Origin of the sequence: Stenotrophomonas sp. 59, from assembly GCF_030291095.1 — a bacterium.
In the GTDB taxonomy this organism is placed as follows: domain Bacteria; phylum Pseudomonadota; class Gammaproteobacteria; order Xanthomonadales; family Xanthomonadaceae; genus Stenotrophomonas; species Stenotrophomonas maltophilia_Q.
Map to the genome: position 1 here is coordinate 1,336,542 of NZ_CP127408.1, position 56,769 is coordinate 1,393,310.

Here is a 56,769-nt window from a genome sequence, read left to right on the forward strand (position 1 = left end):
GTCACGGACCGCCATCCAGTCGAAGAAGTAACGGGTGCCATCGGTGGTCCGCACGACAAAGCCTTCGCCGGTTCCATTCCTGATGGCGGGCAGGCAGCTGACGCGCCACTGGCTGGCCGAGGTGCCAATGTAGGTTGCCCCGTCCTGGGGCAGGCTTGCCCCTGCTTCCTTCAGCAACAGGGATTCATAACCGACCGCAGGGAGGTTGATGAAGATGCCGCTCCAATAGGTATGCTTCGGGATGACCCGGGTGTTGAAGTCCGGTGACGGGCCCACCCACTCGGTCGGGGACAGGTTGCTGCCGCTGCAGCGGCCGCCGCCCACCGCATTCCAGCCCCGGCGCTGATCGTAGGAGCCCATCATGTAGGGGGCATCGATTTCCCAGGACGCCCCCAGCGGAGCGGCAGCGCGATCCAGTCCCTGTTTCTGCTTCGGCGTTGTGCGTGTGAATGCGACCCGCATTCCGCTGCTGGTCGGCACGACGACATCGGTCTGCGAGAACTGCAGCGCGCCATCCTTCCTGTTGAGGGAGTCACCAAACAGATCATCGCCGAGCGCCGCGACCCGCGCACCCCGCAGGCGTTCGTCGTAGGTACGCTCGCTGCTTACGAATTCCTGTGCATCGGCCACGCCACACACCAGCAACAACGCTAGAACCATACGCCGCATGTTCGTTCCCTCGTGATCGAATCCCCTCGCTTCGATGCGGCGGCATGCTGCCCGGCCCCATTGCATGCCGCTGGGATCGCATTTCCAGTGATTGTGCGGAACGGCGCCCAGCTCCCCTGTGGCGGTCCGCGTGGCCGAGTATGCAGGATTCTTCGCGGTAGCTTCCAGGGGGCATGGTGCCCCCTGGCCAGATGTGCCTACAGCAGTGCCTTCAGCCGGTACAGGGCTTCCAGTGCCTGCTTCGGGGTCAACTCGTCCGGATCGATCGTGGCCAGCGCTTCCTGCGCCTTGCTGGCCGGCGCGGCGAACAGGCCGAACTGTTGCGGTGCATCCAGCGCCTGCGGTGCCAGTTCAGCGGCGTGGCTTTCACCGCCGCGCTGCTCCAGCTCGGCCAGGCGACGACGGGCCTGCGCCACGGTCGCGCGCGGCAGGCCGGCCAGCGCGGCCACCTGCAGGCCGAAGCTGCGGTTGGCCGGGCCATCCTTCACTGCGTGCATGAACACCAGCGCTTCGCCATGCTCGACCGCGTCCAGGTGCACGTTGGCGATGCCGCTGCGGCCGCCTTCGTGCTGCTCGTTGGCCAGCGCGGTCAGCTCGAAGTAGTGGGTGGCGAACAGCGTGTAGCAGCGGTTCTGGTAGGCGAGGTGGCGGGCCACCGCGTCGGCCAGGGCCAGGCCGTCGTAGGTGGAGGTGCCGCGGCCGATCTCGTCCATCAGCACCAGCGAATGCGCGGTGGCGTGGTGCAGGATGTAGCTGGTTTCGGCCATCTCGACCATGAAGGTCGACTGCCCGCGGGCCAGGTCGTCTCCGGCGCCGATGCGGGTCAGGATGCGGTCGATCGGCCCGATCAGCGCGCGGCTGGCCGGCACGAAGCTGCCGATGTGGGCCAGCAGCACGATCAGCGCGTTCTGCCGCATGTAGGTCGACTTGCCGCCCATGTTCGGGCCGGTGATGACCAGCATGCGACGGTCTGGATGGAGGTCCAGGTCGTTCGGCTCGAACGGCTGCTCGCGCACCGCCTCGACCACCGGATGGCGGCCGCGTTCGATCTTCAGGCAGGGCTCGGCCTGCAGTTCCGGTCGCGCCCAGTCCAGCGCCTGCGCGCGTTCGGCGAAGGCGGCCAGCACGTCCAGTTCGCTCAGCGCCGCGGCGCACTGCTTCAACGGTTCCAGCTGGCCGCCCAAGGTGTCCAGCAGCTGCTCGTACAGGTACTTCTCGCGCGACAGTGAACGGTCGCGCGCGGACAGCACCTTGTCTTCGAAGGCCTTCAGTTCTTCGGTGATGTAGCGCTCGGCATTGGTCAGCGTCTGGCGGCGGGTGTAGTGCACCGGCGCGCGGTCGGACTGGCCCTTGCTGATTTCGATGTAGTAACCGTGCACGCGGTTGTAGCCCACCTTCAGGGTGGGGATGCCACTGCTCTCGCGCTCGCGCAGTTCCAGGTCGACCAGGAACTGGTCGGCATGGGTGGACAGGCGGCGCAGCTCGTCCAGCTCTTCATCGAAGCCATCGGCCAGCACGCCGCCGTCGCTCAGCTTCAGTGGCGGCATTTCTGCGATCGCACTGGCCAGCAGCTGCGCGCACTCGTCATGCTCGCCCAGCGCTGCGTGCAGCGCCTGCAGGCGCTGCGAATCCAGCGGCGCCAGCACCTCGCGCACGGCCGGCAGCAGGCCCAGGCCATCACGCAGGGTGGAGAAGTCACGCGGGCGCGCCGAGCGCAGTGCAACGCGGGTGAGGATGCGTTCCAGGTCGCCGAGGCGGCGGAACTGTTCGCGGATGTCAGCGTCGCTGCCGCGGTCGATCAGGGTTTCCACCGCATGGTGGCGCTGCACCAGCACCTCGCGCAGGCGCAGCGGGCGATGCAGCCAGCGTCGCAGCAGGCGGCCGCCCATCGGCGTCACCGTGCTGTCGAGCACGCCCAGCAGGGTGTTGCGGGTATCACCGTCGACGCGCGTATCCAGTTCCAGGTGGCGGCGGGTGGCGGCGTTCATCGCGATCGCCTCGCCGGCAGTTTCCATCGCGATCGAGGTCAGGTGCGGCAGGCGCTGCTTCTGGGTTTCCTCGACATAGCCGAGCAGGGCGCCAGCGGCAGCGGTGGCGCGCGGCTTGTCATCGATGCCGAAGCCGCTCAGGTCATGCAGCTTGAAGAAGTTCAGCAGCTGGCGACGGCCGCTGTCGGCGTCGAACAGCCACGGCGCGCGGCGGCGCACGCCGGTGCGCTGGCGCAGGAAGTCGGGCCAGTTCTCCTCGTCGGGCACCAGCAGCTCGGCCGGTTCCAGTCGGGCCAGTTCGGCTTCCAGCGCGTCGTCGGTCTCGACTTCATTGACCAGGAAGCGGCCACCGGCCAGGTCGGCCCAGGCCAGGCCGTAGCCCTGCTTCGTGCGCGACAGCGCCATCAGCAGGGTGTCACGGCGCTCGTCCAGCAGCGCTTCGTCGGTGACGGTGCCGGGGGTGACGATGCGTACCACCTTGCGCTCGACCAGGCCCTTGGCCAGCGCCGGATCGCCGATCTGCTCGCAGATCGCCACCGACTCGCCCAGCGCCACCAGCCGTGCCAGGTAGCCCTCGTAGGCATGCACCGGCACGCCGGCCATCGGGATCGGCGCGCCGCCGGAGCTGCCGCGCTGGGTCAGGGTGATGTCGAGCAGGCGCGCGGCCTTGCGGGCGTCGTCGTAGAACAGCTCGTAGAAGTCGCCCATGCGGAAGAACAGCAGCAGGTCCGGATAGTCGGACTTGGCTGCGAAGAACTGCTTCATCAGCGGGGTGTGTTCGGCGGACTTGTCTTTGGACATGGGACTCGTGGATCAGGGCGTCCGGCCGCGCCGGAAGGCGGCGGCAGCGGAGCTGGTACAGGGCCGTCCATGGTAACTGCTGGGGCCGGTGGACGCCGCTGCGGTTGGCGGGTATTGCCCGTGCGGGGCACGCAGTCAGGCCGGGATGAGGGTGATCCGCCGGTGGCTGGCGAAGATCTCCATCACGATCTCGAAGTAGGTCTGGCCCTGGCCCCGCTGCAGGGCGTCCAGCTGGAGGGCAATGGCCCGCGTGTTGACGGCGCCCGGGGCTTCCAGCTTGGACTGCAGCCACTGGCAGGTGGCCTCCACGCCCAGCGCCGTGCGGCTGTGGGCGATGTCGCGCCAGATCAGTGTGGCCTGTGCCTGGCCGGCCAGCGCGCCATAGCCGCCATGCAGCAGGTCGTCCAGCGCGTCCAGGCTTGGCCCGAGCTGCCAGCCCTCGTCGGCCATGAACACGCGGTTGATCTCCGCGTACAGGCTAGGGATGTCGTGAATGGCACGGCCTTCAATCTGCAGGACAAGCGTCATATGTCGACTGTAGCGTCGTTTCCTGTGCGTTGGGCACGGCTGAGCGCCGGATGCTCTGGGACCCATGCTGGGGTTTCGCATACTTCTTCGCTGAGTCAAGGTGCTCGGCACTCCCGTCGTGGCGCGCGCCGGTTTGCAGGGAAGAAAACGATGTGACCCATCCCCAATAGCAGGGCCAGCAGCTGGTAGAGAGTTCGCCCGAAGTCTTCTTCTTATTAATTGATTGGTGCCATCGGCAGCAGGAACCCCTCGGGCGCGCTCAACTTCCACTGTCAGTGATGATTGGCTGGGTGATAGAAATAGTTTCTCATCCTGTATCATCGGCGAGAAAGGTCTGGGAAATTGTTTCTGGCATGGTCAGTAACGTTGTATCTGCGTCTCCGGTGCGATGGGGGTTGTTTGATCTGTCCCCGTTGTGAGCAGGGTGAGGTGTTGAAAGCTCAAGTAAAGGAGCGCGGCGTTCAGATATTTGTCTGCGACGAGTGTGATGCCGTGTGGTTCTCCTTGGCTGCGGTAGGGGTCTCTCCGTTCAGAGACCTTGAGGGGTATCTTGAGGAAATTTCCGTCGCCCCGTCCTGGGAGTCAATTTCCGTGGATAGGCATGAGTAGAAAGTACGCAATTTCCATGCACTCCTCGATCGTCTTGCCTCAGCGCAGCGTGTGGCTACGTGCAGCATGGGGTGACCTTCCCGTCTCCTATTTCCAGAGCGACGAGAGTCTCAATGATTGCAGTTTCATTGACTTGAAGGTCAACAAGTGGGAGATCAGTGGCAGCGGAGCCCAAGGGGATCTGGACCCCTTCATCAGGGTCGAAATCATCAAGGGTCGGGAACTCGTGGATTACCTGGGCGATACAGAATTTTGCCCGCCTGTAGACGTCGCTGAGGAAACTCTGCTTGTTTTTGAGTTGGACGACGGTGGTGATGAATCCGACGAGTGGCTGCTGATGCGGCTTGTATCTGTCGTGGCCGAGGACAACAGGCTCTATTGCTGGAGGGATGGCTTCCAGCAGATCGGCAGAGAGTTCTCCTGCACTGTGCCAGCGTTGGGGGATGTTCGGATGAGGTTGCAGCAGCGCGGGTAGCCCTGCGATGGCAAATGCCAGATTGCAGCTCTGATGGCAATTTCGAACGGAAGACGTTATCTGTGGTCGCGCGTCGTGAGCGCGGCGTGATGATTGCGATTGCCATGCTCGTACATCGACATGCCCAGCAGGAATAACCACCTCCATTAAATGTGTTCTTCACGCCTGTCTGCACAGTTCCATAGTTTTGGATCGATATAATAATATCGACCCATAAAGTTTCCCTCTCCTGCGCCGCCACCGTTCGTACGGCCACGATCAAGGGAATTGAGATGCTCGCCTTACGCAACCTCCGAGTGGGATCCCGGCTGGGTGCCGGGTTTGGTCTGCTGCTGCTGTTCATCGTGGCCATCGTTGGCCTCGTGCTGTACGGAAATCACCTGAAGTCCGCCCAGTTCGAGAAAGTGGTGGACGTCAACATGGTGAAGATGCGGCTGTTGAACGACATGCTGGATACCAACAACGCGGTGCTGATGCATCGCCGGCTGATGGTGATCAAGCGCGGCGAGGATTTCGACAAGGATTATCAGAAGGCGCAGGAGCTGTCGCAAACCTACGATGGTATCTGGGCCAAGTACATCAAGATTCCACGTGATGCCACCGGCGATACCCTGGTGGCGAAGATCGAGGCGGCACGCAAGGCCACCGACGTTTCCACCCAGCACCTGCATGAGCGCATGAAGGCCGGCGATTTCGACGGCGCGGCCAAGGAACTGCTGGCCGAACATGGCCTGGCGACGGCCTGGAATGAAGCCATCTCGACCCTGCTGCGGCATCAGGAGGCGCTGACAGCACGCAGCCGCGAGGAGTACCGCGCGACCGAATCATGGACCGGTACGTTGTCGATCGTGTTCGGTGTGATGAGTCTGCTGCTGGGCTCGCTGGCGGCATGGGCGATTACCCGCAGCCTGACCCGTCCGCTGGCAGGGGCGGTGAAGCTGGCCGACGGTATTGCCGGTGGCCGCCTGGACAGCAGCATCGACGCGTCCGGCAACGATGAGGTGACCCAGCTGCTCAGGTCGATGCAGCGCATGCAGGCGCAGTTGCAGTCGGTGATGGCGGCGCAGGGCGAGCTGGCCCGCCAGCACGATGCGGGTAGCCTCAGCTACCGCATGGATGAGAGTGCCTTCCCCGGCGACTACGGGCGCATGGTGCACGAGACGAATGCGCTGGTCGGCTCTCACTTGCAGGTGCAGAACCGCCTGATCGAGGTGATGAAGCATTACGCCCGCGGTGATCTGTCAGTGGACATGGATCCGTTGCCGGGCGAGAAGGCCGCAATCACCCAGGCCATGGACGAAACCAAGACCAGCCTGTCGGCGATCAACGGTGAGATCCGCCGCTTGGCGACGGCCGCAGCCGCCGGTGACTTCAGCCTGCGCGGTGACGAAGATCGCTTCGCCTACGACTTCCGCGAGATGGTGGCCGGGCTCAATCGGCTGATGCAGACCACCGACGAGAATCTGGTACAGGTGTCGACCCTGTTGCAGGCGATCTCGCGCGGTGACCTGACCGTGCGCATGCAGGGCGACTTCCATGGGGTCTTCGCGCGCATGCGCGATGACTGCAACGCCACGGTCGATCAGCTCAAGCAGATCGTGGGACATATCCAGACCAGTGCGTCCAGCATCACCCTGGCGGCAGGCGAGATCGCGTCGGGCAACACTGATCTGTCGCGGCGCACCGAGCAGCAGGCGGCAAACCTTGAAGAAACGGCCGCATCGATGGAGGAGCTGACGTCCACGGTGAAGCAGAATGCGGAGCACGCCCGCCAGGCCAACCAGCTTGCCATCGGCGCGCATGGCGTTGCCTCGCAGGGCGGCGAGGTAGTCGGACAGGTGGTGACCACCATGTCGGCCATCGAAGCCTCCTCGAAGAAGATTGCCGAGATCATTTCTGTCATTGATGGCATCGCATTCCAGACCAACATCCTGGCGCTTAACGCTGCAGTGGAAGCCGCTCGTGCCGGCGAGCAGGGCAGGGGCTTTGCCGTGGTGGCCAGCGAGGTGCGCACGCTGGCACAACGCTCGGCCGGTGCGGCCAAGGAGATCAAGGGCCTGATCGAGGATTCGGTTGGCAAGGTGGCCGATGGATCGGCGCTGGTCCGCCAGGCAGGCACCACGATGGGCGAGATCGTGGCGTCGGTGCAGCGCGTGACCGACATCATGGCCGACATTTCCGCCGCCTCGCAGGAGCAGAGTTCGGGCATCGAGCAGGTCAACCAGGCCGTGGTGCAGATGGACGAGACCACCCAGCAGAATGCCGCGCTGGTGGAAGAGGCCAGCGCCGCAGCGCGTTCCATGGAAGAGCAGGCCAACCTGCTGACCGAAGCGGTGTCGGTGTTCCGCACCGGGGCAGCCGCGGCAGCCGTATCGGTGCCGCGCGCGCTTGCGGCGGTAGCGGCCTCGGTCACGCCGGTGAGACGCCCGGCGGTGCTGTCACCGCGCATCGAGCCGACGTTGGCTGCCAACGCGGGTGGTTGGGAAGAGTTCTAGCAACAGCGCATGCCGGTAGGGAGACGGCGCCCATCGCGATGGCTGATCGCGATGGGCGCAACTTTCTTCCTGAACGCGCGATGGCCGGTGAGGCGGCGGACACGCGTATTTCACTTCGGGTTGCCAACCCCGGGAGGAGACTTGCGACATACCGGACCTCAGGAGATGGCCATGAAGACCTCGACCCGACTGCTTGTACTGGGCACGCTGCTGGCGGCTTCGTCCGTCGCGGGTGCGCAGACCTACGGGCCGCGCGATGAAGGACGCAAGTTCAACGACGGCAGCCGCGTGGTCTGCAAGAACGTGGAAGTGCAGCGCAACTCACGCGATCCCAACCGCATTGCCGGTACCGCCACGGGCGCGGTGATCGGTGGCCTGCTGGGCAACCAGGTCGGCGGCGGCAACGGCAAGAAACTGGCCACGGTGGCCGGTGCTGTAGCCGGCGGTGCGGCCGGCCGCCAGATCCAGGGCAACCAGCAGCAGAAGAACGGCGACCGCGTCGTTGAACGCCGCTGCGAACGCGTCTACCGCTGATCGTTCACAGCCAGACCTCGTTTCCCCTTCCACACCGCAGTGCTCGAACGCCGGCCCCGCGCCGGCGTTCGTTGTTTCAGAAAAGGGGACGGAGGGGATTAAGTCGCAATCCCCCAACCTTGCCGTTTACGACTTAATCCCCTCCGTCCCCTTTTGGGCGAGGAGGCGCCAGGTGGCGAGGCTGCCGTAGAGCAGCAACAGGACGGTGAGGGTGATCAGTTCGTGGCTGACTTCGGCCAGGCGAGCGTCCATCTGGTTCAGGCGCACCATCAGGTTGATGCCCGAGGTGGTGGGCAGCAGTTGCGCCAGCCAGACCAGTGGTTGCGGCGTCATCACCGCCGGCCACGACAGGTTGGCCAGGAAGAACAGTGGGATCGAGGTGGCGATGATGTACTGGAAGGCGCGTTCGCGGGTGCGGAAGAAGCTGCCGACGAACAGGCCGAACGCCACCGTGGCGGCGATGAACAAGGTGCCGCCCAGCAGCTGGCCCAGCGGATTGCCGCCGCGCGGATAGTCCTGCACCCACGCGGTGAACCCGGCGTAGTAGAACAGACCGAACAGGCCGATCAGGCCGAAGCCCAATGCCATGCCGGTCAGCGTCGGCAGGTCGAAGCGCAGGCGGCGGCCCAGTACGAGTCGGCGGCCGCCGAGCAGTACGCCGATGCCCATCAACAGGGTCTGGTGCACGATCAGCTCGGCCACGCCGGGCACGATGGCGCTGCCATAGCCTTCCTGGGTGTTGTACAGCGGGCGCTGCACCAGCGTGACCGGTGGTGCCTGCGGTGCGCCCATGAAGGCCGCCTGGCCGACCACGGCGTCACGCCCGAATGCGCCCAGTGCATCGGCCACGCTGCCCAGCACCCAGCTGGCACGGCCCAGGTAGGCGCCGTTGCCGAGCAGTACCAGCTTGGCGGGATGGCCGCGCAGGATGTCGCGCTCCAGGTTGGCCGGGATCAGCACGATGCCTTCGGCATGGCCGGCTTCCAGCTGCTGGCGCGCACTGTCGATGTCCGCCGGTTGCCCGACCACGCGTGCAACGCGGAGTGCATCGAGCTTTCGCAGCAGCTCGCGGCTGGTGGCGCTGTGGTCTTCGTCCACCACCAGCACCGGCAGGTTGCCGGCCACCTGGTGGCGATACGCGGCCGGGTAGAAGAACGAGTACAGGATCACCGCGCCGACCATCACCACGATCGCGTAGCGGTCGCACAGCACCGCCATCAGGGTCTGCCGCAGGCTGCGCCACACTGCACTCATGCGTCGGCCCCCGCAGGCTGTGCGGCTTCGGGCGTACGCGAGAAGGCGATCAGGCGCATACCGCCGATGCCACCCGCCACCAGGGACATCAGCAGCAGCGTAGCCAGTGGCCACAACGAGACCAGTAGCGGCGACCCGATGAACTGCTGCTGGGTCTGCAGCTTGATGTAGGCGCTGAGCGGCAGCAGCTGGTGCCAGACACGGGTGAACAACGGACCGTCCAGCACCGGGAAGGTGGCGCTGGAGAACGCCAGCGCGGTGCCGATGCTGAGGCCCACCGCGGATAGCGCAGTACCCATGTCGCGGGTGACTCCGACGAAGAACAGCGCATAGGCGGCGGTGGCCAGGTAGAACACCGGCTGCGCGAGCAGCAGCAGGAGCACGCTGCCCGCAACGCCATCGCCGCGCAGCCAGGCCAGGTAACCGATGCCGAGCGCGCCATACAGCGAGAACAACAGGATGTGCGGCGCGATCTTGCCGGCAATCGCAGCCCACGCCGTGCGGCCCAGCCAGGCGGGCAGGGTGCCGTCGCGGATCTCGCGGCCGATGCTGCCAGCCACGGCAAGCGCCAGCACCAGCGACAACACGGCCGGGAAGATCAGCGGCAGCAGGAACAATTCGTAGCTGCGCGCCGGGTTGTAGAGGATGTCCGACTGCACCGCGATCGGCGCCGCGCGCAGCTTGCCCGGGCCGACCTGCAGGCCGATGCGCTCGCGCAGCAGGCGCGCGTTCCATGCCGAGACCGCATCGCCGATATCGCGCGCCGCCGACTGGCCGGTGGTCATGTAGGTGGCGTTGTAGTAGGCGAACACCGTGCCCTGGCGGCCGCGCAGGGCTTGCCGGGTGACGTCCCGCGGCACCAGCACGATGGCGAACACATCCAGGCGGCGCAGCTGCGAACGTGCGTCTTCCATGTCCGCAGGCTGGCTGGCGATGCGCACGCCGGGGCTGGCATCGAGCATGCGCAGCAGCAGGCGGCTGTCACTGCTGTGGTCGAGATCGACCACGGCGATCGGGATGTCGCGCATCACAGAGGGCGTGAACATCCACGCCATTACCACCAGCATCAGCAGTGGCAGCAGGGTCACCAGCATCAGATCCGCACGGTTGCCGCGCAGCGAACGAAGCTCGCGCCGCCAAGAGGCGGCGAAGCCGCCTTGGCCGGGGCTCAGTGCTGGGGCCATGCGAACAGCACGCTCATGCCGGGGCGGAAACCCTCGATGCGGCGTACCGGGCGCACCCGCACCTCGAAGCTGCGGACGTCGTAGCCGGAAGACTGGCGGGTGGTCCGCCAGGTTGCATAGTCACCGGCCGGGTTGATGAAGTAGACCTCGAACTCAGCGTCCTGCCCCAGCGCGGGGATGCTGCCCTGCAGCTTGCTGCCGACCTTCAGGCCCTGCATCTGCGATTCGCGCAGGTTCATCGCTACCCACATGCGATCGATGTCGACCAGGGTGAACACCGGGTAGCCGGCCGGCACCAGTTCGCCCGGGTCGGCCATGCGCTTGTTGATCTCGCCGGCCACCGGCGCGCGCCCTTCCACTTCGACGCGCGCGGCGTTGACTTCGGCCACCGCGCCCTGTGCCTGCTGCACCTGTCCCTGCGCGGCACGCTTGTCCTGCTCGCGTGCACCGGCCAACGCCATGTCGTACTGCGCGCGGGCGGCACGGGCCAGTTCGCGCGAACTGGTGGCCTGGGCATGCGCTTCATCGCGCTTCTGCCGGGTCATCACCCCTTCGTTGAACAGGTTCTGCACGCGCTGGTAGGTGGCTTCAGCCAGCGTCGCACCGGCTTCGGCCCGCTTCCAGTTCGCTTCGGCGGCGCGGATGTCCTCGCTACGCGCGCCTTCGTCGGCCTTGTCGGCCACTGCCTGCGCGGCGGCCAGGGCACCGTGTGCCTGCTGTTCCTTGGCGGCGACCTCGGGGCTGTCGAGCAGGAACAGCACCTGCCCGGGCTGCACGCGGTCACCCTCGCGCACCTTCAGTTCGGCCACGCGCGCGGTGATCTTGGCGGCCACGTTGATGGTGTCCGCATCGGCCATGCCCTGGATCTGGTCCGCCGGGCTGCGCCAGGCCAGCCACAGGCCGAGCACCACCACGACCAGCAATACCACCACCAGAATAGGTCCCAGCCGGCGCTTGCCAGGGGGCGTCGTCGCTTCGTCGTGCAGCACATCACTCATGGTCGATCACCTCGTCCGCACGCCGCCGGAACTCTTCGAAACGGTCCATCTGTCCACTGATCTCCAGCAACTGTGCCAGCGCAATATCGTATTGGTAGGCGGCCTGCGCACGCTCGACACGGGCGCCGCCGAGGCCGAGCCGCGCGTCGATCACATCCAGCGAGGTGGCCTGGCCTTCGCGGAACGCCAGTTCCTGCAGGCGCAGGTTTTCCTGTGCCTGGGCGATGCTGCTGTCGAGCAGCACGTACTGCTGGCGCGCGGTCTCCAGTTCGTTCCAGGCCTTGCGCACGCCCAGTGCGACCTGGTTTTCGGCCTCGCGCAGGCCGGCTTCGGCCTGCTCCTGCTGCGCGCGCGCGGCACTGATCTGCGCCGGCCGCGAGTTCGGCGACAGGAAGGTGTACTTCAGGCCGATGCCGAACGCCCAGTCCGGATCAGTCAGCATTTCGTCGCGGCGGCGGAAGTCGTACTGGCCGAAGGCGAAGATCTGTGGTTTCAGCTTGGCCTGCTGCACGCGCACGCCTTGTTCGGCCTGCGCCACCATCGCCCGCAGGCGCGCAATCTGCGGCTGGCGCGCCTGGGCGGTGCGCTCGAAGCTGGCCACCGGTTCCAGTGGCACGCGCTGCACGAACAGCGGCGATACCGGCTGCACTTCGCCTCCGCTGCGCAGCAGCGTGGCCAGTGCGGCCTTCAGCGTGGCCAGGTCGTTCACCGTCTTCTGGTATTCGCGCTCGGCCTTGTCGCGGGCCACGGTGGCCTGCAGGCGCTGGGCGCGGGTAGCGAAGCCCTCGCGTTCCAGCTTCTCCGCGTCGGACAGGTGGCGGTTGAGGCCATCACGTACGTCGCGGCGTACGTCCACTGCCTGCTCGGCCAGCCGCTGGCCGAAATAGGCCTGGGCCAGCTGCACGGTCAGCGATTGGCGCTGTGCCTCGCGCTCGGCGCTGGCCTGTTCGTGGGCGGCGCTGGCGGCACGTTGCGCGGCCGGAATCACGCCGCCGGTGTACAGCGGCAGCACAGCAGTCACCACCGGGCGCGTTCTCCAGTCGCGTTCGGTGAACGACAGCGGCGAGTCGATGCCATAGGCCTCGGCGACCGGCGCCAGCGAACCCAGCGGCAGGGTGAGGGTCTTCTGGAACTGCAGCCGGCGTACTTCGCCGGTGATTTCGGGCAGGCGCAGCAGGCGGGTCGCCTCCTGCAGGTCCTGCTTGTTGCGCACGGCGGCGTCGGCGGCGGCCAGTGCATCGGAGACCTGCTCCAACCGTTGCCGCGCCTGTTCCCAGTCCAATGCGGGTGCATCGCCGGTGGCCTGCGCCAGCACGGCGGGTGGCAGGCAGGTTGCCAGCGCCAGCGCCAGCGCGGCCTTCGCGCGCTGCGTCCTTGTACGTCGGCCGATCACGCCCATGCCGTCCCAGTGGTGAAGAAGTGCGCAAACGGTAGTGCGCGTGGCGTGAAGCCCGGGTCTGCGGTCATCGGATTGTCCTCAACGAAGGGTGCCGCTGGCCGCAGTACGCAGCGCCTGGGTGATGTGCTGCAGCGTGCTTGAGCGCACGGCGGCATGCTGCCAGTACAGCGGCACATCGAGCCAGCGGCGGGGTTCCAGTACCACCACGCGGCCGGCGCGCACGGCGGGTGCGACCAGCGATTCCGGGGCCATGCCCCAGCCAAGTCCGCACGCGGCGGCTTCGACGAAACCGGTGGAGGAGGGCAGGTAGTGTAGCGGCGGCTGCAGACGCGCGCGGGTCAGCCTTCGCACGAAGCGCCACTGCAGTTCATCCTTGCGGTTGAACACCAGCATCGGCGCGCGTGCCAGTGCCGTGGCGTGCATGCCGTCGCTGAAGTACTGGCGGGCAAAGCCGGGCGAGGCGATGGCGTGGTAGCGCATGGCGCCGAGCGGGTGCACGTTGCAGCCCTTCACCGGCTGGCTTTCGGCGGTGACCGCACCCAGCACGCTGCCGTCGCGCAGCAGCTGCAGGGTATGGTCCTGGTCGTCCATGCGCAGGTCGAACAGGTAGCCATGGCGCTGGTGCAGGTCGGCGATGGCCGGCACGAACCACGTATCGAGCGAATCATCGTTGACCGCCAGCGGGATCGGCGTGCGTACGGCGTCACTGCCACGTTCGGGCAGCAGCTCGGCCAATGCCTCGGCCTCCAGCGCCTGCATCGGCCGTACCCGGCGCAGCAGCGCTTCACCCGCGGCCGTCGGCCGGCATGGTGCCTGCCGTACCAACAGCACCTGGCCCAGCCGGTCCTCCAGTGCCTTGATCCGCTGCGACAGCGCCGACGGGCTGATCGACAGGCGGCGTGCCGCGGCCTCGAAGCTGCCTTCCTCCAGCACGGCAGCGAACGCGGCCAGTTGTGGATGTACCAGGTCCATGCGGGGCCTCTTCAGTTTTTCTGCACAGGATAAAGAAAAACCAGATTGTCTTAACCGGCCATTGGCCGCACCCTGCGCATCCCTTCGCTGCCTGGCTTGTCCTGATGTGGATCGCCGCTACCGTTGCTGGCCTGTTCGCGGGCGCCGGCCTGATCATCGCCATCGGTGCACAGAACGCCTTCGTGCTGCGCCAGGGCCTGCAGCAACGTCACGTGGGAACGGTGGTGGCCGCCTGCGCCGGCGCGGACATCGCGCTGATCCTTGCGGGCGTGGGCGGCATGGGCGCGCTGGTGCTGCAGTGGCCGGTGCTGATGCAGGTGCTGCGCTTCGGTGGTGCAGCGTTCCTGCTCTGGTATGGCCTGCAGGCCGGGCTGCGCGCGTGGCGCGGTGGCAGTGCGCTGGCGGCGGGCGAGGTGGAGGGTGGCAATCGACGGCAGGTGCTGCTGACCTGTCTGGCGTTCACCCTGCTCAATCCGCACGTGTACCTGGATACCGTGGTGCTGCTGGGCAGCCTGTCCACGCGCTATCCGGGCGAGCTGCGCTGGGCGTTTGCTGCTGGCGCCTGCGCAGCCAGCGTGATCTGGTTCTGTGCGCTGGGCTATGGCGCGCGCCTGCTGCAGCCGGTGTTCCGCAGGCCGAATGCCTGGCGTGCGCTGGACGCCGGCGTGGCGATCTTCATGTTCTGCCTCGCCACGCTGCTGCTGTTGCGCCCGCTCTAGGCCGCTTCCACCGCGCACAATGGCGTTTCCCCCGGACGCAGGGTCAGTACGCGCACGCCGTTGCGGGTGACCGCGACGGTGTGTTCGAACTGCGCCGAGAGCTTGCCGTCGCGGGTGTAGACCGGCCACTCGTCCGGCTGCTGGCGGATCGCCGGCTTGCCCTGGTTGAGCATCGGTTCGATGGTGAACACCATGCCTTCTTCCAGCACCATGCCGGTGTTGGGATGGCCGTAATGCAGGATCTGTGGTTCCTCGTGCATTTCCTGGCCAATGCCGTGCCCGCAGTACTCCTTCACCACGCTGTAGCCGTGGCTGCGCGCGTGGCGGGCGATGGCGTGGCCGATGTCGCCCAGGCGCGCGCCGGGGCGCACTGTGGCGATGCCTTTCCACATCGCCTGGTAGGTGGTCTGGACCAGACGGCGCGCGGCGTAGTCGACCTCACCGACCAGGTAGGTGGTACTGGAATCAGCGATGTAGCCGTTCTTTTCCAGGGTGATGTCGAGGTTGACGATCTGGCCGTTGCGCAGCACGTCGGTGGTGCTGGGCACGCCGTGGCAGATGACGTTGTCGATCGAGGTATTGAGCACGTACGGGAAGCCGTACTGGCCCTTGCTGGCCGGCCGCGCCTGCAGCTCGTCGACGATCATGCGCTCGACGAAGTCATTGATCTCCATCGTGCTGCGGCCCTGCAGCGGCAGCTGGTCGAGCGCGGCGAATACCCGTGCCAGCAGGCGCCCGGATTCGGCCATCAGCGCGATCTCGTGCGGCTGCTTGATCATCGCCATGTCAGGCCCGCCCAGGCGCCAGCGCCTGCGGCTGTACCCCGGCCGCGCGCAGTTCGCTGGCGACGATGTCCTGGAAGCTCAGCGTGGGGTTCATCTCGCACAGCATGCCGACCCGGATCCAGAAGTTGGCCTGGGCGTTGATCGAGCGGCTGGAGACGGTGCAGGCACGGCGCAGCTGGTCGTGCAGGGTGTCATCGATGTTGACGATGCCCATGGGCGGTCCCTGAGAAACGATTATACGAAGCATATATGTTTCGTATATCCATCTCAAGCCGGCGTCGTTCAGTCCACGTGGGTGGCAAAGCGCAGCCGGTTGCCGTCGGGGTCGCGCAGCAGCATTTCGCGGCTGCCCCATTCGGTGTCGTGCGGTGGCTGCTCGATCGGCACGTTGGCCGCACTGAAGGCGCGGTGCAGGCTGTCGACGTCGTCGACAATGAAATACACCGCGCCGCCGACCTCGCAATCGCCGCTGTGTTCGGTGAGGAAGATCGTCTGGCCATCGCGGGTAAGCTGGGCGAACAGCGGGAAGCCGGGTTCGAAGCGGTGTTCCCAGTCGACCACGAAGCCCAGCCCCTGCACGTAGAACGGCAGGGTGGTGTCGGCGTGGCGCATGCGCAGCTGCGGGATGACGGTCTGGGGCATGGCGGTGGCTCCGGGGTGGGAACCCAGTGTAGAGCCGGCCGCTGGCCGGCATCCTTGGGAGCCTGGCCACGATGAGGTTGCCGGCCAGCGGCCGGCACTACCGAAGCCACGCCGGCCAGCGGGCGGAACGAACGACAGCGGTCAACCGGCCATCGGCACCGAAGCCATCGCCGCCAGCAGTTCGCGGTTCACCTGCTGGTGCCGGGCCTGCCAGGCAGGAAGATCATCGGCGCTGACGTCCGGCTGGCCATCCAGCGACGACAGCCAGCGCTTGAAGCGGCTCTGGTAATTGGCCAGCGACACTTCGCCGGTGATGTCACTGCCGACCAGGCCGCCGGCACGCAGCGCTTCGATCACCACCAGCGCGTCTTCCAGCTGGAAACGGCCCTGGTCCCAGTTGCTGCGCGCGACGTCCTCGGCGAACACGTCCTTGTCGATCGACAGGTAGGTCGGCTGCGGCGACTTGGCCTGTTCGGCAGCAAACGCAGCCACCAGCGCTTCGGGGTGCTCGAAGCGGCGGAACGCGTGGCCCATGCCGAGGCGATGGCCCCAGCCGACATCCACGTCCATGCACCAGTAGGTCAGGCGACCGCCCATCAGCGGGCGCCAGTGGTTCTCCCAGGCATGGCCGAGGCCGATGTCGCTGGAGGTGATGCCGAGCACATGGATGTGCGAGATCTGCGGCAGCTTGCTGGCGGCATTCACCCATGAACCGCAATGCATGCCGAACGGAAAACGCATGTTGTCCGGATGGTTGTCCAGCACCACCAGCTGGAACGGCGCCTGTGCGCGCATGCGGCGCAGCAGCGGCAGGCTGAGGTGATGGAAGTCACCACTGCCGAGCATCACTGTGCCGAGCTGGGCCGGCAGCGGCGCAAGCACCTCGGTGCTGAAGCGATCCAGGGTGCCGTTGCTGCAGGCGAATCGCAGCGGGTCGTGCCACTGCGGCAGCGCCAGGGTCTGCGCCTGGGCCAGTGGCAGCACGCCACCGTCCAGGTCGAGGATCAGCGGAGAACGCAACTGCATCACTCAGCCGCCTCCATCAGGTTCGCCCTGCAGGTACGGGGCCAGCCGGCGCAGGGCGGCACGCAGCAGTGGGGAACGGGCGTGGATCGCGTGCCGGGTTGAGGTGAAGCTGGCGCCCAGCTCGGCCTTGATCCGCGAGTCGGTCCAGCCGGCCACGTAGTGGCTCAGGCCGTGCTGCAGGGCGTACTCGAGGTTGTGCATCCAGCTGACCGCGTACAGGTTGTGCTCGCGCGACTGCGGGTAGGCCAGGCCGATGTACTTGTCCACCAGCTTGCCGGCATGCACGTAGCACAGGTTCCAGCCGATCAGCTGGCCCTGGTGGCGGTACAGGAACATCCGGCCCTGACCCTGGCTGTCGGCCAGCAGGTGCTGCAGGTAGGGCAGGCCGAGCTGGTCGAAGTGCACCGCGCTCTGCGCATACACGCCCAGGTACAGCGCATGCAGTTCGGCCTGCAGCCGTGGGTCGGCCAGGGCCGGATCACCGGTGGCGATGCAGTCGATCTGCAGGTCGTCGCGCGAGCGCAGCTTGCGCCGGATGTTCTTGCGGCGCGAGGACGACAGGCGGCCGAGATAGCCGTCGATCGAATCGAAATCGATCGCCACCCAGGCCAGCGGCATGCCTTCCAGTTCAACGAAGCCGCGTGCCAGCAATGCCTGCAGGAAGGCGCCACTGTGCGCATTGGCCGCGTCGTCCAGCAGCGGTGAATCGATGGCAAGGTCCTTTACCACCAGCAGCCGGGTATCGCCGATGGCGTGACGCGTCACGTCCTCGGCCAGCGCCTCCGGCGCAACGTGTGCCGGCAGCGGGGTGTACTCGGTGCTGGTGGCGCCGACGAAGCGGGTCTGCCAGGTGATCCACGGCCGCCACAGGCGCGACAGCGGCAGGCCGAGCAGCTTGCTGCGCAGCGCGTCGTCCATCGTGGTGGTCAGGTCGAGCGGTGCACGGAAGGTCGGCAGGCCGCTGGGAAGGCGGCCTGCCTCGAATCCGAGCGGCGGGTGGGCCAGGAAGCCCTCCAGCAGCGCGGCCGGTTCCAGCGCGGTGCTGGATGCACGTGACGTCATTTCCATCGGCACGGGAACCGGCAGCGCATCCAACCTCAGCCCTTGGCCTTGGTCAGCGCCTGGTCGAGCAGGGTGATCGCCAGGTCGATCTCTTCGTAGCTGATGTCCAGCGACGGCGCGAAGGTGATCACGTTCTTGTACCAGCCACCCACGTCGAGCACCAGGCCCATGCGCTTGCCGTCGTGCAGCAGGTCGCCAGCCAGGCCGATGTCGACCATGCGGTCCAGCAGTTCCTTGTTCGGGGTGTAGCCATCTTCCTGGCAGATCTCGGCGCGCAGGGCCAGGCCCAGGCCGTCGACATCGCCGATTTCCTTGTGGCGCTTCTGCAGGCCACGCAGGCCGTCGAGGAAGTAGGCGCCCTTTTCCGGCACGGTGCGCTCGTAATCCATCTCCTTGCCCAGCTTCAGCACTTCCAGGCCCAGGCGGGTGCCCAGCGGGTTGGAGTTGAAGGTGGAGTGGGTGGAGCCCGGCGGGAACACGGTCGGGTTGATCAGTTCCTCGCGCGCCCACAGGCCCGAAAGCGGGTTCAGGCCGTTGGTCAGCGCCTTGCCGAACACCAGCACGTCCGGGGTCACGCCGAAGTGCTCGATCGACCACAGCTTGCCGGTGCGCCAGAAGCCCATCTGGATTTCATCGACCACCATCAGGATGCCGTACTTGTCCAGCACGCGCTTGAGGCCGGTGAAGAAGTTGCGCGGCGGGATGACATAGCCGCCGGTGCCCTGGATCGGCTCGACGTAGAACGCGGCGTACTCGGCCTGGCCGACCTTGGGATCCCACACGCCGTTGTACTCGCTTTCGAACAGGCGCTCGAACTGCCACACGCAGTGGTCGGAATACTCGTCCGGAGTCATGCCCTTCGGACGACGGAAGGGGTACGGGAACGGGATGAACATCGCGCGCTCGCCGAAGTGGCCGTAGCGGCGGCGGTAGCGGTAGCTGGAGGTGATCGACGAGGCGCCCAGGGTACGGCCGTGGTAGCCGCCTTCGAAGGCGAACATCAGGCTCTTGCCGCCGCGCGCGTTGCGCACGATCTTCAGCGAGTCTTCGATGGCCTGCGCGCCGCCGACGTTGAAGTGCACGCGGCCGTCGAGGCCGAACTTCTCATGCATGTCCACGGCAATGGTCTTGGCCAGCTGCACGCGGGTCGGGTGCAGATACTGGCTGGCGACCTGCGGCAGGGTGTCGATCTGGTCCTTCAGCGCGTCGTTCAGGCGCTTGTTGCTGTAGCCGAAGTTGCAGGCCGAGTACCACATCTGCAGGTCGAGGTAGGGCACGCCCGCACCGTCGAACATGTAGCTGCCTTCGCCGCGCTGGAAGATCTTCGGCGGGTCGACGTAGTGGACGGTGTCGCCGAAGGAGCTATAGCGGGCTTCGTCGGCCAGCAGCTGCGCATCGGAGGCAGCGGCGTCGGCGTTCTTGTCAAAAATGTTCATGCAGTTCGGTTCCGTGAAGGACGTTCGAAAGGGGGCAACGGGGGAGCGTGGCTGGAAGGGAGTGCTCAGGCGGTGGCCAGCAGCAGGGGCAGTACGGCGGGCTGCGGGCTGGCGTCGATGCGACGTGGCTGCAGCAGGCTGCCATCGAGCAGGCGCGGCAACAGCGCGATTGCATCGTGGAAGGTGTCGATGGCGGCATGCTCGATGCCGGCATTCGTGCAATGGGTGATCAGGCGGCGCTTGGCGAACACGAAGTCGGCATCTTCGGACACGCAGAAATCCGAGCTGCCGTCGCCGATCATCAGTACGCGCGGCGCTTCGTTGGCACGCGCCTGCGCGGCGCAGGTGCACTTGCAGGTACCGCTGCGGCAGCCTTCGGCCTGGTAGGGTGATTCCAGTTCCCAGTGGCCGTCGCACCAGCGCAGGTGGTTGGCCACCACCGGCAGCCGCGACAGGCCGTGGTTGGCGAGGATGCGGTGGATCGCATAGTCCAGGCCGTCGCTGACGATGCGCAGGGGCAGGCCCAGCTGCTCGGTGCGGGCGACGAAGGCGACGAAGCCCGGATCGATCTGCACCTGGTCCAGGTGCGCATCAAGCGTGGCCGGGTCCAGCTTCAGCAGCCGCACCTGGCCCTGCATGCATTCGCGCGAGCCGATCTTTCCAGCCTTCCACTGGTCTTCCAGCGCCTGCCAGCCCGGCTGGCCGTACTTCTCCAGCAGCGAGTCGATGACATCTTCGAGGCTGATGGTGCCATCGAAGTCACACAGGATGCTCCAGCGCATGGGCAGGTCCGTCGATGAAAGAAGCGCCCGGCACGATGCCGGTGCAGGCTCAATGTAGGCAGGCCGCCTTTCTCGTTCCTTTCCTGTCGAAAGGCTCTCTTGACGGGCTGGGAAAGCGTTCAGGAAGGTGCATGGATGAATGCGCGGAGCGCAGGCCACGCGTGCACGTGCGGGTCAGCCGCGGGCCAGGGCCTGCAGTATTTCGGCCGTCTCTTCACGGGTCTGCCAGGCGCTGTTGCCAAGGGTCAGCATGCGTGCGGCGAAGTCGCGTGCGTTGGGCATGTCGTCCTGGGGCACGATGCCGCGCAGGTACGCGTAGTCGGGCAGGGCATGGATGAACATGCGGCTGGCGCCGAGACCGCGTGGCCACAGGTCTTCAAGTACGGCATCGCGGGCCCGCTGGCTGGGCAGCAGCAGCATCAGCATCGGCCAGGTGCCGCCGGTACCGGCCAGCCCATCGACCACTTCCACCGCCGGCAGCTGTGCCAGCTGCACGCGCAGCTGCAATGCACGCAGGCGTCCGGCCTGCAGGAAGGCAGGTAATCGCCGCGCGGCATGGGCGCCGATGTTCTGCCGCCACTGGCTGACCCGGTGCTGCGGAATCTCCAGCGGGAAAATGTCACCGACCGCTTCTTCCAGGTCGCCACGCTGCAACGCACTGCGCAGCGGATTTCCGTACACCAGCGATAGGAGCGATGGTCGATAGCAGGCGGCCAGGCCGAGCAGCTGCACACTGCGCAGCAGTTCCCAGCGCAGGCTGGAACGCACCTGTTCGGCGGCATGTCCGGCCAGCGCGGCGCGCAGCTCGTCATCGCGGCTGACCAGCAGGCCGCCTTCGTGCAGGCTCAGGCCCTTGCCGGCGGCCAGGCTGAAGAATCCGATATCACCGCGCAGGCCGACGCTGGTGTTGCCAACGCGTGCGCCGAGCGCCTGCGCGGCATCTTCGATTACCCAGGCGCCTGCGCCGCGTGCAACCTCGCAGGCCAGCTCGACATCGGCGATGCGCCCGCCCAGGTGGGTGGGCAGGATCGCCAGCGTGCGTGCGTCGGCCAGGCGCTTGAGCTGGCCAGGATCGAAATCGAAGTGGGCATGACGGGTGTCGCACAGCTGCACGCGCAGGCCCAGGCTGTGCACCGCGATCGGCACCAGCGGGCAGGTGTAAGCCGGCAGGATGACGGTGTCGCGCTTGGGCGCGCGCTTGCGCAGCGTCCGCAGGGCGATCAGCAGCGCGTGCGTGCCGGAACAGGTCAACTGCAGCGGCGGTGTGCCAAGCTGGCTGGCCAGGATCGCGCGCAGGTCGCCACCGCCGGGGAGGAAGTCGCTGGCCTGCATGGGCAGGCCGGCGGTGGGCGGCAGCTCGCGCGCGAACAGGCTCATCGCAACGCGCTCATGCGGCGCTTTCGGCAGGGCTGTGCGGGTCGTCCGCTTCGGCACGGCCAAGGCAGACGATGCCGGCCACGATCAGGACCGCACCGACCAGGTGATGCAGGGTCAGCGGTTCGTTCAACAGCCAGGCCGACAGCAGCAGCACGCTGATCACTTCCAGGTGCGATGCGGCAAATGCAGGGCCGATCGGCGCATGCCGCAGCAGGCTCATCCATGTGAAGAACGCACCCACGTAGCCGAGGATGGCGCCGTACACCCACGGCTGCGACAGCACGCGCAGCAGCCATGCCGTGTTGGCCTCGACCGGCAGCGCAGCATCGCCGGCGTACTTGAAGCACAGCTGGGCCAGCGTGTCGAAGGCCATCAGCAGCGGGAAGCCGATCACATACAGGCGCCTCATGAGCCCGCTCCCACCACGGCCACGCCGGCGGTGACCAGCAGCATTCCGGTCACCCGCAGCGGGGTGAGCTTCTCGCGGAACAGGAAGCGGCCGGCGATCATCAGCGCGACGATGTTGATCGAGCCCAGCAGCACGCCCTTGGACAGCGGCACCAGCGACAGGAAGGCGATCCAGGCGACGAACTCAAGCACGTAGCAGGCGATGCCGATCCACAGCCACGGCCGGCTGAGCATGTGTTTCCAGCGCTGCAGGCCTTCGCCGTCCTGCGGGTCGCTGGCGGCGGCCTTGAAGGCAAGCTGGCCACCGGTATCGAGCACCACGTTGGCCAGCCACAGCAGCGTGGCAAGTGCCCCCATCTCAGGCCACCGCCTTGAGCACACCCGTACGCTCACCGATCTCGGTGAAGAAGCGGGCGCTGCGGCGGATCACGTCGCGGCGTTCGCGGTCGATGGTGATCATGTGGTAGCTGTCTTCCAGTACCACCAGCTCCTTCGGGCCGCTGACCCGCGACATCACCAGCTCGGCGTTGCCCATGCTGGCCACGTCGTCCTCGCGGGCGTGCATCACCAGGCACGGCGCGGTGACCTGGTGCAGGTGGCGGCGGGTCCAGTGGCTGAGCGCACGCATTTCGGCCAGCGCATGCCAGGGGTTGCCCGGGAGGCCAGCGGCGGCGCTGTCGCCGGACAGCATGGCGGCGCTGACCTGCGCACGCAGGCGCTCGTCACGCAGGCCGTACGGCGGTTCTTCCATGAACATGCGGTCGCGGCCGATGTTGAAGCGCTTGAACCACGGCAGGAGGAACGAAAAGCGGGCCACGGCGGGAATGTTCCAACCGTCGTAGCGGAACGTGGCGCCGTATACGCCCACGCCGGACACCCATTCCGGGCGACGTGCCGCCAACGCCAGCGAAAGTACCGCGCCCATCGACAGGCCACCGACGAACAGCTGGTCAACCTTGCCGCGCAGGCTGGCCGCCGCATCTTCCACGCCCTGGTACCACTGTTCCCAGGTGGTCGCCAGCAGGTCATCCACGGTGCCGCAATGGCCGGGCAGCTGCACGCCGTGCACCGTGAAGCCGGCATTGTTCAGGCCCTTGCCCAGCATGCGCATTTCCGCCGGGGTGCCGGTCAGGCCGTGGACCAGCAGCACGCCCTGTGGGCCACCGGGGAGGAAGAAGTCGTGCGATTCGGTCACCTGGCGGCTCCGGGACGGCAGTGGGGATGGCAGGATCGCAAGCGCGATTTTCACCAGCCTTTCAGCGCCCCGGGCCGGGTCAGGGGGCCTTCAGCAGCGGCAGCGTGATGGCGACCTTGAGCCCGCCACCCGGGCGGTTGAGGAAGCTCAGGCGACCGCCGAAGTGCTCCACCGCCTCGTGCGCGATGGCCAGGCCCAGCCCGGTGCCGCTGGCAGTGGTGCCAGGGGCGCGGAAGAAGCGCTCGCCGAGGCGCGGCATCACGTCTTCCGGGACGCCCGGGCCGTTGTCTTCCACATAGAGTTCCACATCATTGTCGTCCAGTGCGTGCACGCCGACTGTGACGGTGGCTTCCCGGCCCGCATAGCGCAGGGCGTTGTCGATCAGGTTGTCCAGTGCTTCCTGCAGCATGGCACCGTTGCCCAGCACGCGCAGCGGCTGGGGGCTGCCACGGTAGCCGAGGTCGATGCCATCACGGATCGCTTCCGGTACCCGCATGCCGACCCACTGCGGTATCAGTTCGCACAGGTCGAGTGCTTCCACGGTATCCGGCACGGTCTGTGCCCGGCTCAGCGCCAGCAGCTGGGTGCTGACCCGCGCGGTGCGCTGGTTGAGCCGGCGGATGTGCTGCAGGGCCTCGCGCACCGTATCCGGATCGCCATGTGCCAGCGCCTGGTCCACGTGCAGGGCCATTCCGGCCAACGGCGAGCGCAGCTGGTGCGCAGCGTCGGCGATGAAGCGGTTCTGCAGGGTGATCATCTCCGCCTGGCGCGCGAACAGATCGTCGATGGTGCTGATCAGCGGCTGGATCTCTTCCGGAACGTCGGCATCGGAAATCGGCGCCAGCTCGCCGCGGCGCTGCGCCAGGCGGGTTCTCAGCGGGGTCAGGATGCGCAGGCCGTAGGTCACGCCGAACCAGACCAGCGCGGCGGTGCCCAGCGCCAGCATGGTCATCAGCGGAATGATGATCATCAGGATCTCGCGTGCGCGCTGGCGACGGTCGGCCATGCTCTCGGCCACGGTCACTGCCAGCTGGTCCTGCGGATCATTCATCGCCTGCGTGCAGACCGTGGCCATGCGTACCTGCTGGCCGTTGAGGGTGCCGTCGTACAGTGCCGGGTGCACGCCGGTGCAGTCCTGCGAGGGGGCATAGGGGCTGAAGTCGGCGTTGCCGCTGAGGGTGCCCTTGCGGCTGCTGTCGACGTTGAAATAGCGGTGGCCGTCGGGGTCGTACTCGATCAGGAAGCGCGCCTGTGGTGACAGGTCGCTGGTCACCGGCATGGTGCTGAGCATCTGCGCGAACGAGTGGGTGTCGTCGATCAGGTTGCGGTCGTGGATGCGGTTGGAATAATCCAGCGCAACGTAATAGGCCAGGATCGTGTTGAAGGTGAGCAGGCCCAGCATCGGCAGCGCCAGGAAGGCGAGCAGGCGCCGGCGCAGGCTGGGCGGTCCACTGATCACGGGGTGCTGTCGTCCTGCGCGTCTTCCAGCATGTAGCCCAGCCCGCGCACGGTGCGGATGCCCATGCCGCCGGGCTGCAGCTTGCGGCGCAGGCGGTGCAGGGCGATGTCCAGGCCGTTGTCGGTCAGGTCCTGGCCCCAGTCGCACAGCGCTTCCACCAACTGCGCGCGCGATACGATGCGCTCGGCGCGTACCGCCAGTGCCGACAGCAGGCCGAATTCGCGCGCGGTCAGTTCCAGCGACTGGTCGTCGATCCACACCCGATGCCCGGCCAGGTCCAGGCGCAGGCGGCCGATGCGCAGGTCCGGGTTGCCATTGCTGGTGACCCGGCGCAGCTGGGCACGTACGCGTGCTTCGAATTCGTCCAGCGCGAACGGCTTGACCAGGTAGTCGTCGGCGCCCAGGTCGAGCACGCGCACGCGTTCGGCCAGGCCGTCGCGGGCGGTCACCACCAGCACGGCCAGGCCATCACCGCGCTGGCGCAGGCGCTGCAGCACGTCGCGGCCATCCAGCTGCGGCAGGCCCAGGTCCAGCACCAGCAGTGCGTACTGGGTCGAGCCCAGGGCAGCGTCGGCGTGCGCGCCATTGTCGACGTGGTCGACCACGTGCCCCTGCCGGCGCAGCGAGGCGCACAGGCCGGAGGCGATGTCCGGGTCGTCTTCAGCAATCAGAACGCGCATGCGCGGGGCTCCTGTAACGGTCAGGCCCACCGGATGGACGGGGTGGGCCTCTCGGCTGCCGAGGGTAGCCGCAAACCGGGTGAAGGTGGAGCGCGGCGGCGCCGTCGGGTGCGGTCGCGCTGTCCGTCCATTCAGTCCTGAAGGCCGGGCTCGCCCTGCGCCAGCGGCACCCGCGAACCGTCCAGCAGGCCACGGCTGAGTCTGCCATCTTCGATGAACAGCAGTTCGCCGTTCTCGCCGTTCTTGATGCTGCTGTCGATGGCGATCACGCGGTCGCCATGGAAGCTGCTGACGTGCGGCATCGAGGTGTGGCCGACCACGATGCGCGAGAGCTTCAGGCGGTCGAGCACGTTCTGCACCCCTGCGGTGTCGAGGCGGCCATCGAAGTAGCCGCGGTACCAGATCGGGCTGGTCTTGCCGTCATACAGCGGAGCGGTGGCCGGATCGGCTTTCACTTCGGCCTTGGGCAGGCCCAGCGAGGCCTGGTAAGCCGCGTTGGTGCGTGCCGGGTCCAGCGCCAGCTCGACGGCTTCGGGCGAGATGCCGCCGTGCAGGAACAGGGTGTCACCGATCTTCAGCAGTACCGGGCGGGTACGCAGCCACTGGCCGATCACCGAGTCGGGACCGTACAGCTGCGGGTAGCTGCGACCAAGCAGCTGGGCGCTGCGCAGGTACTTCGGGTTGACGTAACGCAGGTCGTCGTACAGCACCATGGTTTCGTGGTTGCCGAGCACGAAGTGCACCGCGCCACCGGCCGCAGCCGCCTGCTGCTGCAGGCTGTACAGCAGCCAGAATGCCTCGGTCACCTGCGGGCCGCGGTCGAAGACGTCGCCGGCGATGACCAGGGTGTCCTTGCCCAGCGCCCAGCGGTCCTGTGCGTCGATGACCCGGTTGGCGCGCAGCAGGCGCACCAGCAGCCCATATTGGCCGTGGATGTCGGACAGCGCGACGATGCGAGGCACGGCAGGCAGTACGGAGACCGAGGCGGCATTGGGTGTGGCCACGTGCACGGTGTGCTCATAGCCGCAGTGTGCTGCGATATCGGTACCCGCCGTGCTGATGGGCAGGGTGCGCGACTCGACCTTGTCCGCACAGATCCACTTCGCCTGCAGTTGCTCGCCTTTGCGGAACACATACGGTCCATCAGCCTGTACGTGGTCTGCCGGTGCGGCGACCTCACGGGCCTGCGTGGTTCCGGCCGCGCAGGCCAGCAGTGGCGCCAGCAGGGCAGTCAGCAGGGAAGGGGGGTAGCGCGACATCGGTGGCATCCGGCAGCGGAAAGCGCCGATGCTACCCGGTGCGACCGCGTGGAGGTGTGCGCGAATGGGCGGATCAGGCGTCGCGCCCTTCGTCCCTGAGCTTGCGCACACGGGTGGCCGCGGGCTGAAGCGGTTGGCCATCGCGCCCGCGCGGCTGCATGTAGGGCAACGGCCGCCGCGTGCCGGATTCAATCAACTGCGAATGTGCTTCGCCCGCGCCGAAGCGGTGGCGCTCGCCCCACTGGCGCAGCGCGACCAGCAGCGGGAACAGCTCCTGGCCGGCGGCGGTGAGCACGTATTCCTGGTAGGCCGACCCATCGGAGGCCGGCTGCAGCCGCAGGATGCCGGCCTCGACCAGCCTGCGCAGGCGGTCACTGAGGATGTTGCGTGCCGCGCCGAGGCTGCGCTGGAAGTCGCCGAAGCGGGTGACACCGTCGAACGCATCTCGGATCACCAGCAGTGCCCAGCGATCACCGAGCAGGTCGGCACTGCGGGCGACGGGGCAGGGGCTGTCGGCGTGCATGGGGCATCTCCTGAATGTGGTTGCAGTTTAAAACCAATGGCGTTAGTCTGCATCAGGTTTCAAATTGCAACTACATGATGAGCGTCTTACCTGTTCCGCGCCCACTGCGGGTCCTGCTTGCGGTTGCCGCCGGCGCCAGTGTCGCCAACGTCTATTACGCCCAGCCGCTGCTGGAGCAGCTTGCGCGCGCTTTTGCACTGGACCGTGCGGTGGCCGGCGCGGTATTGGCCGCGACCCAGGCGGGCAGCGTGCTGGCGTTGCTTGGCCTGCTGCCGCTGGCCGACCGCGGTGACCGACGGCACCTGCTGCGGCTGCAGCTGGCGGCGCTGGTTGTCGCCCTGCTGTGGCTGGCGGCCGCGCGCACTGCCGGCTGGCTGCTGTCGGGCATGCTGCTCGCCGGACTGCTGGGCACGGCGCTGACGCAGGGGCTGATTGCCTACACGGCAACATTGGCACCGCCCGAGCTGCGCGGTCGCGTGGTGGGCGTGGTGCAGGGCGGTGTATTCATCGGACTGCTGCTGGCGCGTGTGGTGTCGGGTACGGTGGCGGCAGCATTGGGGTGGCAGGCGGTCTATCTGCTGTCGGCGCTGGTGATGGCAACCCTGGCGGTGCTGTTGTGGCGGCGCCTGCCCGCAGTGCCGGTGCCGGAAGTCCCCCCACGCTGGCGCGAGCTGCTGGGCTCGATGCTGGGCATGCTGCGCACCGACCGAACGCTGCGCGAGCGTGGGCCGCTGGCACTGCTGCTGTTTGCCGGGCTCAACGTGTTCTGGGCGGCCGCCCCGTTGCCGTTGTCGGCATCGCCATTGAACTGGTCGACTGCGGCCATCGGTGTACTCGGCCTGGCCGGGGTGGTCGGCGCATTGATGGCGGCGCGGGTCGGGCACTGGATGGACCGTGGATTCGCACATCGGGTCAGCCTCGGCGCGCTGCTGCTGATGCTCGCCGCGTGGTGGCCGCTGCTGGGCCTGCCGCACTCGCTGGCGTTGCTGCTGCTGGGCGTGGTGGTGCTGGATCTGGGGGGGCAGGCACTGCACGTCGCCAACCAGGCGCTGCTGTTGCGTGCGCCCGGTGAACAGCATGGACGCCTGGTGGCGCTGTACATGCTGTTCTATGCGATGGGCAGCGGTGCCGGTGCGACGGCGGGCACCTGGATGCAGGCCCATCATGGGTGGTCGGCGGTCTGCCTGCTGGGCGCCGGCATCGCGCTGTTGGCAGTGCTGTGGTGGGGTGCGTGGCGTGTGGCGGCGCTCAATGAATCGGCCGCGGTGCGAAGCGGTAGAGTCGACTGTTAGTCGACTGCTCTTCCGTCACTTTGCGAAAAACCCCGCGCTGCGCACGGTAGTCGACTGACAGTCGACTCTACACGCCACCGGGATGTTTCATTTCCGCCGGTTCACCGCTGCAGCGCACGCCGTCCCGGCGCATCCTGCAAGGCGTCGCTGGCCACCACCACCCGGTTGCGACCGCTGCGCTTGGCCTCGTACATCGCGGCGTCGGCGCGCGCCATCAATCGTTCGTAGTCCGGGTGGCCATCATGGCCTGCCACACCGATGCTGGCGGTCAGTTCCAGTACCTGCCCGTTGGCCAGCGTCACTGGCGATTGCGCGATCTGCCTGCGCAGGCTTTCGGCAATCACCCCGGCCTGTGATTCGCTGGCCGCAACCAGCACCACCACGAACTCCTCACCGCCATAGCGGAACAGGTAATCACTGCCGCGTGTGAGCTGCCCCAGCAGGCCGGCCACGTGCTGCAACGCGCGGTCGCCGGCATCGTGGCCGTGGCCGTCGTTGATCGCCTTGAAATGGTCCAGATCGAGCAGCAGCAGCGAGAACGGCGTGCGGTTGCGGGTGGCCAGTTCGATTTCCCGGCGCAGCACGGTGGGCAGGAAGCGGCGGTTGAGCAGGTTGGTCAGGGCATCGCTGCCGGCATCCAGTTCGCCGATGCGTTCGAACAGCAGCGTCATCAGGGTGCGGATCGCGGCCAGGTCCTCGCGGATGGCCGGCAGCACCGCCAGTCGCTGAGCCGGAGCATCGCCGCTCGCGCGCTGCAGGTGCCCGTCAATGCGGGCCATCAACTGGCCCACCTGCTGCGTTTCGCTGCTTTCGCCGAAGCTGGGGATGCCCTTGTGGGTGAACCACAGGCCGAACTCCGAAGTGGCGAGGCTGGCGTTGTCGCTGGCCTGCACGTGGCCGGCGAGTGCGTAGAGCAGGGCGTTCTCCCAGTCCAGCAGCAGTGCACGCTGGCGCTCGCGTTCGGTACCGACGTTCTGTACCAGCGAGAACAGCCGGTAGGCGGCGTCGGCACGGGTGGAGCGTTCGCGCGCATGGGTGTAGGCCAGGGTCATGCCTTCCATGGCGATGTCCATGATCGCGCTGAGGCAGTCGATGGCAGCGAAGGCGGTGGCGCTGTCCGGCGCATCGTCGCGCAGGCGCAGGAACAGTTCGTGCTTGAGCACGCGTGCGCCGCGGGTGACCAGATCGACCGGAATGCCAACCCGCGCATGCACGTCGCCGATCACCCGCTGCGAGGCGACGGTGGCGACGACGCCGGCGGCGTCGGTGGTCAGCAGCTGCACCAGCCAGCGTTGCATCGCCGGCTGCAGGCGTTGCTTGACCTGTTCGTGGGACAGGAAGCGGCGCGCGCGGCCATCCTGCAGCAGCACTTCATAGAAGCGCCCGGCGAGCGCCGGTGGCGCGTCCGCGGCGGCGGCGTGCAGCAGCGCGGTGGCGGCTGGGCCGGCCTGCTGCAGGCACAGCTGCCACGCCTCGGCCAGCGGTTGGCTGGCTTCATCCAGTTGGGGTGTTTCCACGTCGATCTCTGACTGCGTACGGCAAACCACGGGTATCGGCCGCGGCGGCGTGCGGTTGATGGCGGGTTAGCCAGCCAGTTTACGCGCGGTGCAGGGTTGCGCGGTGCGCAAACCACATCGGTGCCGCTGCGGCAATGAGCTAACGCATTTGAGAATCACTCGCATTGATGGGAGAATGCGCGCACGGAGCGGGGTGCAGGTGCCTGCAGCAACGTTCCGCGCCTCCCCCTCGTCGTTGCCTCAAGCCCTTTGCCAGAGGCCCCGTTGCCCTGCCAGAAGGTCCAGACCATGTCCCCTGCCGTTGTCTTTTCGCCGCGCCCGCTGGCGCTCGCCGTTGCCGCCCTGTTGGCGGGCGGCGCCCTGACCGCCCATGCCGAAACCGACGCCACCGATATCGACACGGTGCATGTCACCGCCTCGCAGATCGCACGCCAGGCGCTGGGCACCTCGACGATCACCGCTGAGGATATCGCCAGGCGCCCGCCGGCCAACGACATCGCCGAGCTGCTGCGCACCATGCCGGGCGTCAACCTGACCGGCAACAGCGCCTCGGGCCAGTACGGCAACAACCGCCAGATCGATCTGCGTGGCATGGGCCCGGAAAACACCCTGATCCTGGTCGATGGCAAGCGCATCGGTGCCCGCGATGCAGTACGCATGGGCCGCAGCGGCGAGCGCAATACCCGTGGCGATACCAACTGGGTGCCGGCAGAAATGATCGAGCGCATCGAAGTGCTGCGTGGCCCTGCGGCGGCGCGCTACGGCTCGGGTGCCTCCGGTGGCGTGGTCAACATCATCACCAAGCGCCCGACCGGTGATCTGACCGGCGCGGTCGACCTGTATGGCCTGGTGCCCGAGCACAGCGCCGAGGGCGGCAGCGAGCGCGTCGGCCTGCAGCTGAGCGGGCCGATGACCGACACCCTGTCGTTCCGCCTGTACGGCAACCTCAACAAGACCGACGCCGATTCGCTGGACCTCAACCGACAGTACGCCACCAATCCGAACGCGGTGCCACCGGCCGGCCGCGAGGGCGTCAAGAATCGTGATGTCAACGCACTGCTGCGCTGGGACGTGACCGCCAACCAGGTGGTCGAGTTCGAAGCCGGCACCAGCCGCCAGGGCAACATCTACGCCGGCGACCGTGCGGTCAGCACCACCGGCACTTCGACCGGCATCGATCTGGCCGCCCTGGCCGACGACAAGGCGGAAACCAACCGCATGTACCGCACCACCGGCGCGATCACCCATCGTGGCCGCTGGGGCGATGTCACCTCGCGGGTGACGGCCGCGGTGGAAGCGGTGAACAACTCGCGCATCAATGAAGGCCTTGCCGGTGGCCCGGAAGGCAGTTTCAACGGCACCGACTGGTCGACCTCGCGCCTGCGCAACTACCAGCTGGATGGCGAAGTGAGCTTCCCGAGCACGCTGGGCGGCGCCGAGAACATCTGGACGCTGGGCTTCGAGTACCTCGACAGCCGGCTGACCGATCCTTACTCGATGAGCCAGTCCAGCACCAGCGGCGGCGGTTTCCCGGGATTGTCGGCCGATCGCGCGCGCGGCAAGTCCGATGCGCAGACCACCGCCGTGTTCGTCGAAGACAACATCTACCTGGGTGAGCGCTGGATCGTCACCCCGGGTCTGCGCTTCGACCACCACAGCCAGTTCGGCAACAACACCAGCCCCAGCCTCAACGCGCAGTTCCGCATCAACAGCGACTGGGTGGTGAAGGGCGGCATCGCACGTGCGTTCAAGGCTCCGAACCTGTACCAGTCCAATCCGGACTATCTGTACTACACCCGCGGCAACGGTTGCCCGAATGCGCTGCCGAGCCTGGGCGCCGGCTGCTACATGCGCGGCAACGCGGACCTGAAGGCGGAAACCAGCCTGAACAAGGAACTGGGCATCGAGTGGGCGCCGCAGAGCGGCTGGCAGGCGTCGCTGACCTACTTCCACAACGACTACAAGGACAAGATCCAGGCCGGCTACGACCAGATCGGCCTGACCGCCGACGGCCGCGGCCGCATCTTCCGCTGGGAGAACGCACCGAAGGCGATCGTGCAGGGGCTGGAAGGCAACCTGGTGATCCCGCTGCTGGGCGAGCAGGGCAACCGCCTGAAGTGGAGCAACAACTTCACCTACATGGTGGAGAACGAGAACAAGACCACGCGCCAGCCGTTGTCGGTGATCCCGAAGTACACCATCAACACGATGCTGGACTGGCAGGCCACCGACAAGCTGTCGTTGCTGTTGACTGGCACGTTCTATGGCAAGCAGAAGCCGGCCACCACCAACATCAACAACGATCCGCGCTGTACCGGCACCTGCGATCCGTCGCTCGCGCTGCAGGATCGTGGTGCCTACAACATCTGGGGGGTGAGCGCGCGCTACAAGGTGACCGATACGGTCAGCTTCGGCTTTGGCGTGAACAACTTGGCTGACAAGCGCTTGTTCCGCGAGGCCAACAGCAGCGATGCCGGCGCGGCGACCTACAACGAGCCGGGTCGCGCTTACTGGGCCAGCCTGCGCTTCGGGTTCTGACCGCAGGCAGGCGTTGCTGCGCTGCGCTCGCCAGGCATGGCCTGGCGCTACCCCGGTAGCGCCGGTCCATGTGCGGCGGCGTTCCAGCCGCGGTAGCGCCGGGCCATGCCCGGCGGCCTCAATCCCGCAGGCCTGCAATGTTATAAACACCGTGATAGTTTCCCCACGGCCGCCAGCGTAGCCTGCCTCCATCGCAAAGGAGCTGTCGCCATGGGCCACGACCACGACCACCTGCCGTCCGAGATCCGCCACGAGAAACCCTTGTGGTGGGCACTCGGCCTGACCTCCACCTTCCTCGTCGTCGAGGTGGTGGGCGCGTTCTGGACCAACAGCCTGGCGCTGCTGTCCGACGCGGCCCACATGGCCACCGATGCACTGGCGCTGATGATCGCGCTGATCGCGGTGCGGTTGAGCCGGCGCCCGCCGGATGCGCGCCGCACCTATGGGTATGCGCGCCTGGAAGCACTGGGCGCGATGATCAACGGCGCGATGTTGTTCGTGGTTGCCGGCTACATCCTGTGGGAAGCCGTCGGGCGCTTCAGCAAGCCGCAGGAGATCGCCTCCACCGGCATGCTGGTGATCGCCTCGGCTGGCCTGGTCATCAACCTGATCTCGATGCGCCTGCTGCAGGCCGGCAGCGGCGAGAGCCTCAACGTTAAGGGCGCCTACCTGGAAGTGTGGGCGGACATGCTCGGCTCGGTGGCGGTGATCGCCGGTGCGGTGCTGATCCAGTTCACCGGCTGGAAGCCGATCGATCCGATCCTGGCGGTGCTGATCGGCCTGTGGGTACTGCCGCGCACCTGGGTGCTGATGCGCGAGGCGATCAACGTGCTGCTGGAAGGCGTGCCGAAGGGCATGGATGTGGCCAAGGTGCGTGACAGCCTGTCGGGCCACGACGCGGTACTCGATGTGCATGACCTGCATGTGTGGGCGCTGGCCTCCAGCACGCCGGCGCTGACCGCGCATGTCGTGATGCGCGACGGCACCGATGCCGATGCGCTGCGCCGTGAGCTGGGTGCCCGCCTGCACGATGATTTCGGCATCGAGCACGTGACGCTGCAGATCGAGGCCGACCACTGCGGCGAAGCCTGCGGTGAGCCGGCGCCGGTGAAGGGCGGCGAGCACGAGGGCCATGAAGGTCATGACCACGGCGAAGACGCACAAGGGCATCGCGGCCACGTGCATCGTTGAATGGGATAAGCCGTCACGCGGATCGGATGAAACCGGCCGGACGAAACCGGTGGGGCAAAACCGCTTGGACGAAACCGGCTGGACGAATCCGCCCTGGTAGAGTCGACTGTTAGTCGACTGCTCTCCCGCGAGATTGCGACAAAGCCCGCGCTGCGCGCGATAGTCGACTGACAGTCGACTCTACCCTGTCGCGAGGCCAGCCGGGTCGGTTCCGGCAGGAGGCCGCCGTGCAGAGTCTGCTACGAAACCAGCGGGGTGGGACCGCCTTGGTAGAGTCGACTGTTGGTCGACTGCTCTCCCGCGAGATTGCGACAAAGCCCGCGCTGCGCGCGATAGTCGACTCTACCCTGTCGCGAGGCCAGTTGGGTCGGTTCCGGCAGGAGGCCGCCATGCAGAGTCTGCTACGAAACCAGCGGGGTGGGACCGCCTTGGTAGAGTCGACTGTCAGTCGACTGCTCTCCCGTGAGGCTGCGACAAAGCCCGCGCTGCGCGCGATAGTCGACTGACAGTCGACTCTACCCAATCGTCCCGACGTGACTGCGCAGGCTGCATCCGTCCAGAGCAGCGAAGGTCATTCGTCCCGTCGGGAAGCCAGCCGATCCGCCAGCCGGGTCGGCTCCGGCAACCGGTAGCCACGCAGCGTGCGCTGCACCCAGTCCAGCGCGGTATCGGCACTGACCCGATGGCCGCCAGCGACGAACAGCGGCTTGCAGCGCAGCTTGCTGCGCAGCACCCAGCCCAGCTGCTCATCGCCGTCCAGCAGTGGTGTATGCGCGCCCGCTTCGGCGCCCGGCTCGATGAACCGGCCCACCAGTTTCGACTTTGCGACGCCGATGCTGGGCAGATCGGTGACCACGCCCAGGTGCGCGGCCACGCCCAGCCGGCGGGGATGGCTGATGCCGTGGCCATCGACGAACACCAGGTCCGGCGCGCGTGGCAGCAGTGCCAACGCGGCCAACAACGCCGGCAGCTCGCGGAAGCTGAGCAGGCCGGGGATGTACGGCATCACCGTGGGAATCCGCGCGATCTCCTGCGCCACGGGCTGCAGCGTCTTCGCATCCAGCAGCACCGCTGCGGCACGGGTGGTGGCACCGTTGTCCTCGAAGCCGACATCCAGCCCGGCCAGCCAGCGCACGTCGCGGGCCAGGCGGTCCTGACGCTCCACGCGGCCGGCAAGCTGGGTCTGCTGCTCGCGGGCGGCTGCGACGCTGCCTTCCCAGCGTCCGGGGTCGATCACCGTATTCATTGGCCGCAGCATCGCATGCGCGGTGCCACGGCCCGGTGAGCGGCGGCCGGGGCTACAATGGCGGCCTGCCTTTCCTCGCGTTGGAGACCCTGCAGTGACCCGTAAACTCGTACTGTTGCGCCATGGCCAGAGCCAGTGGAACCTGGACAACCGCTTCACCGGCTGGGTTGATGTCGACCTGACCGAGCAGGGTCGCCGGGAAGCGGCCGCCGCCGGTCGCCTGATGCGCGAGGAAGGCCTGCAGTTCGACGTCGCCCACACCTCGGTGCTCAAGCGCGCCATCCACACCCTGCAGGGCGCGCTGGCCGAGCTGGAGCAGGACTGGCTGCCGGTGAACAAGTCCTGGCGCCTCAACGAGCGCCACTACGGCGGCCTGCAGGGCCTGGACAAGGCCGAGACCGCCGCCAAGCACGGCGAGGAGCAGGTCAAGGTGTGGCGTCGTTCGTACGACATCCCGCCGCCGCCGATGGATCTGGAGGATCCGGGCCACCCGATCCATGACCGCCGCTACGCCGGTCTGGACCGCAACGCGCTGCCGGGCACCGAATCGCTGGCCACCACCCTTGACCGCGTGCTGCCGTACTGGCACGACGCGATCGCGCCGCAGCTGAAGGACGGCAAGACCGTGCTGGTCACCGCCCACGGCAACTCGCTGCGCGCGCTGTACAAGTACCTCAACAACGTCTCGCGCGAGGAAATCCTTGAGCTGAACATCCCGACCGGCATCCCGCTGCTGTTCGAACTGAACGACGATCTGACGGTGAAGTCGTTCCGCTACCTGGGCGACCCGGAAGCCGCCCGCAAGGCCGCCGAAGCCGTGGCCAACCAGGGCAAGGCGAAATAAGAAAAAGGCCGGCGCAAGCCGGCCTTCTCTTCTGTAGCGTCGAGCCCACGCTCGGCTGACGCTGTCGCAACCCAGTAGAGCCACCCCACGGGTGGCTGTATCTGTCCGCTACGAAGGGCCCAGCAGGCGCACCTTCGGCGGCTGCAATGCAGCAATGTCGATGACGTGGTCCTGGCATATCACCTGATAGTGCGTGAATGGGCCCGGGTAACGGGTATCAGCGAAGGTGGCACGGTCCAGATAATCAAGGAACTTCGAACGGCTGTATCGGCGGAACAGGTTGCCGCTCCAGGCTTCGGAGTCATCCCAGCTCTGGTAGGACTCGTTGTGCACGGCATAGCTGATGTAGTGGTCCCAGATCAGTTCAAACCGCTGCGAGTGGGGCACCACCTCTATTGCACGAACACCATCGATTGAACGTCCATGACCGAGCTTCACACGGGAGGGTTTTCCGACTACCTGGCCTTCTTCGACGACCAGGCGCAGTTGATTCGCTTCCGGCTCGCCAATGCTCGTCAGGAACAGAAACTCACAGGCGTCGACGGCCAGCAGCAGTGCAGGTTCGTCCATGGTCATGAGCTCCAATGTTCGCGGAGGCCAGAGCATACCGGCATGTGGCGGAAGCCGCGGCGGGGGCTCGTGACCTTTGGCCGGTCCCCGCGCTGGGCCTTCCCGGCTACCCTGTGAAATTACCCGCAGGAGAGCCTCATGAACTTCCGCAACCTGGCCCCGCTGGGCCTGACCATCGCCATTGCTGCCTCGCTGGCCGCCTGTGGCAAGAATGAATCTGCGCCGGCTGCCAACGCCGACGCCAAGCCGGCCTTCGACCAGTCGCAGATCAAGACCCCGCTGATCTCGCTCAACAGCGCCGATCTGGACCCGTCGATCTCGGCCTGTACCGACCTCAATGGCTTCGTCAACAGCAAGTGGCTGAAGGCCAACCCGGTGCCGGGCGACCAGACCACCTGGGGCAGCTTCGAGATCCTTCGCGAGCGCTCGCTGGAAGTGCAGCACACGCTGGTGCAGCAGGCCGCCGCCAGCCAGGCCAAGGCCGGCTCGGTGGAAGCCAAGATCGGTGACATCTGGAAGACCGGCAACGACGAAGCCAAGATCGAAGCCGCCGGCCTGGCGCCGCTGCAGCCGCAGCTGGACAAGATCACCGCGCTGAACGACACGGCCGCCATCACCCAGTACCTGCGCGACAGCCAGGCCGAGGGCAAGGGCGTGCTGTTCTCGCTGTTCGCCAATGCCGACTACAAGGATTCGGCCAACGTCATCGCCTACGTCGGCCAGGGCGGCCTCGGCCTGCCGGAGAAGGGCTATTACTTCGACGACGCGCAGGCCAAGATCCGCGATGCCTACGTGGCCTACATCGCACAGGTGCTGACCCTGTCCGGCGTGGACGCTGCACAGGCCGCCGAGCAGGCCAAGGCCGTGATGGCCTTTGAAACCCGCCTGGCCAAGGCCTCGATGTCGCGCATTGAAATGCGTGACCCGGCCAAGCGCTACAACCCGCTCAGCGCTGCCGATGCCGACAAGCTGACCCCGAACTTCAGCTGGACCGCGCTGTTTGACACCCTGAAGGTGCCGGCCGCGCAGAAGTTCTCGCTGGCCCAGCCGGGCTTCTTCGGTGAAATGGACAAGATGCTCGCCGACGTGCCGGCCAGCACCTGGCAGGCCTACCTGCGCTTCCACACCATCGACGACGCCTCGCCGTACCTGAGCAGCCAGTTCGAGAAGGCCAACTTCGATTTCTACGGCACCACCCTGCGTGGCCAGAAGGAAATGCAGCCGCGCTGGAAGCGCGTGCTGGAGTCGGTCAACGGTGGCATGGGCGAAGCGCTGGGCCAGCTGTACGTCGACGCCGTGTTCCCGGCCGAGTCGAAGGTGGCCATGCAGCACCTGGTGGAAAACCTGTCGCAGGCGCTGAAGGCGCGCCTGGAGCAGCTGCCGTGGATGGGCGAAGAAACCAAGAAGAAGGCACTGGAAAAGTGGGCCAGCTTCACCCCGAAGATCGGTTACCCGGACAAGTGGCGTGAGTGGACCGGCCTGCAGACCAATGGCGACAGCTACCTGGGCAACATGCAGGCAGCGCGTGCGTTCAACTACCGCTACATGCTGGACAAGATCGGCAAGCCGGTGGACAAGACCGAGTGGGGCATGACCCCGCAGACCGTCAACGCGTACTACAACGCCACCAAGAACGAGATCGTGTTCCCGGCGGCGATCCTGCAGGCGCCGTTCTTCGACGCCAAGGCCGATCCGGCGCTGAACTACGGCGGCATCGGTGCGGTCATCGGCCACGAGATGATGCACGGCTACGACGACTCGGGCAGCCAGTTCGCCGCCAACGGCAACTTCGACAACTGGTGGACCGACGCCGATCGCAAGGCCTTTACCGAGCGTACTGACCAGCTGGTCGCACAGTTCGATGGCTACGAGTCGGTGCCGGGCGTGTTCGTGAAGGGCAAGCTGACCCTGGGCGAGAACATCGGCGACCTCGGCGGCCTGACCGTGGCCTACGACGCACTGCAGATGGCGCTGAAGGAAAACCCGAAGGCGAATGTCGAGGTCGATGGGCACAGCCAGGACCAGCGCTTCTTCATGAACTGGGCCACCGTGTGGCGTCGCAACTTCACCGATGGTGAACTGCGCGTGCGCCTGAACACCGACCCGCATGCCCCGGCCAACTTCCGTGCCAACGGTGCGCCGTCGAACATGCCGTCCTTCGCTGCGGCGTTCCAGTGCAAGGCCGGCGACGCGATGGTGCGTGCCGACGACAAGCGCGTGGTGATCTGGTAATCGATCGCACGTGATGCGTGATGCAGAAGGCCCGGCGAACGCCGGGCCTTTTGTTTGCCGGCACGATGGCGCCGGATCGGTAGAGTTGACTGTTAGTCGACTATCGCGCGTAGCGCGGGATCTTCGCGATCTGTAGGAAGAGCAGTCGCCCCCCTGGGCCGATGGAGCCAGGTCGGTAGAGTCGACTGTTAGTCGACTATCGCGCGTAGCGCGGGATCTTCGCGATCTGTAGGAAGAGCAGTCGACTAACAGTCGACTCTACCAGCAAGTCGGTCGACGCATCAGTCGACGTGTCCGTCGGCAAGTCGGTCGGCGCATCAGCCGCCGTGTCCGTCGGCAAGTCGGTGGACGCATCAGCCGACGTGTCCGTTGGCAAGTCGGTCGACGCATCAGCGGACGTGTCCGTCGGCAAGTCGGTCGGCGCATCAGCGGCCGTGTCCGTCGGCAAGTCGGTCGACGCATCAGCCGCCGTGTCCGTCGGCAAGTCGGTCGGTGCATCAGCCGCCGTGTCCGTCGGCAAGTCGGTCGACGCATCAGCCGCCGTGTCCGTCGGCGAGTCGGTCGGCGCATCAGCCGACGTGTCCACCCGTAAGTCGGCTAGCACATCAGCCGCCGCGTCAGCGGGCGCATCCGTCAGCACATCAGCCGACGGGTCACTTCACGTTCGGGAAGGACTCAGGCCAGCGCCGGTTCCTGTGCCAGCATGCGATGAAAGCGCTGCAGCACATACGGATCGATCAGACCACCGGATTGCTCGTCGATGATGCGCATCGCAGTATCGTGTTCCATCGCGGCACGGTAGGGGCGCACGCTGGTCATCGCGTCATAGGCATCGGCCACGGTCATGATGCGGGAACCCAGCGGAATACTCTCACCACGCAGCCCATCGGGGTAGCCGCTGCCATCGAAGGCCTCGTGATGGGCGCGGATCAGCCGCGCAACCGGTGCCGCGTCGCTGCGGCCGGTGGCGAGGAAGATGTGTTCGCCGCGCACCGGATGCTCACGCATGATCGCGCGTTCCTCGTCGGTGTGCCGGCGCGGTGTCAGCAATACATCGTCGGGAATGCCGATCTTGCCAATGTCGTGGAAACGCGCGGCCAGGCCGATCTGCGAACAGGCATCGTCATCGAGATCGCAGTGCACGGCCAGGCGCCGCGCAAGCAGGCCGACGCGGTCGCAGTGGTGGCGGGTGTAGGCATCACGCATCTGCAGCGACATCGAAAGGGCATCGATCAGGCAGGCCTGCGCGTGCAGCAGGTCGGGGGCGGGTACGGCGTCAGGAAACATGGTCATCCGCCCGCACCGGGTGGGGACCGGTGCGGGGTATTCGGGGGCGATCAACCCGGGGCGAGGGTGGTCAGAAGGGCGCGGGCCGCGTTGAAGCGGTCTTCCGGCAACGGCAGCGGATGCTTGATGCGCAGCTTGTCAGGCCCTTCCATGGCGTAGAGGTTCGGTTGTTTCTGGATCAGCTGGATCACCGCCATCGGATCGATGTTCGGCTTGGACTCGAACACGATGCGGCCACCATTCTCGCCCAGGTCCAGCTTGCGGATGCCCAGCGTGTTGGCTTTTAGCTTCAGCTCGGCGATGGCGAACAGGTGCTTGGCGGCATCCGGCAGCAGGCCGAAACGATCGATCATCTCTACCTGCAGCTCGCGCAGCGCATCGCTGTCGCGCGCGCTGGAAATGCGCTTGTACAGGGTCAGGCGGGTGTGCACGTCCGGCAGGTAGTCTTCCGGAATCAGCGCCGGCACGTGCAGCTCGACCTCGGCACCGCGCACTTCCTCGCCAGCATCCAGGTCGGGCAGCTTGCCCTGCTTGATGCTGCGTACCGCGCGTTCCAGCAGCTCGGTATACAGGCTGAAGCCGACCTCGGCCATCTGCCCACTCTGGTCCTCGCCGAGCAGCTCACCGGCACCGCGGATCTCCAGATCGTGCGTGGCCAGGGTGAAGCCGGCGCCCAGTTCGTCCATCGAGGCGATCGCTTCCAGGCGCTTCTCGGCGTCCGGGGTGATCGATCGGCGGTCCGGCGCCACCAGGTAGGCGTAGGCGCGATGGTGCGAACGGCCGACGCGGCCGCGCAGCTGGTGCAGCTGGGCCAGGCCGAAGCGGTCGGCGCGGTTGATGATGATGGTGTTGGCGTTGGGGATGTCGATGCCCGACTCGATGATCGTGGTCGACAGCAGCACGTTGAAGCGCTGCTTCTGGAAGTCCAGCATCACCTTTTCCAGCTCGCGCTCGGGCATCTGCCCATGGGCAATGCCGATGCGCGCTTCCGGCACCAGCTCGGACAGCTCGCGCTGCATGCGGCCGATGCTTTCCACGTCGTTGTGCAGGAAGTACAGCTGGCCACCGCGCGCCAGCTCGCGCTGGAAGGCTTCGCGCAGCAGTGCGTTGTCCCACTGGGTGATGAAGGTCTGCACCGCCAGCCGGTTCGGCGGCGGCGTGGCAATGATCGACAGGTCGCGCAGGCCGGCCATGGCCATGTTGAGCGTGCGCGGGATCGGCGTGGCAGTCAGCGTCAGCAGGTGCACGTTGGCGCGCAGCGCCTTCAGCGCTTCTTTCTGGCGCACGCCGAAGCGCTGTTCCTCATCGACGATGACCATGCCCAGGTCCTTGAACTTCACGTCCGGCTGCAGCAGGCGGTGGGTACCGACGATGACGTCGATGGTGCCGGCGGCAACCTTCTCCAGTTCGGCCTTGATTTCCTTGGTGGTCTTGAAGCGCGACAGCACCTCGACCTTCAGCGGGTAATCGGCGAAGCGGTCGCGGAAGTTACGGTAATGCTGTTCGGCCAGCAACGTGGTCGGCACCAGCACGGCCACCTGCTTGCCGGCGCTGGCGGCGGCGAACGCGGCGCGCACGGCGACCTCGGTCTTGCCGAAGCCGACGTCGCCGCAGACCACACGGTCCATCGGCTGGCTGCTGGCCAGGTCGCGCAGGGTGGCGTCGATCGCGGCCAGCTGGTCTGGTGTTTCCTCGAACGGGAAGCCGGCCGCGAACGGCTCATACATCGCGCGGTCCACCTGCAGTGCAAGGCCGGCACGCGCCTGGCGGCGCGCCTGGATCTCCAGCAGTTCGGCAGCGACGTCGCGCACCTTCTCGGCGGCCTTGCGCTTGGCTTTGCTCCACTGCTCGCCACCCAGCGAATGCAGCGGCGCGGTTTCCGCCGAGGCGCCCGAGTAGCGGCTGATCAGGTGCAGCTGGGCGACCGGTACGTACAGCCGGTCACCCTTGGCATATTCGATTTCGAGGAACTCGCCGGGCATGCCGCCGACGTCCATCGCGATCAGGCCACGGTAGCGGCCGACGCCATGGTCCTCGTGCACGATCGGCGCGCCCTCGGTCAGCTCGCCGAGATCGCGGATGATCGCTTCCGGCTCGCGGCCGGCACGGCGCGTACGGCGGGTGCTGCCGGCGCGCTCGGGGAACAGCTGGCGTTCGGTCAGCACCGCAATGCGCGGATCGTCCAGTGCGAAGCCATCCTCCAGCGGCGCTACCGCGATCGCGAAGCGCGCATCGTCGGCGAGGAACGCGGGCAGGTCGGCCACCACCGGTGGTTTCAGCTCGGCGGCCTGCAGCACTTCCAGCAGGGCTTCACGACGGCCGGGCGAATCGGCGGCGATCAGCACGCGGCCCGGGTAGTGGCCGAGGAAGGATTTCAGTGCGTCGCCGGCCGGTGCGTCGCGCGCGGCCACCGGCAGCGGCGGCAACGGCTGGTCGCCCAACGGGTGCGCGTCGGCGATGCGTGCGTGGTCAGCAGCCCACACCTCGATGCGCGGGGCGTCGTTCAGGCGCTCGCGCAGCAGCTCCGGCGACAGGTACAGCGCCGACGGCGGCAGCAGCGGCCGTTCGACATCGTGGCGGCGCTGTTCGTAGCGCTCGCCGGTCTGCGCCCAGAACGCCTCGGCGGCTTCGCCGGCACCGGCGCAGACCACCGGCAGGCTGCCGTCGGGCAAGTAATCGAACAGGGTTGCGGTGCGCTCGAAGAACAGCGGCAGGTAGTACTCGACGCCCGCCGGGGCCAGCCCGGACTTCAGGTCCTGGTACAGCGCGCTGCGCCGGGTATCGACATCGAAGCGCTCGCGCAGCGTGGCCAGCACGCGGGCGATGCTGGCCTCGTCCATCGGGACTTCGCGGCCGGGCAGCATGTGCACCGCTTCGACCCTGTCCAGCGAACGCTGGCTTTCCGGGTCGAAGGCGCGGATCGAGTCGATGTCCTCGTCCAGAAGTTCGACACGCAACGGCTCATCGGCACCCATCGGGAACACGTCGAGCAGACCGCCGCGCACGGCGAAATCACCCGGGTCCATCACCTGCGGCACGTTGCGGTAGCCGGCGCTTTCCAGGCGTCGCTTCTCCGCTTCAAGGTCCAGGCGCTGGCCGACCTTCAGGTCGAAGCTGCCACCGATCACATAGCTGCGCGGGGCCAGCTGCTGCAACAGGGTCTGCACCGGCACGATCACCAGGCCGCGCTTCAGCGTGGGCAGGCGGTGCAGGGCCGACAGGCGCTGCGAGATGATGTCCGGATGCGGGCTGAAGCGGTCGTAGGGCAGGGTTTCCCAGTCCGGGAAAGCGACCACCGGCAGGGCCGGGTCGCCGCCGAGCAGGGTGTGCAGGTCGGCTTCGAGCTGGTTGGCGCCGTGGTTGTCACGGGTGATCACCAGCAGCGGAGCGTCGTGCGCACGCGCGGCCTGGGCCAGGTACCAGGCCAGGGCGGTCGGCGAGGCGGGGGCGCGCCACCAGGCGCGGAGCTGGCCGGCACGCGGCAGCGGCGGGGCGGGGTATGAGGTACGCGACATGGACCCCGGATTTTAGCAGAAGCCCCCGCCGGGCCCATGATCGTGACGTGAGCGGGGTAGCGCCGGGCCAAACCCGGCGAGCGCGGCGGTTGAACCAATGTCGCCGGGCCTGACCCGGCGCTACCTTCAGTTGTCCAGCTCCAGCACCATCCGCACCAGGCCTTCGGCGCCAGTCGGGTGCGGCACCGGCTTGAAGCCCAGCGACGCGGCCAGCTGCTTCATCGGCTCGTTTTCGGCGGCAACGTCGCCGTACAGGCGGTCCAGGTACTTGCCGCGGCCCCACTTCACCAGCTTGCGCATCAGCTGCCGGCCCAGGCCCTGGCCGATCAGGAAGCGGCTGATCAGGATCGCGTACTCGGCTTCACGGGTACCGGGGATGATCGAGGCCCGGGCGACCGCGCCGACCACCGCTTCGCCAGCCGGCAGGGATTCGGCAGCGACCAGGGTGATCTCGGTCTTGGGATTGGGATGGGTCAGGCGCTGGGTGGTTTCCGGCGACAGCTCGGTCACCGCCTGCAGGAAACGATCACGGATTTCTTCCGGCCCGAACAGGCTGAACGCCGCTTGCAGCGGTGCGCCATCTTCCGGGCGGATGGGGCGGATCAGCAGCTCGTGGCCGCTGGGAGCCTTGAAGATCTCATGCCAGGGCGGCATGCGGTTGCGAGTGGCCATACCGGGTGATTCCTTGGTGGTCCATCGATTGTGGCATCACCGGGGCTGCATTCCGTGAACGAAAGGCTCACGGCGGTACAGCCTCGTGAAGGCCGTTATTCGGGTGCTTTGAGCCAATCCAGGCGGGTGCTGGCACCGGGCTCGCCCAGGTGCTGGCGCAGTGCCGGCAGGGCCGGGCCGACCACCCGGTCGAACTGCCAGGGCGGGTTGAGCAGCAGCATGCCACTGCCGTTGAGGCGCAGCGGTGAGTCGTCCGGGCGCACCAGGAATTCGATCGTCATCGCCGATTTCACCGGCAGGGCGGTGGCCTTGCGCAGGAAATGCAGGATGGTGCGGCGCTGCTTGATCGGGAACCAGACCGCGCAGGTGGCCTGCGGCCAGCGTGCCAGGGTCTCGGCCAGAGCGGCCAGGACGGCCTGGTACTCGGCGTCCTGCGCCTCGTAGGGCGGGTCGATCAGCACCAGGCCGCGGCCGATCTTGCTGCCGTTGAACTTCGGTGGCAGCAGCGAACGCAGCAACGCGTAGCCATCGCCCGGATGCACGCCGACCCGGCTGTCATGCGCGAACAGCGCCTTCAGCGTAGCCGTTTCGGCTTCCTGCAGCTCGCACACCGCCATGCGGTCCTGGGAGCGCATGGCCTGCGCGCTCAACAGCGGCGAGCCCGGATAATTGGTCAGCGCGCCCACCGGGTTGTCGGCCTGTACCGCCTTCAGATAGCGCTCGACCACCTCCGGCAGCTTGGGCTGGGCCATCAGCCGCATGATCCCGGATTCGGCCTCGAGGGTCTTGCGGCTCTCTTCGCTGGCCAGCAGGTAGCGGCCGGCACCGCCGTGGGTGTCGAGCACGAAGAACGGGCTGTCCTTGCGCTTGAAGCTGTCGATCAGGGCCAGCTGCACGATGTGCTTGAGCACATCGGCGTGGTTGCCGGCATGGAAGGCATGGCGATAGTTCATGGGCGGCAGTGTACGGGGCGGCGGCCGCAGCGGCTATGCTGCGCGCCATGACAGCTCCCGTTGCCCATGTCCTGGTAGTCGAGGACGAAGCCGCCATCGCCGAAACCGTGCTCTATGCGCTGCGCAGCGAGGGCTATGCCGCCAGCCACTGCCTGCTGGGCGGCGAGGCCCTGCAGCGGCTGCAGGCCGGGGATATCGATGTGGTGGTGCTGGACGTGGGCCTGCCCGACCTGGGCGGCTTCGAGGTATGCCGGCGGCTGCGCGCGCAGCCCGGACCGGCGGCCCAGCTGCCGGTGATCTTCCTGACCGCCCGCAACGATGAAGTGGATCGCGTGCTTGGCCTGGAGCTGGGCGCCGACGATTACATGACCAAGCCGTTCTCGCCGCGCGAACTGGTGGCGCGGGTGCGTGCGCGCCTGCGCCGCGCGGCACCAGTCGTGGCAGCACCCGGCGCCGATGCGGGCTGGCAGGAACATGGCGCCTTCGCCATCGACCGTGAAGGCCGGCGTATCCGCTTCCATGGCCAGGCACTGGACCTGACCCGCTACGAGTACGCGCTGCTGGAGGCGCTGCTGCAGCGCCCCGGCGCCATTCTCAGCCGTGCCCAGCTGATGGACCGTGGCTGGGACAGCAGCGCCGACAGTGCCGACCGGACCGTTGATACGCATGTAAAGACGCTGCGCGCCAAGCTGCGTGCGGCCGGTGCCAGCGATGACCCGATCCGTACCCACCGTGGCCTTGGCTACGCGCTGGAGGTCTAGCCGATGCGCCTGGTACTGAAGCTGTTCCTGGGCTTCTTCCTGATCACCGGCATCGCCGCCTTCTTCGTGATGCGGGTGTTCGTCAACGAGGTGAAGCCCGGTGTGCGCCAGGCGATGGAATCGACCCTGGTCGATGCGGCCAACGTGCTGGCCGAAATGGCCGCCGCCGACGTCAAGGCCGGCACCATCCGCAGCGGCAGCTTCACCCGCAACCTCGCCAAGGCACGGCAGCGTGACCTGAAGGCGATGGTCTGGCGCTTCCCGAAGCGCTCGCTGGATTACCGGGTGACCATCACCGATGCCAAGGGCATCGTCATCTACGACTCGCTGGGCCGCGACCTGGGGCGCGACAACTCGCGCTGGAATGATGTGTACCGCACGCTGCGCGGCGAGTATGGCGCCCGCTCCAGCCCGGAAACACCGGGTGAGGACGGCGATACAGTGATGCACGTGGCGGCGCCGGTGTACGACCCGGCCGATGGGCACACCCTGATCGGCGTGCTCAGCCTGGCCCAGCCCAACCGCAGCATCGATCCGTTCATCGCGGCCAGCCAGCGCGCCATCATCGAGCGCGGTGCCTGGCTGATCGGCTTGTCGGCGCTGGTCGGCGTGCTGGTGACGATGTGGCTTACCACTGGCCTGGGCCAGCTCAGCCGCTATGCGCGGGCGGTCAGCGCCGGCGAACCGGTGCCACCGCCGCGCCGCCGCCGCGACGAGATCGGCGATCTGGGTCAGGCGCTGGAAACCATGCGCCGCAAGCTGGAGGGCAAGGCTTACGTCGAGCAGTACGTGCAGTCGCTGACGCATGAAATGAAGAGTCCATTGGCGGCGATCCGCGGTGCGGCCGAGCTGCTGCAGGAGCCGCTGCCGGAAGCCGATCGCATGCATTTCGCACGCAGCATCGTCGATCAGCAGGAGCGGTTGACCGAGACCATCGACAAACTGCTGGCGCTGGCCGAAGTGGAACAGCATGGCTGGCTGCAGACCCGTGATCCGATCGCGCTGCCAACCTTGTTGGCCGATGCCGCCGCGGCCGCGCAGGTGCGCGCGCAGGCGGCGGGCGTGCAGGTCCGCATCGGCAGCGTGCCCGACCTGCAGGTGCAGGGCGACGGCTACCTGCTGCGGCAGGCGCTGCACAACCTTATCGACAACGCGATTGCGTTCTCTCCGGCCGGCGCGGAGATCGCGTTGCAGGCCGAGGCGGACGGGCAGGGCGTGCGCCTGCAGGTGGCCGATCGTGGTGCCGGCATTCCCGACTATGCACGCGAACGGGTGTTCGAACGCTTCTATTCGCTGGCCCGCCCCGGCAGCGGACGGCGCAGTTCCGGCCTGGGCCTGCCGTTCGTGCAGGAGGTCGCGCGCCTGCATGATGGCCGCGCCAGCGTCGATGCCCGCGACGGCGGCGGTACCGTGGCCAGCCTGTGGTTGCCGCTGGGTACACCGGGCCAGCGTCCCCGCCGCTGACTTCACATTCGCTTCAAATTCGCCACAAACCCTGCTCACTGCAGCGGTCCATCCTGCAGCCCTCTCCAACGAGGATGGACCATGAAATCCCTGAAGATGCTGCTGCGGTTCGCCATTGTCGGCGGGCTGATCCTGCTGCTGCTGGTTCCGCTGACGATGATCCGCGGTGTCATCAACGAACGCAGTGCGTACCGCGACGAGGCCTTCGCGCGGGTGGCCGACAGCCGCGCCGGTGCACAGCAGCTGGTCGGCCCGGTGCGGGTGGTGCCGTGGGTGGAGCGCAAGCAGGTTGAGCTGGTCGACCCGCTGGGCGTCAAGAAGACCGAGGTACAGGTCACCGAAGGGCACTGGCTGCAGATGCCAGCATCGCTGGAGGTCGGCGGCGAGATGCTGCCGAGCCAGCGTGAGGTCGGCCTGTTCAAGGTGCCGGTGTACAGCTGGAACGGCCAGATGAAGGCAACCTTCGCCGAGGACGACTATCCGGTGAAGGCGGGCCGCAGCTACGGTCAACCATACGTGGCGGTGGGGGTTTCCGACGTTCGTGGCCTGGTCGGTACGCCGAATCTGCGCGTGGATGGCAAGCAGCTGCGCCTGCTGCCCGGCGTCGGCGCAGCCAGCGAAGTGGGCCGCGGCCTGCATGCACCGGTAGCCGGTTTCGCCGAAGACCATGGCGGCACGCTGGCCGCCAGCACCGTGGAGCTGGAGCTGCGCCTGGACGGAAGCCGCATGCTGTCGGTGGTGCCGGTGGGCGATGATACCCACATCGCGCTGCGTTCCAGCTGGCCGCATCCGTCGTTCAGCGGCGCCTTCCTACCGAATGAGCGCCGCGTTGATGCGCAGGGCTTCGATGCGCGCTGGGCGGTGTCGTCGCTCGCGTCCGATGCCCAGCGTCAGCTGCGCAGTGAGGGGGCCATCGATTCGCAGGCGGTGACGGTGTCGCTGGTTGATCCGGTCGACACCTACACCCAGGCCGACCGCGCTTCCAAGTATGGCGTGCTGTTCGTGCTGCTCACCTTCGTCGGCTTCATCCTGTTCGAGCTGATCAAGTCGCTGCGCATCCACCCGTTGCAGTACCTGATGGTCGGCCTGGCACTGGCGATCTTCTTCCTGCTGCTGATCAGCCTGTCCGAGCACATCGCGTTCTGGAAGGCCTACCTGGTGTCAGCGGTGGCGTGCATCGGCCTGCAGGCGGTGTACCTGGCCAACGTGCTGGGCCACTGGAAGCGCGGCCTCGGCTTCGCCGCGCTGCTGACCGTGCTGTACGGCGCGCTGTATGGCCTGCTGGTCTCGGAAAACAACGCTTTGCTGATGGGTTCGCTGCTGCTGTTCGTGATCCTGGCACTGGCGATGTGGGTGACCCGCCGGGTCGACTGGTACGCGCTTGGCGCGGAACTGAAGTAAGGAGCTCGCCATGGGCTGGCGCCACGGATTGCGGCAACGGGCACGGCAGGGCATCCCCGCCCTGCTGGAAGTGGATGCACTGCTGCAGGCGCATGGCGTGCTGGCGGCCCTGCCGGGGGCACGGATCGCCCCCGGCCTAGTCCGCTTCCAGCTGGCCGCGGTGACCTGCGAGGGATTGCAGGGGCATGGGCTGGCCTGGCTGCAGGGTGCGCGGCAGGGACGCGGCGCACTGGCGGGCAAGGTGCCGCGCTACCGGCCATGGAAGGCCGGGCCGGAGGCGCTGGCCGAGATCGGCATCGGCGGCCTGCCGGATGACTGGCCGGCACATGCGGCGGTGTATGGCTGCAGCAGCATTGATCGGCGGCATTGGTTGCTGTTGCTGCCGGAGCGGGCGCAGTTGTGGCTGGGATGGAGTGGGTGATTCGGCTGTTCATCCACGCATGGCGTGGATCTACAGGTGGGAACCCCAGCCCTTTGGTGGGTGCGAACCGACCGGTCACCTGTGGGTGCGAACCTTGGTTCGCACGCTCCTGTCCCATGACCGATGGGACGGTATCGCCGCGCCCCTGCTGGCTAGACTCGATGGGTTGATGATCGAGCCGAAAGGCAGGGGTGCGATGTGTTGAAGTGGGGCGTGCTGGCCGCAGCGCTGGTGATGGGTGGCAATGCAGGGGCGCAGCAGCGCGAAACGGTGGACCTGGACATGGTCAGCCGCATCCGCCAGGAGGCCTTCCACCGTTCGCAGGTGATGGACACCTTCAGTTATCTCACCGAACGCATCGGCCCGCGCCTGACCAACTCGCCGGCGATGGGCCGCGCCAACGCCTGGACCCGGGGCAAGTTCAACGAATGGAAGCTGGACAACGTCCACGACGAAGCCTTCGATGACTTCGGCCGTGGCTGGGAGTTCACCTCGGCCAGCGTGGAAATGCTGGGTGACCGCGTGCAGCCGCTGCATGCGCTGCCGAAGGCTTGGACCCCCGGTACGAAGGGGCCGGTCGAAGGCGAGCTGGTGCAGGTCGAGATCAAGAAGCCCGAAGACATCGAGAAGTACCGTGGCAAGCTGCGCGGCAGGATCCTGCTGCTGGGCGAGGCACGCGAATACAAGCGTGGCACCGAGCCCGATTCGCACCGCCACGACGCGACCTCGCTCGAGGGCCTGCAGGAGTTCACCCTGCCCAAGGACAAGGACGCTACCGCCGAGCGCGCCAAACGGGTCAAGGAATACCAGGAGCGCCAGCAGCTGGCGGCCAAGGTCAATGCGTTCTTCGTCGAAGAGGGCGCACTGGCCTCGATCAGCATCAGCAGCTGGGACAACGGCATCATCCGGGTTGCCGGTGGTGGTTCGCGCAAGGCCGGCGAGTCGGTGGGCATCCCCGAGCTGGCGATGATCAGCGAACACTTCAATCCGTTGGTGCGTGCGCTGGAGGCCAAGCAGACGGTACGCCTGCGCGTGGATGTGGCCGCACGTTTCACCGACGAGGCCAACCAGCCGGGCTACAACACGCTGGCCGAGATCCGCGGCAGCAGCAAGCCGGATGAAGTGGTGATGATCGGCGCGCACCTGGATTCCTGGCACAGCGGTACCGGTGCGGCCGACAATGCCGCCGGCGTGGCGGTGATGATGGAAGCGATGCGCATCCTCAAGGCCACCGGCGCCAAGCCCAGGCGTACCATCCGCGTGGCGCTGTGGAGCGGTGAAGAGCAGGGCCTGATCGGCTCGCAGGCCTACGTGGCCAAGCACTTCGGCCAGTTCCCGGAACCGGCCGACCCGGCGCAGAAGGCGCTGCCGGCGTCGCTGCGCGAGCCGACCGGTGCACTGCAGAAGACCCGCGACTACAGCAGGTTCCAGGTCTACTTCAACATGGACAACGGCTCCGGCCGCTTCCGTGGCATCTACGCGCAGGAAAACCTGGCGGCGATGCCGATCTTCGAAGCGTGGCTGGCGCCGTTCCATGACGTGGGCGCCACCACCGTGGCCACCCGAAACACCGGCAGCACCGACCACATCAGCTTCGACCGCATCGGCCTGCCGGGCTTCCAGTTCATCCAGGACCGGCTGGACTACTTCACCAATGTCCACCACAGCCACCTGGACACCTGGGACCATGCCGAGCCGGAAGACCTGAAGCAGGCCGCCGCCATCGTCGCCTCGTTCGCCTACAACGCCGCAATGCGCGAGCAGCCCTTCCCACGCAAGCAGGAACCGTAAAAGGGGACGGAGGGGATTAAGTCGTTTCTCCCCTCCGTTTCCCGTTCGCAGCGCCCAGAGGCTGGGCAATCGCGACTTAATCCCCTCCGTCCCCTTTTTCCGTCGGGGGCGGAGGGCTGGTAAAATCGGGGAATTCCCGTTCCTCGAGCCGTCCATGACCTGCCGCACCCGCTTCGCCCCCAGTCCCACCGGCTACCTGCACATCGGTGGTGCCCGCACTGCGCTGTACTGCTGGCTGGAGGCCCGCCACCGTGGCGGCGAGTTCGTGCTGCGCATCGAGGATACCGACCGTGAACGCAGCACCCAGGGGGCGATCGACGCCATCCTGGAGGCGATGGAGTGGCTGGGCCTGGATTACGACGAGGGCCCGATCTACCAGACCGACCGCGTGGCCCGCTACCTGGAAGTGGCCGAGCAGCTGGTGGCCGATGGCAAGGCGTACTACGCCTACGAGACCCGCGAAGAGCTGGACGCGATGCGCGAGGCCGCGATGGCCAAGCAGGAGAAGCCGCGCTACAACGGGGCCGCGCGCGAGCTGGGCCTGCCGCGCAAGGACGACCCGAACCGCGTCATCCGCTTCAAGAACCCGCTGGAAGGTACGGTGGTGTTCGACGACCTGATCAAGGGCCGCATCGAGATCGCCAACAGCGAGCTGGATGACATGGTCATCTTCCGTCCGGACGGCTACCCCACCTACAACTTCGCGGTGGTGGTGGACGATTGGGACATGGGCATCACCGAGGTGATCCGCGGCGACGACCACATCAACAACACCCCGCGCCAGATCAACCTGTACGAAGGCATCGGCGCCCCGGTGCCGAAGTTCGGGCACATGCCGATGATCCTGGACGAGCAGGGCGCCAAGCTGTCCAAGCGCACCGGCGCGGCCGACGTGATGCAGTACAAGGACGCCGGCTACCTGCCCGACGCGCTGCTGAGCTACCTGGCCCGCCTGGGCTGGTCGCACGGTGACCAGGAGCTGTTCAGCCGCCAGGAACTGATCGACCTGTTCGACGTGAAGGACTGCAATTCGAAGGCCTCGCGGCTGGACATGGCCAAGCTGGGCTGGGTCAACCAGCACTTCCTGAAGACCGAGGATGTGGGCGCCATCGTGCCGCATCTGGGCTACCAGCTGCAGAAGCTGGGCCTGGACGTGGCCGCCGGCCCGGCCCCGGAGGACGTGGTGATCGCCCTGCGTGAGCGCGTGCAGACCCTGAAGGAAATGGCCGAAAAGGCCGTGGTCTGGTACCAGCCGCTGACCGAATACGACGAAGCCGCCGTGGCCAAGCACTTCAAGGCCGGTGCCGAGGTGGCGCTGGGCAAGGCCCGCGAACTGCTGGCGGCGTTGCCGGAGTGGACCGCCGAATCGGTGGGCGTGGCCCTGCACGACGCCGCCGCCGCGCTGGAGATCGGCATGGGCAAGGTCGCCCAGCCGCTGCGCGTGGCCATCACTGGCACCCAGGTCAGCCCTGACATTTCCCATACCGTGTACCTGGCCGGCCGCGAGCAGGCCTTGAAACGCATTGATGTGGCCATCACCAAGGTAGCAACGGCCTGAGGCATCCTTGCCAGGCCCGAACCGGAGAACACGCATGCCCGCCAAGACCGCCACTGCCTGTACGGCCCCGCACCACCACGTCCATGACGCATCGGATTTCGTGGCGGTGGTCGAGCGCGTCTCGCGCGAACGCGGGCTGCGCCTGACCCCGATCCGTGCCAATGTGCTGAAGCTGATCGCCGAGGCCGGCAAGCCGGTCAAGGCCTACGAGCTGCTGGAATGGGTACGCAACGGCAAGGGCGTGGGCGCTGACGCCCCGCCCACCGTGTACCGCGCGCTGGACTTCCTGATGGCCAACGGCTTCGTGCACAAGCTGGAGTCGGTGAATGCATTCGTGGCCTGCCACCATCCCAGCAGCGCCGCGCATTCGGTGCCGTTCCTGATCTGCAACAGCTGCCACAGCGCGGTGGAACTGGAAGACCGCGAGATCGTCACCCAGCTGGAAAAGCGTGCCAAAGAGCTGGGCTTCCAGCCGCAGGCACAGACCCTGGAAGTGCACGGCCTCTGCGCGCGCTGCGCGGGCTGAGCGCGAGGGCGCGGAGTAGAGCCGACTGGGTAGAGTCGACGGGGTAGAGTCGACTGTTAGTCGACTACCGCGCGCAGCGCGGGGTGTTCATGGGGTCCATGGAAGAGCAGTCGACTAACAGTCGACTCTACCCAGCCGAGTCCACCAGGCCGCAGGCTAGTCCATCGGCTTGCTTGCGGTATCCACCCGCACGATCACCGACATGCCGGGCCGCAACTCTGCGGCCAGCTTCTGGCCTTCATTGATCGATATCCGCACCGGCAGCCGCTGCACCACCTTGGTGAAGTTGCCGCTGGCATTGTCGGGGCGCAACACGCTGAATTCCGACCCGGTGGCCGGGGCGATCTCCTGCACGCGGCCCCGCAGCACCTGGCCCTGGAACGCGTCCACCGAGAACGAGGCCGGCTGGCCGATCGCCATTCCCCAGGTCTGGCCTTCCTTGTAGTTGGCCACCACCCACAGCGTGTCAGGCACCAGGAACAGCAGCTGCGAACCAGCCGCGACGTACTGGCCAACGCGCACGCTGGCCTCGCTGATCTGGCCGTCGCGCGGCGCATGGATCACGGTATTGGCCAGATCGATGCGCGCCAGTTCCAGCTGCGCCTGTGCACTCTCCACCTGCGCCTCCAGGCTCTTGCGCGCGACCTGGGTCGAAACCAGGGTTTCCTCGGCAATGCGGATCTGCGCCTGCGACTGCTGCACGCTGGCCAGCGCCGAGGCCTGGGTGGTGCGGAACTTGTCGCGGTCGTTGACGGACACCAGCTGCTGCGCAGCCAGTTCCTCGTAGCGTTTCAATTCATTGCGCGAACGCTGCAGTTCGGCCTGGCCGGCCGACAGCGTGGCATGCGCGGAGGCGATCTGTGCGCGGTTCTGGGCCTGCGACTGGTCGGAGTTGGCCAACGCTGCGCGCGCGCTGTCCAGCGTTGCCTGCGCCTGCGCGACACGCTGTGCGTAGATACGGTCATCGATGCGCAGCAGCGGCGCGCCCTCCTTCACGTGCTGGAAGTCTTTCACCAGCACCTCGGTCACGTAGCCGTTCACCTGCGGTGCCATCACCGTGATCTGTCCGCGCACATAGGCGTTGTCAGTCACCATCACGCTGCTGGTGAAGGGCCACAGGTGCCAGGCACGCAGGATCAGCGCGATGCCCAGCAGTGCCACCACCACCATCACCACCACGCTGCGCGCGCTGGGCTTGAGGTACTTCGGTGCGGCTGCCGGTGCAGCCGGCGTGGGCGCTGGCGCCGCATCGGTCGGTGGCGGTGGGGTGACGTTGTCGGCGTCGGTATCGTCAGGGCGGGGCGGGACGGGAGGCATGAGGACGGACTCAACGGGATGCGGCCGGCGTGGCCGCAGCAGGGGAGATGGGATGGCGCTTGCGCCATTGCTTGAGCACGGCGGTGCGCAGCGAGAGCAGCAGCAACCAGCACAGGAAGCCGATGGCCAGCCAGCCACTCAGCGTGAACACATCATTGAAGCCGCGCACGTTGGCTTCGCGGCGCGTCGTCTGCGCCAGCTGCGCGCTGCCCTGCGCGCTGCGCAGCACCGGGTCGGTGATCTGGGCAGCATACAGCTGCTGCTGGATACGCAGGCGCTGCGCCACCACCGGATCGGCCGGGTCGAGCTGGCTGGTCAGCGCGCTGGAATACAGCTGTTCGCGATGCAGCTGGAAGGTGCCCAGCACCGCCGATCCGGCCAGGCCCCCCAGGGTCTGCGTGATCGACAGCGTCACCAGGAAGGTGATGATGTGGTCCGCGCCCTGTTTGAGGGCGGCGGTGATGCCAAGCATGATCAGCGGGCCCATGAACATGCCGGCGCCGACCGAGGCCAGGAACTGGCTGACATAGAAGTCGTGCGGGCGGTCCATGCTGGTGCGGTGCTGGTCGAAGAACGCGGCGGCGCCGAGCAGCAGGATTGCCATCAGCAGCTGGGGGATCAGCCGTTTGGGCCCGAAGGTCAGTGCAGTGCCGGCGATACCGGTGATCACGCCGGCAAGAATCACCACGAACAGCGGCCGCAACTGATCAGGGCCCATGCCGAGCGTGCGCATCAGGTTGACCACGCCGTAGGACTGCTCGGTGGTCAGGAAGCGGATCAGGAAGGCACCGATGATGAAATGCAGCACCGGCAGGCTGGCCAGCCAGCGTGTCTGCAGCAGTGGGTTGCGCCGGTAGTGCTCGATGATGAAGGCGGTGGTGGACAGCGCGATCGAGGCAACCAATGCCCAGCCCAGCCACGGCGTGTTGAGCCACCAGCGCGTGTAGCCCTGCGCCAGCACGATCACCAGCAGCGCGACCGCCGGTGCCAGCAACGCGAAGGTGAGGAAGTCCAGCGGTTCGAAGGCCTTGATCTGGATGCCGGGCGGCAGCTTCAGCACCACCACGGCGGCAAACGCACACAGCGCCAGGCCGGCTTCAAAGGAATACAGCTGGTGCCACTGGCCGGTATCGACCAGGCCTGGCGAAACGATCCAGGCGATCGGCACCGCCAGCTGCGAAAGGCCTACCCCGACCACCAGCAGATTGCCGGTGAACCGCCGCGGCAGCGCCTGCAGCATGTACAGCGTGCCCAGGGTCGAACAGGCCGCGCCGGCGAAGCCGCTGGCGGCACGGGTCAGCATCGTGGTCTCGAAGCTGCCGACGAACAAATGCAGCACTGCCAACGCTGCATACAGGCCCAGCCCGATCTCGGCGAACAGGCGGATGCCGTACTGCTGGCGGAACTTGAAGGCCAGCAGGTTGGCCGTGACATTGACCATTGCATAGGCCGCCACCAGCCAGCTGCCCTGGGTCGGGGTCAGCGCCAGCTGGCCCTGCAGGAACGGCAGGTTGGCCGTCACCAGCGCATTGCCGAGGCCGCCGGTGATCGCTACCAGCAGCGACACCAGTGCATAGGCCACGCGCCGATACGGCGGATGCCAGGGCATCGATGCCGAACCGGGCATGGTCGGCTTCTCGTGCTCCTCCCAATCCGGAACCGGCTTCAGATACGGCTGGACCATCAGCGGGCCTCGCTGGCTGCTCCCTGGAGACCCCCGCGCAGCAGCTGCAGGGCACGCCCGGCCAACTGGGCACGCTCGTCGCGGGTTTTGCCGCGCAGGGCTGCCCCCAGCATGCCCGAGATCAGTGAAATATCCGTCTTTTCCAGATCGGCCCGGCACAGGCCGGCCGCCTTGGCGCGGGCGATAGGCACCTCCAGCAGGTCGCGCACGGTTTCGCGCGCGGTGCGCATGGCTGGCACATCCGAATCGACGGCGCGCCAGTAATCGGCCAGCGCCGGTGAATCGATGATGCGCTGGGCCATGCCCTCGAACACCTCGAACAGGGCATCGTCGCGGTCGCCGAGCTGTTCGACCTGGCGCCGGATGCGGTCGACCGTACGTTGCAGCAGCGCCTGGATCAGCGCAGTGCGGTCGGGGAAGTTGCGGTACAGGGTGGCGCGGCCCACCTGGGCGCGTTCAACCACCAGGTCCAGCGGGGCGGTGACACCGTGTTGGCCGAAGACATGATCGGCGGCGTCGAGGATGAGGGCGCGGCGGGCAGCGGCATCGGCACGTTGGGCGGTCATGGGTATATTTTCGGACATTAGTGTCCGGTTGGCGAGACATTGAGTGACGGGATTGTCCGCTTGTTGTCGTACGCACATCTTTGTGACGAATGCGTGATGGTGGGGATCTGAACGAAAACGGGGGCCCGAAGGCCCCCGTGGGATCGCGTGGGGTCAGAGCCCTT

49 protein-coding genes (1 of these 49 cut by a window edge) are annotated in these 56,769 nt (G+C 66.9%); 16 read left to right on the forward strand and 33 right to left on the reverse strand.

What is annotated here, in order from left to right; all coding sequences use genetic code 11:
• From QP552_RS06130 to QP552_RS06140, 3 genes are all read right to left on the reverse strand, one after another.
• A protein-coding gene (locus QP552_RS06130) for a wall associated protein (protein WP_106549526.1) crosses the window boundary here: on the reverse strand, positions 1–669 show its 5' end (the start). It extends 1,089 nt beyond the left edge of the window; 669 of the gene's 1,758 nt are visible here — the first part of the coding sequence; its start codon is at positions 667–669; its stop codon lies beyond the left edge, outside the window.
• Between the two features lie 197 nt (positions 670–866).
• Positions 867–3,458, reverse strand: a complete 2,592-nt coding sequence (gene mutS, locus QP552_RS06135; RefSeq protein WP_286075325.1) for a DNA mismatch repair protein MutS — start codon at positions 3,456–3,458, stop codon at positions 867–869.
• 135 nt (positions 3,459–3,593) lie between these two features.
• Positions 3,594–3,986 carry a barstar family protein gene (locus tag QP552_RS06140; protein WP_286075326.1) on the reverse strand — a complete coding sequence of 131 codons (393 nt, stop codon included), beginning with the start codon at positions 3,984–3,986 and terminating at the stop codon, positions 3,594–3,596.
• 625 nt (positions 3,987–4,611) lie between these two features.
• Here QP552_RS06140 and QP552_RS06145 point away from each other — a divergent pair.
• From QP552_RS06145 to QP552_RS06155, 3 genes are all read left to right on the forward strand, one after another.
• Positions 4,612–5,070: a hypothetical protein gene (locus QP552_RS06145; protein WP_106549530.1), complete on the forward strand. Its 459-nt coding sequence runs from the start codon at positions 4,612–4,614 to the stop codon at positions 5,068–5,070.
• A gap of 272 nt (positions 5,071–5,342) precedes the next feature.
• Positions 5,343–7,565, forward strand: coding sequence for a methyl-accepting chemotaxis protein (locus tag QP552_RS06150; protein WP_345782974.1), 2,223 nt, complete (start codon positions 5,343–5,345; stop codon positions 7,563–7,565).
• A 165-nt stretch (positions 7,566–7,730) separates the two neighbouring features.
• Positions 7,731–8,099: a glycine zipper 2TM domain-containing protein gene (locus QP552_RS06155; RefSeq protein ID WP_008268471.1), complete on the forward strand. Its 369-nt coding sequence runs from the start codon at positions 7,731–7,733 to the stop codon at positions 8,097–8,099.
• A 126-nt stretch (positions 8,100–8,225) separates the two neighbouring features.
• On the opposite strand, the gene QP552_RS06160 is transcribed toward QP552_RS06155, so the two are convergent.
• The 5 genes from QP552_RS06160 to QP552_RS06180 all read right to left on the reverse strand — a co-directional run bounded on the left by QP552_RS06160 (position 8,226) and on the right by QP552_RS06180 (position 13,906).
• A complete protein-coding gene (locus QP552_RS06160) occupies positions 8,226–9,353 on the reverse strand; it encodes an ABC transporter permease (protein ID WP_286075328.1) in 1,128 nt (375 codons plus the stop codon).
• Positions 9,350–10,537: an ABC transporter permease gene (locus QP552_RS06165; RefSeq protein WP_286075329.1), complete on the reverse strand. Its 1,188-nt coding sequence runs from the start codon at positions 10,535–10,537 to the stop codon at positions 9,350–9,352. The genes QP552_RS06160 and QP552_RS06165 overlap by 4 nt, the downstream gene beginning before the upstream one ends.
• Complete coding sequence (locus QP552_RS06170; protein WP_111112097.1) at positions 10,522–11,535, reverse strand: efflux RND transporter periplasmic adaptor subunit; 1,014 nt, start codon at positions 11,533–11,535, stop codon at positions 10,522–10,524. The genes QP552_RS06165 and QP552_RS06170 overlap by 16 nt, the downstream gene beginning before the upstream one ends.
• Complete coding sequence (locus QP552_RS06175; protein ID WP_286075330.1) at positions 11,528–12,934, reverse strand: TolC family protein; 1,407 nt, start codon at positions 12,932–12,934, stop codon at positions 11,528–11,530. Before QP552_RS06175 ends, QP552_RS06170 begins: the two co-directional genes overlap by 8 nt.
• A 78-nt stretch (positions 12,935–13,012) precedes the next feature.
• A complete protein-coding gene (locus QP552_RS06180) occupies positions 13,013–13,906 on the reverse strand; it encodes a LysR family transcriptional regulator ArgP (protein ID WP_106549537.1) in 894 nt (297 codons plus the stop codon).
• A 104-nt stretch (positions 13,907–14,010) separates the two neighbouring features.
• Between QP552_RS06180 and QP552_RS06185 the strand changes: the two genes are divergently transcribed.
• Positions 14,011–14,625 carry a LysE/ArgO family amino acid transporter gene (locus QP552_RS06185; protein ID WP_111112094.1) on the forward strand — a complete coding sequence of 205 codons (615 nt, stop codon included), beginning with the start codon at positions 14,011–14,013 and terminating at the stop codon, positions 14,623–14,625.
• Here QP552_RS06185 and map read toward each other — a convergent pair.
• From map to QP552_RS06260, 15 genes are all read right to left on the reverse strand, one after another.
• Complete coding sequence (map, locus tag QP552_RS06190) at positions 14,622–15,404, reverse strand: type I methionyl aminopeptidase (protein WP_181453969.1); 783 nt, start codon at positions 15,402–15,404, stop codon at positions 14,622–14,624. The genes QP552_RS06185 and map overlap by 4 nt on opposite strands.
• Before the next feature lie 7 nt (positions 15,405–15,411).
• Entirely contained in the window at positions 15,412–15,624 is a 213-nt protein-coding gene (locus QP552_RS06195) for a ParD-like family protein (protein ID WP_006425741.1), read from the reverse strand.
• Between the two features lie 68 nt (positions 15,625–15,692).
• Complete coding sequence (locus QP552_RS06200; RefSeq protein ID WP_106549541.1) at positions 15,693–16,052, reverse strand: VOC family protein; 360 nt, start codon at positions 16,050–16,052, stop codon at positions 15,693–15,695.
• 141 nt (positions 16,053–16,193) lie between these two features.
• On the reverse strand, positions 16,194–17,078 hold the full coding sequence (locus tag QP552_RS06205; protein WP_111112127.1) for an arginase family protein: 885 nt from the start codon (positions 17,076–17,078) through the stop codon (positions 16,194–16,196).
• A gap of 3 nt (positions 17,079–17,081) precedes the next feature.
• The gene (locus QP552_RS06210) at positions 17,082–18,146 is read right to left on the reverse strand and encodes a GNAT family N-acetyltransferase (RefSeq protein ID WP_111112126.1); all 1,065 of its coding nucleotides are present in this window, start codon (positions 18,144–18,146) and stop codon (positions 17,082–17,084) included.
• Between the two features lie 29 nt (positions 18,147–18,175).
• Positions 18,176–19,576 (reverse strand): aminotransferase class III-fold pyridoxal phosphate-dependent enzyme, encoded by a 1,401-nt coding sequence (locus QP552_RS06215; RefSeq protein ID WP_008268657.1) that lies wholly within the window; start codon positions 19,574–19,576, stop codon positions 18,176–18,178.
• Positions 19,577–19,641: 65 nt separating this feature from the next.
• Positions 19,642–20,358: an MtnX-like HAD-IB family phosphatase gene (locus QP552_RS06220; RefSeq protein ID WP_111112092.1), complete on the reverse strand. Its 717-nt coding sequence runs from the start codon at positions 20,356–20,358 to the stop codon at positions 19,642–19,644.
• 174 nt (positions 20,359–20,532) lie between these two features.
• Positions 20,533–21,735, reverse strand: coding sequence for a DegT/DnrJ/EryC1/StrS family aminotransferase (locus tag QP552_RS06225; protein WP_111112091.1), 1,203 nt, complete (start codon positions 21,733–21,735; stop codon positions 20,533–20,535).
• Between the two features lie 10 nt (positions 21,736–21,745).
• The gene (locus QP552_RS06230; protein ID WP_106549546.1) at positions 21,746–22,144 is read right to left on the reverse strand and encodes a DMT family transporter; all 399 of its coding nucleotides are present in this window, start codon (positions 22,142–22,144) and stop codon (positions 21,746–21,748) included.
• Entirely contained in the window at positions 22,141–22,500 is a 360-nt protein-coding gene (locus tag QP552_RS06235; RefSeq protein ID WP_006425769.1) for an EamA family transporter, read from the reverse strand. The genes QP552_RS06230 and QP552_RS06235 overlap by 4 nt, the downstream gene beginning before the upstream one ends.
• 1 nt (position 22,501) lies before the next feature.
• Positions 22,502–23,338 carry an alpha/beta fold hydrolase gene (locus tag QP552_RS06240; protein ID WP_049429589.1) on the reverse strand — a complete coding sequence of 279 codons (837 nt, stop codon included), beginning with the start codon at positions 23,336–23,338 and terminating at the stop codon, positions 22,502–22,504.
• A 79-nt stretch (positions 23,339–23,417) separates the two neighbouring features.
• Complete coding sequence (locus tag QP552_RS06245) at positions 23,418–24,797, reverse strand: ATP-binding protein (protein ID WP_111112090.1); 1,380 nt, start codon at positions 24,795–24,797, stop codon at positions 23,418–23,420.
• Positions 24,794–25,477 (reverse strand): response regulator, encoded by a 684-nt coding sequence (locus tag QP552_RS06250; protein ID WP_088025290.1) that lies wholly within the window; start codon positions 25,475–25,477, stop codon positions 24,794–24,796. Before QP552_RS06250 ends, QP552_RS06245 begins: the two co-directional genes overlap by 4 nt.
• Positions 25,478–25,608: 131 nt before the next feature.
• On the reverse strand, positions 25,609–26,736 hold the full coding sequence (locus tag QP552_RS06255; RefSeq protein WP_286075331.1) for a metallophosphoesterase: 1,128 nt from the start codon (positions 26,734–26,736) through the stop codon (positions 25,609–25,611).
• A gap of 73 nt (positions 26,737–26,809) precedes the next feature.
• Positions 26,810–27,259 carry a helix-turn-helix domain-containing protein gene (locus QP552_RS06260; RefSeq protein ID WP_286075332.1) on the reverse strand — a complete coding sequence of 150 codons (450 nt, stop codon included), beginning with the start codon at positions 27,257–27,259 and terminating at the stop codon, positions 26,810–26,812.
• A 77-nt stretch (positions 27,260–27,336) separates the two neighbouring features.
• On the opposite strand from QP552_RS06260, the gene QP552_RS06265 reads away from it, so the two are divergent.
• On the forward strand, positions 27,337–28,551 hold the full coding sequence (locus QP552_RS06265; RefSeq protein ID WP_286075333.1) for an MFS transporter: 1,215 nt from the start codon (positions 27,337–27,339) through the stop codon (positions 28,549–28,551).
• A 101-nt stretch (positions 28,552–28,652) separates the two neighbouring features.
• Here QP552_RS06265 and QP552_RS06270 read toward each other — a convergent pair whose 3' ends face one another.
• On the reverse strand, positions 28,653–30,068 hold the full coding sequence (locus QP552_RS06270; protein ID WP_111112125.1) for a GGDEF domain-containing protein: 1,416 nt from the start codon (positions 30,066–30,068) through the stop codon (positions 28,653–28,655).
• Positions 30,069–30,356: 288 nt separating this feature from the next.
• Between QP552_RS06270 and QP552_RS06275 the strand changes: the two genes are divergently transcribed.
• Together QP552_RS06275 and QP552_RS06280 are read left to right on the forward strand one after the other, a co-directional pair.
• Positions 30,357–32,606, forward strand: coding sequence for a TonB-dependent siderophore receptor (locus QP552_RS06275; protein ID WP_286075334.1), 2,250 nt, complete (start codon positions 30,357–30,359; stop codon positions 32,604–32,606).
• A 210-nt stretch (positions 32,607–32,816) separates the two neighbouring features.
• On the forward strand, positions 32,817–33,797 hold the full coding sequence (locus tag QP552_RS06280; RefSeq protein ID WP_286075335.1) for a cation diffusion facilitator family transporter: 981 nt from the start codon (positions 32,817–32,819) through the stop codon (positions 33,795–33,797).
• A 571-nt stretch (positions 33,798–34,368) separates the two neighbouring features.
• Here the strand turns inward: QP552_RS06280 and nfi are convergent.
• On the reverse strand, positions 34,369–35,043 hold the full coding sequence (gene nfi, locus QP552_RS06285; RefSeq protein ID WP_286075336.1) for a deoxyribonuclease V: 675 nt from the start codon (positions 35,041–35,043) through the stop codon (positions 34,369–34,371).
• A gap of 94 nt (positions 35,044–35,137) precedes the next feature.
• On the opposite strand from nfi, the gene gpmA reads away from it, so the two are divergent.
• A complete protein-coding gene (gene gpmA / locus QP552_RS06290; protein ID WP_286075337.1) occupies positions 35,138–35,887 on the forward strand; it encodes a 2,3-diphosphoglycerate-dependent phosphoglycerate mutase in 750 nt (249 codons plus the stop codon).
• 108 nt (positions 35,888–35,995) lie between these two features.
• On the opposite strand, the gene QP552_RS06295 is transcribed toward gpmA, so the two are convergent.
• Positions 35,996–36,457: a hypothetical protein gene (locus tag QP552_RS06295; protein ID WP_286075338.1), complete on the reverse strand. Its 462-nt coding sequence runs from the start codon at positions 36,455–36,457 to the stop codon at positions 35,996–35,998.
• A 138-nt stretch (positions 36,458–36,595) separates the two neighbouring features.
• Here QP552_RS06295 and QP552_RS06300 point away from each other — a divergent pair, with 138 nt between their 5' ends.
• On the forward strand, positions 36,596–38,689 hold the full coding sequence (locus QP552_RS06300) for a M13 family metallopeptidase (protein WP_286075339.1): 2,094 nt from the start codon (positions 36,596–36,598) through the stop codon (positions 38,687–38,689).
• A 675-nt stretch (positions 38,690–39,364) separates the two neighbouring features.
• On the opposite strand, the gene QP552_RS06305 is transcribed toward QP552_RS06300, so the two are convergent.
• The 4 genes from QP552_RS06305 to rlmJ form a co-directional block, all read right to left on the reverse strand.
• A complete protein-coding gene (locus QP552_RS06305) occupies positions 39,365–39,982 on the reverse strand; it encodes an HD domain-containing phosphohydrolase (protein WP_286075340.1) in 618 nt (205 codons plus the stop codon).
• A gap of 44 nt (positions 39,983–40,026) precedes the next feature.
• The gene (gene mfd, locus QP552_RS06310; protein ID WP_106551044.1) at positions 40,027–43,491 is read right to left on the reverse strand and encodes a transcription-repair coupling factor; all 3,465 of its coding nucleotides are present in this window, start codon (positions 43,489–43,491) and stop codon (positions 40,027–40,029) included.
• 126 nt (positions 43,492–43,617) lie between these two features.
• On the reverse strand, positions 43,618–44,163 hold the full coding sequence (locus QP552_RS06315; RefSeq protein WP_004150340.1) for a GNAT family N-acetyltransferase: 546 nt from the start codon (positions 44,161–44,163) through the stop codon (positions 43,618–43,620).
• A 95-nt stretch (positions 44,164–44,258) separates the two neighbouring features.
• Positions 44,259–45,116, reverse strand: coding sequence for a 23S rRNA (adenine(2030)-N(6))-methyltransferase RlmJ (gene rlmJ, locus QP552_RS06320; protein ID WP_286075341.1), 858 nt, complete (start codon positions 45,114–45,116; stop codon positions 44,259–44,261).
• 35 nt (positions 45,117–45,151) lie between these two features.
• On the opposite strand from rlmJ, the gene creB reads away from it, so the two are divergent.
• The 7 genes from creB (at position 45,152) to QP552_RS06355 (ending at position 53,038) form a co-directional block, all read left to right on the forward strand.
• On the forward strand, positions 45,152–45,877 hold the full coding sequence (gene creB / locus QP552_RS06325; RefSeq protein WP_111204657.1) for a two-component system response regulator CreB: 726 nt from the start codon (positions 45,152–45,154) through the stop codon (positions 45,875–45,877).
• A gap of 3 nt (positions 45,878–45,880) precedes the next feature.
• The gene (gene creC / locus QP552_RS06330; RefSeq protein ID WP_286075342.1) at positions 45,881–47,341 is read left to right on the forward strand and encodes a two-component system sensor histidine kinase CreC; all 1,461 of its coding nucleotides are present in this window, start codon (positions 45,881–45,883) and stop codon (positions 47,339–47,341) included.
• 81 nt (positions 47,342–47,422) lie between these two features.
• The gene (gene creD, locus QP552_RS06335) at positions 47,423–48,742 is read left to right on the forward strand and encodes a cell envelope integrity protein CreD (RefSeq protein WP_106551048.1); all 1,320 of its coding nucleotides are present in this window, start codon (positions 47,423–47,425) and stop codon (positions 48,740–48,742) included.
• Between the two features lie 10 nt (positions 48,743–48,752).
• Positions 48,753–49,163, forward strand: a complete 411-nt coding sequence (locus QP552_RS06340) for a hypothetical protein (protein WP_286075343.1) — start codon at positions 48,753–48,755, stop codon at positions 49,161–49,163.
• A 198-nt stretch (positions 49,164–49,361) separates the two neighbouring features.
• Positions 49,362–50,954: a M28 family metallopeptidase gene (locus QP552_RS06345; RefSeq protein ID WP_286075344.1), complete on the forward strand. Its 1,593-nt coding sequence runs from the start codon at positions 49,362–49,364 to the stop codon at positions 50,952–50,954.
• Between the two features lie 154 nt (positions 50,955–51,108).
• Positions 51,109–52,512 (forward strand): glutamate--tRNA ligase, encoded by a 1,404-nt coding sequence (gene gltX / locus QP552_RS06350; protein ID WP_286075345.1) that lies wholly within the window; start codon positions 51,109–51,111, stop codon positions 52,510–52,512.
• Between the two features lie 34 nt (positions 52,513–52,546).
• Positions 52,547–53,038 (forward strand): Fur family transcriptional regulator, encoded by a 492-nt coding sequence (locus QP552_RS06355; RefSeq protein ID WP_004150412.1) that lies wholly within the window; start codon positions 52,547–52,549, stop codon positions 53,036–53,038.
• Positions 53,039–53,194: 156 nt separating this feature from the next.
• Here QP552_RS06355 and QP552_RS06360 read toward each other — a convergent pair whose 3' ends face one another.
• Genes QP552_RS06360 through QP552_RS06370 form a run of 3 tightly spaced genes read right to left on the reverse strand, consistent with a single transcriptional unit; the run spans position 53,195 to position 56,605 of the window.
• Positions 53,195–54,355 (reverse strand): HlyD family secretion protein, encoded by a 1,161-nt coding sequence (locus tag QP552_RS06360; protein ID WP_286075346.1) that lies wholly within the window; start codon positions 54,353–54,355, stop codon positions 53,195–53,197.
• Positions 54,356–54,365: 10 nt separating this feature from the next.
• A complete protein-coding gene (locus tag QP552_RS06365; protein ID WP_111112074.1) occupies positions 54,366–56,039 on the reverse strand; it encodes an MFS transporter in 1,674 nt (557 codons plus the stop codon).
• Positions 56,039–56,605: a TetR/AcrR family transcriptional regulator gene (locus tag QP552_RS06370; RefSeq protein WP_106551349.1), complete on the reverse strand. Its 567-nt coding sequence runs from the start codon at positions 56,603–56,605 to the stop codon at positions 56,039–56,041. The genes QP552_RS06365 and QP552_RS06370 overlap by 1 nt, the downstream gene beginning before the upstream one ends.
• Positions 56,606–56,769 lie beyond the last annotated feature (164 nt).

What these genes read in the sequence shown, in the direction of transcription:
- QP552_RS06315 (WP_004150340.1), bottom strand. Translation starts at nt 44,163, where the DNA reads ATGGCCACTCGCAACCGCATGCCGCCCTGGCATGAGATCTTCAAGGCT.
- creC (WP_286075342.1), top strand. Translation starts at nt 45,881, where the DNA reads ATGCGCCTGGTACTGAAGCTGTTCCTGGGCTTCTTCCTGATCACCGGC.
- QP552_RS06200 (WP_106549541.1), bottom strand. Translation starts at nt 16,052, where the DNA reads ATGCCCCAGACCGTCATCCCGCAGCTGCGCATGCGCCACGCCGACACC.
- QP552_RS06205 (WP_111112127.1), bottom strand. Translation starts at nt 17,078, where the DNA reads ATGCAGTTGCGTTCTCCGCTGATCCTCGACCTGGACGGTGGCGTGCTG.
- QP552_RS06220 (WP_111112092.1), bottom strand. Translation starts at nt 20,358, where the DNA reads ATGCGCTGGAGCATCCTGTGTGACTTCGATGGCACCATCAGCCTCGAA.
- QP552_RS06300 (WP_286075339.1), top strand. Translation starts at nt 36,596, where the DNA reads ATGAACTTCCGCAACCTGGCCCCGCTGGGCCTGACCATCGCCATTGCT.
- creD (WP_106551048.1), top strand. Translation starts at nt 47,423, where the DNA reads ATGAAATCCCTGAAGATGCTGCTGCGGTTCGCCATTGTCGGCGGGCTG.
- QP552_RS06260 (WP_286075332.1), bottom strand. Translation starts at nt 27,259, where the DNA reads ATGCACGCCGACAGCCCCTGCCCCGTCGCCCGCAGTGCCGACCTGCTC.
- QP552_RS06360 (WP_286075346.1), bottom strand. Translation starts at nt 54,355, where the DNA reads ATGCCTCCCGTCCCGCCCCGCCCTGACGATACCGACGCCGACAACGTC.
- QP552_RS06235 (WP_006425769.1), bottom strand. Translation starts at nt 22,500, where the DNA reads ATGGGGGCACTTGCCACGCTGCTGTGGCTGGCCAACGTGGTGCTCGAT.
- QP552_RS06145 (WP_106549530.1), top strand. Translation starts at nt 4,612, where the DNA reads ATGCACTCCTCGATCGTCTTGCCTCAGCGCAGCGTGTGGCTACGTGCA.
- QP552_RS06215 (WP_008268657.1), bottom strand. Translation starts at nt 19,576, where the DNA reads ATGAACATTTTTGACAAGAACGCCGACGCCGCTGCCTCCGATGCGCAG.
- QP552_RS06255 (WP_286075331.1), bottom strand. Translation starts at nt 26,736, where the DNA reads ATGTCGCGCTACCCCCCTTCCCTGCTGACTGCCCTGCTGGCGCCACTG.
- QP552_RS06355 (WP_004150412.1), top strand. Translation starts at nt 52,547, where the DNA reads ATGCCCGCCAAGACCGCCACTGCCTGTACGGCCCCGCACCACCACGTC.
- gltX (WP_286075345.1), top strand. Translation starts at nt 51,109, where the DNA reads ATGACCTGCCGCACCCGCTTCGCCCCCAGTCCCACCGGCTACCTGCAC.
- QP552_RS06250 (WP_088025290.1), bottom strand. Translation starts at nt 25,477, where the DNA reads ATGCGCGTTCTGATTGCTGAAGACGACCCGGACATCGCCTCCGGCCTG.
- QP552_RS06150 (WP_345782974.1), top strand. Translation starts at nt 5,343, where the DNA reads ATGCTCGCCTTACGCAACCTCCGAGTGGGATCCCGGCTGGGTGCCGGG.
- map (WP_181453969.1), bottom strand. Translation starts at nt 15,404, where the DNA reads ATGATCAAGCAGCCGCACGAGATCGCGCTGATGGCCGAATCCGGGCGC.
- QP552_RS06370 (WP_106551349.1), bottom strand. Translation starts at nt 56,605, where the DNA reads ATGACCGCCCAACGTGCCGATGCCGCTGCCCGCCGCGCCCTCATCCTC.
- QP552_RS06280 (WP_286075335.1), top strand. Translation starts at nt 32,817, where the DNA reads ATGGGCCACGACCACGACCACCTGCCGTCCGAGATCCGCCACGAGAAA.
- QP552_RS06180 (WP_106549537.1), bottom strand. Translation starts at nt 13,906, where the DNA reads ATGGACCTGGTACATCCACAACTGGCCGCGTTCGCTGCCGTGCTGGAG.
- creB (WP_111204657.1), top strand. Translation starts at nt 45,152, where the DNA reads ATGCTGCGCGCCATGACAGCTCCCGTTGCCCATGTCCTGGTAGTCGAG.
- QP552_RS06210 (WP_111112126.1), bottom strand. Translation starts at nt 18,146, where the DNA reads ATGGAAATGACGTCACGTGCATCCAGCACCGCGCTGGAACCGGCCGCG.
- QP552_RS06160 (WP_286075328.1), bottom strand. Translation starts at nt 9,353, where the DNA reads ATGAGTGCAGTGTGGCGCAGCCTGCGGCAGACCCTGATGGCGGTGCTG.
- QP552_RS06165 (WP_286075329.1), bottom strand. Translation starts at nt 10,537, where the DNA reads ATGGCCCCAGCACTGAGCCCCGGCCAAGGCGGCTTCGCCGCCTCTTGG.
- QP552_RS06275 (WP_286075334.1), top strand. Translation starts at nt 30,357, where the DNA reads ATGTCCCCTGCCGTTGTCTTTTCGCCGCGCCCGCTGGCGCTCGCCGTT.
- QP552_RS06365 (WP_111112074.1), bottom strand. Translation starts at nt 56,039, where the DNA reads ATGGTCCAGCCGTATCTGAAGCCGGTTCCGGATTGGGAGGAGCACGAG.
- rlmJ (WP_286075341.1), bottom strand. Translation starts at nt 45,116, where the DNA reads ATGAACTATCGCCATGCCTTCCATGCCGGCAACCACGCCGATGTGCTC.
- QP552_RS06140 (WP_286075326.1), bottom strand. Translation starts at nt 3,986, where the DNA reads ATGACGCTTGTCCTGCAGATTGAAGGCCGTGCCATTCACGACATCCCT.
- QP552_RS06295 (WP_286075338.1), bottom strand. Translation starts at nt 36,457, where the DNA reads ATGGACGAACCTGCACTGCTGCTGGCCGTCGACGCCTGTGAGTTTCTG.
- QP552_RS06265 (WP_286075333.1), top strand. Translation starts at nt 27,337, where the DNA reads ATGAGCGTCTTACCTGTTCCGCGCCCACTGCGGGTCCTGCTTGCGGTT.
- QP552_RS06170 (WP_111112097.1), bottom strand. Translation starts at nt 11,535, where the DNA reads ATGAGTGATGTGCTGCACGACGAAGCGACGACGCCCCCTGGCAAGCGC.
- QP552_RS06195 (WP_006425741.1), bottom strand. Translation starts at nt 15,624, where the DNA reads ATGGGCATCGTCAACATCGATGACACCCTGCACGACCAGCTGCGCCGT.
- QP552_RS06185 (WP_111112094.1), top strand. Translation starts at nt 14,011, where the DNA reads ATGTGGATCGCCGCTACCGTTGCTGGCCTGTTCGCGGGCGCCGGCCTG.
- QP552_RS06225 (WP_111112091.1), bottom strand. Translation starts at nt 21,735, where the DNA reads ATGAGCCTGTTCGCGCGCGAGCTGCCGCCCACCGCCGGCCTGCCCATG.
- QP552_RS06155 (WP_008268471.1), top strand. Translation starts at nt 7,731, where the DNA reads ATGGCCATGAAGACCTCGACCCGACTGCTTGTACTGGGCACGCTGCTG.
- nfi (WP_286075336.1), bottom strand. Translation starts at nt 35,043, where the DNA reads ATGAATACGGTGATCGACCCCGGACGCTGGGAAGGCAGCGTCGCAGCC.
- QP552_RS06305 (WP_286075340.1), bottom strand. Translation starts at nt 39,982, where the DNA reads ATGACCATGTTTCCTGACGCCGTACCCGCCCCCGACCTGCTGCACGCG.
- QP552_RS06175 (WP_286075330.1), bottom strand. Translation starts at nt 12,934, where the DNA reads ATGGGCGTGATCGGCCGACGTACAAGGACGCAGCGCGCGAAGGCCGCG.
- mfd (WP_106551044.1), bottom strand. Translation starts at nt 43,491, where the DNA reads ATGTCGCGTACCTCATACCCCGCCCCGCCGCTGCCGCGTGCCGGCCAG.
- QP552_RS06230 (WP_106549546.1), bottom strand. Translation starts at nt 22,144, where the DNA reads ATGAGGCGCCTGTATGTGATCGGCTTCCCGCTGCTGATGGCCTTCGAC.
- mutS (WP_286075325.1), bottom strand. Translation starts at nt 3,458, where the DNA reads ATGTCCAAAGACAAGTCCGCCGAACACACCCCGCTGATGAAGCAGTTC.
- QP552_RS06340 (WP_286075343.1), top strand. Translation starts at nt 48,753, where the DNA reads ATGGGCTGGCGCCACGGATTGCGGCAACGGGCACGGCAGGGCATCCCC.